General features: G+C 41.9%; 45 protein-coding genes (1 of these 45 running past the window's edge). 37 read left to right on the top strand and 8 right to left on the bottom strand.

Annotated features, from left to right (window positions below):
* Both DWY31_RS08650 and DWY31_RS08645 read left to right on the top strand, forming a co-directional pair.
* On the top strand, positions 1 to 1,599 hold the 3' portion of the coding sequence (locus DWY31_RS08650) for a putative manganese-dependent inorganic diphosphatase (protein WP_117537372.1). Its footprint begins 48 nt before the window's first position; 1,599 of the gene's 1,647 nt are visible here — the last part of the coding sequence; its start codon lies beyond the left edge, outside the window; its stop codon occupies positions 1,597 to 1,599.
* A 34-nt stretch (positions 1,600 to 1,633) separates the two neighbouring features.
* A complete protein-coding gene (locus DWY31_RS08645; protein WP_118520100.1) occupies positions 1,634 to 2,203 on the top strand; it encodes a flavin reductase family protein in 570 nt (189 codons plus the stop codon).
* Positions 2,204 to 2,270: 67 nt separating this feature from the next.
* Here DWY31_RS08645 and DWY31_RS08640 read toward each other — a convergent pair whose 3' ends face one another.
* Both DWY31_RS08640 and DWY31_RS08635 read right to left on the bottom strand, forming a co-directional pair.
* Positions 2,271 to 3,143: a phosphoribosylaminoimidazolesuccinocarboxamide synthase gene (locus DWY31_RS08640; RefSeq protein WP_118288464.1), complete on the bottom strand. Its 873-nt coding sequence runs from the start codon at positions 3,141 to 3,143 to the stop codon at positions 2,271 to 2,273.
* A 150-nt stretch (positions 3,144 to 3,293) separates the two neighbouring features.
* Positions 3,294 to 4,670, bottom strand: a complete 1,377-nt coding sequence (locus tag DWY31_RS08635) for an MATE family efflux transporter (protein WP_118520098.1) — start codon at positions 4,668 to 4,670, stop codon at positions 3,294 to 3,296.
* Positions 4,671 to 5,045: 375 nt separating this feature from the next.
* On the opposite strand from DWY31_RS08635, the gene DWY31_RS08625 reads away from it, so the two are divergent.
* Positions 5,046 to 5,858, top strand: a complete 813-nt coding sequence (locus DWY31_RS08625) for a polysaccharide deacetylase family protein (RefSeq protein ID WP_118520096.1) — start codon at positions 5,046 to 5,048, stop codon at positions 5,856 to 5,858.
* Positions 5,859 to 5,997: 139 nt separating this feature from the next.
* A complete protein-coding gene (locus tag DWY31_RS08620) occupies positions 5,998 to 7,314 on the top strand; it encodes a replication-associated recombination protein A (RefSeq protein WP_021861393.1) in 1,317 nt (438 codons plus the stop codon).
* 64 nt (positions 7,315 to 7,378) lie between these two features.
* On the opposite strand, the gene DWY31_RS08615 is transcribed toward DWY31_RS08620, so the two are convergent.
* Positions 7,379 to 8,167: an ATP-binding protein gene (locus tag DWY31_RS08615; RefSeq protein ID WP_118520094.1), complete on the bottom strand. Its 789-nt coding sequence runs from the start codon at positions 8,165 to 8,167 to the stop codon at positions 7,379 to 7,381.
* A 114-nt stretch (positions 8,168 to 8,281) separates the two neighbouring features.
* Between DWY31_RS08615 and DWY31_RS08610 the strand changes: the two genes are divergently transcribed.
* From DWY31_RS08610 to dnaJ, 8 genes are all read left to right on the top strand, one after another.
* The gene (locus DWY31_RS08610) at positions 8,282 to 8,932 is read left to right on the top strand and encodes a Crp/Fnr family transcriptional regulator (RefSeq protein ID WP_118520092.1); all 651 of its coding nucleotides are present in this window, start codon (positions 8,282 to 8,284) and stop codon (positions 8,930 to 8,932) included.
* Between the two features lie 68 nt (positions 8,933 to 9,000).
* Positions 9,001 to 11,448, top strand: a complete 2,448-nt coding sequence (locus DWY31_RS08605) for a hybrid sensor histidine kinase/response regulator (protein ID WP_118520090.1) — start codon at positions 9,001 to 9,003, stop codon at positions 11,446 to 11,448.
* On the top strand, positions 11,448 to 12,065 hold the full coding sequence (locus DWY31_RS08600; protein WP_021861389.1) for a response regulator transcription factor: 618 nt from the start codon (positions 11,448 to 11,450) through the stop codon (positions 12,063 to 12,065). Before DWY31_RS08605 ends, DWY31_RS08600 begins: the two co-directional genes overlap by 1 nt.
* 75 nt (positions 12,066 to 12,140) lie before the next feature.
* Positions 12,141 to 12,434 carry a hypothetical protein gene (locus tag DWY31_RS08595; RefSeq protein WP_021861388.1) on the top strand — a complete coding sequence of 98 codons (294 nt, stop codon included), beginning with the start codon at positions 12,141 to 12,143 and terminating at the stop codon, positions 12,432 to 12,434.
* A 147-nt stretch (positions 12,435 to 12,581) separates the two neighbouring features.
* Complete coding sequence (gene hrcA, locus DWY31_RS08590; RefSeq protein WP_021861387.1) at positions 12,582 to 13,625, top strand: heat-inducible transcriptional repressor HrcA; 1,044 nt, start codon at positions 12,582 to 12,584, stop codon at positions 13,623 to 13,625.
* Between the two features lie 17 nt (positions 13,626 to 13,642).
* On the top strand, positions 13,643 to 14,275 hold the full coding sequence (grpE, locus tag DWY31_RS08585; RefSeq protein ID WP_118520088.1) for a nucleotide exchange factor GrpE: 633 nt from the start codon (positions 13,643 to 13,645) through the stop codon (positions 14,273 to 14,275).
* Between the two features lie 35 nt (positions 14,276 to 14,310).
* The gene (dnaK, locus tag DWY31_RS08580; protein WP_021861385.1) at positions 14,311 to 16,194 is read left to right on the top strand and encodes a molecular chaperone DnaK; all 1,884 of its coding nucleotides are present in this window, start codon (positions 14,311 to 14,313) and stop codon (positions 16,192 to 16,194) included.
* A gap of 151 nt (positions 16,195 to 16,345) precedes the next feature.
* The gene (gene dnaJ / locus DWY31_RS08575; RefSeq protein ID WP_117537361.1) at positions 16,346 to 17,542 is read left to right on the top strand and encodes a molecular chaperone DnaJ; all 1,197 of its coding nucleotides are present in this window, start codon (positions 16,346 to 16,348) and stop codon (positions 17,540 to 17,542) included.
* Positions 17,543 to 17,647: 105 nt separating this feature from the next.
* Here dnaJ and DWY31_RS08570 read toward each other — a convergent pair whose 3' ends face one another.
* A complete protein-coding gene (locus DWY31_RS08570) occupies positions 17,648 to 18,910 on the bottom strand; it encodes an MFS transporter (RefSeq protein WP_243060501.1) in 1,263 nt (420 codons plus the stop codon).
* A 115-nt stretch (positions 18,911 to 19,025) separates the two neighbouring features.
* Between DWY31_RS08570 and DWY31_RS08565 the strand changes: the two genes are divergently transcribed.
* A complete protein-coding gene (locus DWY31_RS08565) occupies positions 19,026 to 19,922 on the top strand; it encodes an AraC family transcriptional regulator (RefSeq protein ID WP_243060498.1) in 897 nt (298 codons plus the stop codon).
* Between the two features lie 176 nt (positions 19,923 to 20,098).
* Here DWY31_RS08565 and DWY31_RS14170 read toward each other — a convergent pair whose 3' ends face one another.
* Complete coding sequence (locus tag DWY31_RS14170) at positions 20,099 to 20,167, bottom strand: hypothetical protein (RefSeq protein ID WP_237998137.1); 69 nt, start codon at positions 20,165 to 20,167, stop codon at positions 20,099 to 20,101.
* Positions 20,168 to 20,418: 251 nt separating this feature from the next.
* On the opposite strand from DWY31_RS14170, the gene DWY31_RS08560 reads away from it, so the two are divergent.
* From DWY31_RS08560 to DWY31_RS08510, 11 genes are all read left to right on the top strand, one after another.
* Positions 20,419 to 20,715 carry an STAS-like domain-containing protein gene (locus DWY31_RS08560; RefSeq protein WP_243060496.1) on the top strand — a complete coding sequence of 99 codons (297 nt, stop codon included), beginning with the start codon at positions 20,419 to 20,421 and terminating at the stop codon, positions 20,713 to 20,715.
* A gap of 38 nt (positions 20,716 to 20,753) precedes the next feature.
* Positions 20,754 to 21,938, top strand: a complete 1,185-nt coding sequence (locus DWY31_RS08555; protein ID WP_199671956.1) for an iron-containing alcohol dehydrogenase — start codon at positions 20,754 to 20,756, stop codon at positions 21,936 to 21,938.
* Positions 21,931 to 23,325: an MATE family efflux transporter gene (locus DWY31_RS08550; protein WP_117537356.1), complete on the top strand. Its 1,395-nt coding sequence runs from the start codon at positions 21,931 to 21,933 to the stop codon at positions 23,323 to 23,325. Before DWY31_RS08555 ends, DWY31_RS08550 begins: the two co-directional genes overlap by 8 nt.
* Positions 23,322 to 24,272, top strand: coding sequence for an ornithine cyclodeaminase family protein (locus DWY31_RS08545; RefSeq protein ID WP_118520082.1), 951 nt, complete (start codon positions 23,322 to 23,324; stop codon positions 24,270 to 24,272). Before DWY31_RS08550 ends, DWY31_RS08545 begins: the two co-directional genes overlap by 4 nt.
* A 2-nt stretch (positions 24,273 to 24,274) precedes the next feature.
* Positions 24,275 to 24,652: a RidA family protein gene (locus DWY31_RS08540; protein ID WP_021861380.1), complete on the top strand. Its 378-nt coding sequence runs from the start codon at positions 24,275 to 24,277 to the stop codon at positions 24,650 to 24,652.
* Positions 24,653 to 24,711: 59 nt separating this feature from the next.
* Entirely contained in the window at positions 24,712 to 25,542 is an 831-nt protein-coding gene (locus DWY31_RS08535; RefSeq protein WP_021861379.1) for an Mrp/NBP35 family ATP-binding protein, read from the top strand.
* A 21-nt stretch (positions 25,543 to 25,563) separates the two neighbouring features.
* Positions 25,564 to 26,715 carry a double-cubane-cluster-containing anaerobic reductase gene (locus tag DWY31_RS08530; protein WP_118520080.1) on the top strand — a complete coding sequence of 384 codons (1,152 nt, stop codon included), beginning with the start codon at positions 25,564 to 25,566 and terminating at the stop codon, positions 26,713 to 26,715.
* Between the two features lie 159 nt (positions 26,716 to 26,874).
* Positions 26,875 to 27,762: an AraC family transcriptional regulator gene (locus DWY31_RS08525; RefSeq protein WP_021861377.1), complete on the top strand. Its 888-nt coding sequence runs from the start codon at positions 26,875 to 26,877 to the stop codon at positions 27,760 to 27,762.
* Positions 27,763 to 27,864: 102 nt separating this feature from the next.
* Positions 27,865 to 29,223 carry an MFS transporter gene (locus DWY31_RS08520; protein WP_118520078.1) on the top strand — a complete coding sequence of 453 codons (1,359 nt, stop codon included), beginning with the start codon at positions 27,865 to 27,867 and terminating at the stop codon, positions 29,221 to 29,223.
* 48 nt (positions 29,224 to 29,271) lie between these two features.
* Entirely contained in the window at positions 29,272 to 31,632 is a 2,361-nt protein-coding gene (gene yicI / locus DWY31_RS08515) for an alpha-xylosidase (RefSeq protein ID WP_118520076.1), read from the top strand.
* 203 nt (positions 31,633 to 31,835) lie between these two features.
* A complete protein-coding gene (locus DWY31_RS08510; RefSeq protein WP_330422631.1) occupies positions 31,836 to 34,247 on the top strand; it encodes an ATP-dependent DNA helicase in 2,412 nt (803 codons plus the stop codon).
* Position 34,248: 1 nt separating this feature from the next.
* Here DWY31_RS08510 and DWY31_RS08505 read toward each other — a convergent pair whose 3' ends face one another.
* Positions 34,249 to 34,872, bottom strand: coding sequence for a GNAT family N-acetyltransferase (locus tag DWY31_RS08505; protein WP_226976963.1), 624 nt, complete (start codon positions 34,870 to 34,872; stop codon positions 34,249 to 34,251).
* Positions 34,873 to 34,894: 22 nt separating this feature from the next.
* On the bottom strand, positions 34,895 to 35,800 hold the full coding sequence (locus DWY31_RS08500) for a deoxyribonuclease IV (RefSeq protein WP_117537353.1): 906 nt from the start codon (positions 35,798 to 35,800) through the stop codon (positions 34,895 to 34,897).
* Between the two features lie 327 nt (positions 35,801 to 36,127).
* Between DWY31_RS08500 and argS the strand changes: the two genes are divergently transcribed.
* Both argS and DWY31_RS08490 read left to right on the top strand, forming a co-directional pair.
* Positions 36,128 to 37,894 carry an arginine--tRNA ligase gene (argS, locus tag DWY31_RS08495; protein ID WP_118520074.1) on the top strand — a complete coding sequence of 589 codons (1,767 nt, stop codon included), beginning with the start codon at positions 36,128 to 36,130 and terminating at the stop codon, positions 37,892 to 37,894.
* A gap of 123 nt (positions 37,895 to 38,017) precedes the next feature.
* Positions 38,018 to 39,181: an alanyl-tRNA editing protein gene (locus tag DWY31_RS08490; protein WP_117537351.1), complete on the top strand. Its 1,164-nt coding sequence runs from the start codon at positions 38,018 to 38,020 to the stop codon at positions 39,179 to 39,181.
* On the opposite strand, the gene DWY31_RS08485 is transcribed toward DWY31_RS08490, so the two are convergent.
* A complete protein-coding gene (locus DWY31_RS08485) occupies positions 39,156 to 40,049 on the bottom strand; it encodes a LysR family transcriptional regulator (protein WP_021861369.1) in 894 nt (297 codons plus the stop codon). The two genes, DWY31_RS08490 and DWY31_RS08485, sit on opposite strands and share 26 nt — an antisense overlap.
* Before the next feature lie 169 nt (positions 40,050 to 40,218).
* On the opposite strand from DWY31_RS08485, the gene DWY31_RS08480 reads away from it, so the two are divergent.
* The 11 genes from DWY31_RS08480 (at position 40,219) to DWY31_RS08430 (ending at position 57,621) form a co-directional block, all read left to right on the top strand.
* Positions 40,219 to 40,992, top strand: a complete 774-nt coding sequence (locus DWY31_RS08480; RefSeq protein WP_118520072.1) for a TIGR01906 family membrane protein — start codon at positions 40,219 to 40,221, stop codon at positions 40,990 to 40,992.
* A gap of 160 nt (positions 40,993 to 41,152) precedes the next feature.
* On the top strand, positions 41,153 to 44,920 hold the full coding sequence (locus DWY31_RS08475) for a phosphoribosylformylglycinamidine synthase (protein WP_118520070.1): 3,768 nt from the start codon (positions 41,153 to 41,155) through the stop codon (positions 44,918 to 44,920).
* A gap of 265 nt (positions 44,921 to 45,185) precedes the next feature.
* On the top strand, positions 45,186 to 46,520 hold the full coding sequence (gene gdhA, locus DWY31_RS08470) for an NADP-specific glutamate dehydrogenase (protein WP_021861366.1): 1,335 nt from the start codon (positions 45,186 to 45,188) through the stop codon (positions 46,518 to 46,520).
* A gap of 281 nt (positions 46,521 to 46,801) precedes the next feature.
* A complete protein-coding gene (locus DWY31_RS13930) occupies positions 46,802 to 47,416 on the top strand; it encodes a PBECR4 domain-containing protein (RefSeq protein ID WP_021861365.1) in 615 nt (204 codons plus the stop codon).
* Between the two features lie 46 nt (positions 47,417 to 47,462).
* Positions 47,463 to 48,041: an RNA polymerase sigma factor gene (locus DWY31_RS08460; protein ID WP_118520068.1), complete on the top strand. Its 579-nt coding sequence runs from the start codon at positions 47,463 to 47,465 to the stop codon at positions 48,039 to 48,041.
* Complete coding sequence (locus DWY31_RS08455) at positions 48,019 to 48,810, top strand: DUF4367 domain-containing protein (protein ID WP_158575502.1); 792 nt, start codon at positions 48,019 to 48,021, stop codon at positions 48,808 to 48,810. Before DWY31_RS08460 ends, DWY31_RS08455 begins: the two co-directional genes overlap by 23 nt.
* A 65-nt stretch (positions 48,811 to 48,875) precedes the next feature.
* Positions 48,876 to 49,289 carry a hypothetical protein gene (locus DWY31_RS08450; RefSeq protein ID WP_118520064.1) on the top strand — a complete coding sequence of 138 codons (414 nt, stop codon included), beginning with the start codon at positions 48,876 to 48,878 and terminating at the stop codon, positions 49,287 to 49,289.
* Positions 49,290 to 49,304: 15 nt separating this feature from the next.
* Positions 49,305 to 52,682: a DNRLRE domain-containing protein gene (locus DWY31_RS08445; RefSeq protein ID WP_118520062.1), complete on the top strand. Its 3,378-nt coding sequence runs from the start codon at positions 49,305 to 49,307 to the stop codon at positions 52,680 to 52,682.
* A complete protein-coding gene (locus DWY31_RS08440; RefSeq protein ID WP_118520060.1) occupies positions 52,642 to 56,172 on the top strand; it encodes an RHS repeat-associated core domain-containing protein in 3,531 nt (1,176 codons plus the stop codon). Before DWY31_RS08445 ends, DWY31_RS08440 begins: the two co-directional genes overlap by 41 nt.
* 92 nt (positions 56,173 to 56,264) lie before the next feature.
* Positions 56,265 to 56,453, top strand: coding sequence for a hypothetical protein (locus tag DWY31_RS08435; protein ID WP_118520058.1), 189 nt, complete (start codon positions 56,265 to 56,267; stop codon positions 56,451 to 56,453).
* Positions 56,454 to 56,727: 274 nt separating this feature from the next.
* Positions 56,728 to 57,621, top strand: a complete 894-nt coding sequence (locus DWY31_RS08430) for a hypothetical protein (protein ID WP_118520056.1) — start codon at positions 56,728 to 56,730, stop codon at positions 57,619 to 57,621.
* Positions 57,622 to 57,671: the final 50 nt, after the last annotated feature.

Here is a 57,671-nt window from a genome sequence, read left to right as displayed (position 1 = left end):
GATACCGATTCCATTTGTTCCGCAATTGCATATGCAGAGTTGAAAAAGAAACTGACAGGGGATGAGTATGTTGCAAAACGTGCAGGTCAGGTGAACGAAGAAACACAGTATATATTGTCTAAATTTAATGTGAAAGCGCCGGATCTTTTGAAAAATGTCAAATTACAGGCGAAAGATCTTGATATTCATAAGATTGAAGGGGTTGCACCGAATGTTTCAATTAAAGATACATGGGCAAAGATGAAAGAAAATAATATCAAGACGGTTCCGGTATTGAAGGAAGACGAACTGGTAGGAGTGATCTCTACCGGAGATATTGCGACATCTTATATGGATGTTTATGACAGTAACATTTTGGCAAGAGCAAGGACGCAGTATAGGAATATTATCCGTACATTGGATGGTACATTACTTACGGGAAATGAACATGGACATTTTACCAAAGGAAAAGTAACGATCGGAGCATCGGATCCGAATTTGATGAAGGAGTTTATCGAACGGGATGATCTGGTAATCCTTGGAAACCGTGATGAAGCACAGGAGTGTGCGATCAATATTGATGCGAGCTGTATTGTTGTATGTCAGAACGCGAAAGTTTCTTCGGAGATGCTCCGCAGAGCAGAAGAACAGAGTATTGTGATTATCAGTACACCGCATGATACATTTACAACAGCCCGTCTGATCAATCAGAGTATACCGGTGAAGTTTTTTATGAGTAAAGGACCTCTGGTTGCATTTCATATGAATGATTATGTAGATGAGATTAAGGAAGTTATGACGAAGACAAAATTCCGTGATTTTCCGATCCTTGACAGACATGGCAGATTCCGTGGATTCATTTCCAGACGTCGTTTTATGGATGCAAGCAAGAAGAAAGTGATCCTTGTAGATCACAATGAGAAATCACAGGCTGTAGATGGGCTGGAAGAAGCAGAGATTGTAGAGATCATTGACCATCACAGACTGGGCAATATTGAGACAACAGGACCGGTATTTTTCCGGAATCAGCCGGTAGGCTGTACGGCGACGATCGTTTATCAGATGTACAGAGAGGAAGAAATCTCCATTTCACCGAAGATTGCAGGTCTTCTCTGTTCAGCGATTATTTCCGATACATTGCTGTTCCGTTCACCGACCTGCACATCCATTGATGAGAAAGCGGCGGCGAAACTTGCAAAGATCGCCGGAGTCGATATGGAAGAGCTTGCGAAAGAAATGTTTAATGCAGGTAGCAGCATGAAAGGCAAGACGCCGGAAGAGATCTGCTTCCAGGATTTCAAACAGTTTACGGTAAATGACGTCGTATTTGGTGTCGGACAGATCAATTCCATGAGCGGAGAAGAACTTAAGGAGATCAAAGAAGTGCTGGAACCGCATCTGGAACAGGTGCTGGAGAAGCAGAATCTCCATATGATCTACTATATGCTGACAGATATTTTGAATGAGTCAACAGAATTACTCTGTTGTGGAGCAAATGCAAAAGCACATATTACAGCAGCATTTGATCTGCCGGAGGATACACAGGATATTATCCTTCCGGGAGTTGTTTCCAGAAAGAAACAGCTGATCCCGGCACTGGTGGAGACATTACAACAATAAGATATATAGAAATGATCTGATACAGGAGGAGAAGATGGCAAAACAGATATGGAAACCGGGCAATATGGTTTACCCGCTTCCGGCAGTTATGGTTAGTACAGCAGATAAGAACGGAGAAGACAATATTATTACCGTTGCATGGACGGGAACGATCTGTACGAATCCGGCTATGCTCTATATATCCGTGCGTCCGGAGCGCTATTCTTATCATATGATTAAAGAAAGCGGAGAATTTGTTGTAAATCTGACGACGGAGGCACTGGCAAGGGCAACCGACTGGTGTGGTGTTCGTTCCGGCAGGGATGTAGATAAATGGAAAGAGATGGGACTTACTCGTGGAAAAAGTGAGACATTACAATATTCACCGTGTATTAAAGAAAGCCCGGTGAATATTGAGTGCAAGGTGGATCAGATACTGGAACTCGGTTCACATCACATGTTCACGGCGAAAGTACAGGCTGTTCAGGTAGATGACAGATATATGCAGGAGAATGGAAAATTTGATCTTGCCTCCAGCAGACTGCTGACATATTCCCATGGAGAGTATTATTCGCTGGGAAAGAAGCTTGGAACATTTGGCTATAGTGTGAAGAAGAAAAAATAGAATAAAATAATATAATAAAAACAGATCCTTCTATCAGAGGGATCTGTTTTTATGAATGCTTCTAAAATTAAGCAAGGTCTTCACCTGTGAGCATCTTGTATGCCTGCAGATATTTCTCAATCGTTTTGTCAACGATCTCCTGAGGGAGTGTCCAGTCGTTGTCCGGATTTGCTTTCAACCAGTCACGGGCAAACTGTTTGTCGAAGGACGGCTGTCCATGTCCCGGCTCATAACCGTCTGCAGGCCAGAAGCGGGAGCTGTCCGGTGTGAGCATCTCATCACCGATAACAAGATTACCATTCTCGTCAAGACCAAATTCAAATTTGGTATCTGCAATGATGATTCCTTTACTTAATGCATATTCTGCACATTTTTTATATAACGCGATAGTGCTGTCACGAAGCAGTTCGGCATATTCACGACCTTTTCCTGGGAAATATTTTTCCAGGTGAGCAATACTCTGTTCAAAAGAAATATTCTCGTCGTGATCACCGATTTCAGCCTTGGTAGACGGAGTGTAGATTGGTTCCGGCAGTTTGTCGGATTCTTTTAATCCTTCCGGCAGCTTGATTCCGCAAACAGTTCCATTCTCCTGATAGCTTGCCCAGCCGCTTCCTGTGATATATCCGCGGACGATACATTCAATCGGAAGCATGTGAAGCTTCTTGCACATCATGGATTTACCGGCATATTTCTCATTCTGGAAAAATTCCGGCATATCATTTACGTCAACTGAGATCATGTGGTTTGGAAGAATATCTTCTGTCATATCAAACCAGAATTTGGACATCTGTGTGAGAACAGATCCTTTCTTTGTAACCTCATTGTGTAAAATCACATCGAAACAACTGATGCGGTCTGTAGCAACCATGATCAGACTGTCTCCATTGTCATAAATCTCACGTACTTTACCTTCTTTGATTGGCTTTAATTCCTGCATTGTTTACACCTCGTTATTGAATTTTTTGAAAAATATCACAGTAACCGTATCACTCTTTGTAGTATAATGTCAAGTTATTTGATAATGAACTGTAAGAAAAACAATTCATGCACAAAAGTATCCGTATAAGGAAAAAAGAAAGCACCTCTTTTAAAGAGGTGCGATTTTCAGACGGTAAATTCTTTTTAACAGAATCGTTGACGTGATGAGTGAGACAATCTCAGCGATAGGAATTGCCCACCAGACAGCATGCAGTCCAAACAGGATTGCGAAAATATAAGCAATCGGTAGAATCGCAAAAAGCTGTCTTGCCAGAGAAACGATCAGGCTGTAGACCCCATTTCCCAAAGCCTGGAATACAGAACCGACAATGATGTTATATCCGGCGAACAGGAAACTTAAGCTGATGATCCGAAGTGCCGGTACGCCGATAGCAAGCATCTGTTCTGATGCATCAAACAGTGTGAACAGGAAGAAACGAGGACAGGTCTGGAATAATACAAGACCGATCATCATAATCGTCACTGCAATCGCAACACTGAATTTAGCTGTCTGTATAATACGGTGTTTATTTCTGGAACCATAATTATAAGCAACGATCGGAATCATACCGTTGTTCAATCCGAATACCGGCATGAAGATAAAGCTCTGTAATTTAAAGTAGACACCAAATACAGCAGTTGCAGTTGAAGAGAACATTAGCAGGATTTTATTCATACCGAATGTCATGACGGAAGTGATTGCCTGCATGATGATCGATGGAACACCTACTTTGTAAATAGTGGCGATCGTGCGTCCGTGAGGGCGAAAACCTTTCATATTAATATCAATTTCATGATTTTTCGTATGATTAAAAAATGCTGCTAAAATAACACCGACAATCTGTCCGGTAATGGTGGCAAGTGCAGCTCCGGCAACTTCCAGTCGTGGAAATCCGAACAGACCGAAGATCATAATCGGATCAAGAATAATATTGATGATCGCTCCGGTTCCCTGTGTGATCATGTTGTAAATTGTTTTTCCGGTAGACTGCAGAAGACGTTCGAAGGTAATCTGCATGAAAATTCCGAAAGAACAGATTGTGATAATGCTTAAATATTCTGTACCGTAAGCAACGATCTCAGGATTTTTTGTCTGGACAGAAAAGAAAAAATGAGAACCGATGCCGCCGATAATTGCAAATATGATAAAACTTAAAACAGCAAGGAAAATACCATTTTTTGCAGCACGATTGGCACCTTTATAATCTTTTTCACCAAGATTACGGGACAAAAGTGCGTTGATACCAACGCCGGTTCCAGATGCGACAGCGATCATCAGCGTCTGGATTGGGAAAGCGAGTGATACGGCAGTCAGTGCGTCTTCACTTAGCTTGGCTACGAACATGCTGTCTACAATATTATACAATGCCTGGACGAGCATGGATAACATCATCGGTAGTGACATTGAGATAAGCAATTTTGGAACCGGCATGGTTCCCATTTTATTTTCATGGACAGGTGTTGTTTTTTGTTTTGTTTGTACCATAAAAATCCTCCTTTAGAATAAAAACATGTAAATGCACACGTAAATTTAATTATAGCATTTGCAGATGGAATTAACAATACATAATATGATAACATACTTTTTCTTTGTCTCTGATATGAGCATAAAAGTGGAGCGTAAGTTTTATGATATGTGAATACGGGACAGAATTGCGGGAGTATGAAGTACAGTACATTCGTATGGCATCTTTTGATTCGGACATCATAGTAGAAAACAGCACGATACAACATAACACGAAGTAATACATACAGGGTATTGCAGTGGGGACATAGGTTGTCAAGCATTAAATCTGCCGCATAGGATTTTGGGCAGATACATATATTTTTACAAAGTGCAAATCAAATGGTATGGGAGAACATGAAGAAAAGAGAGAAGAAAGAAATCAAAGTGATGTGTGCTTTGTTGTATATGATGGGACTTTGTCTGGCACTTGGAATTTCTCTGCGTCCGGTGGCGAAAGAAGCACATCCGGAAGACAGACTCATACAAAACAGTGATAAATCTGTTCCGGCAGACGGGAAGATGCAGGCCGGCAAAAAATCAGTTTCGGTAGATGGAAAGTTACAATTGGAAGATGGACAGCAGATGAGTGATTATGTAAGAAAAGATAACGAAGCAAAGAAAGTGGCACTTACATTTGACGATGGACCAAGTGGAAAATACACAAAAAAACTGCTGGATGGTCTGAAAAAGAGGAAAGTTAAGGCAACATTTTTCCTGATTGGGGAAAATGTGAAGCGCTATCCGGAAATTGTAAAGCGGATGAAAAAAGAAGGACATCTGATCGGGAATCATACCTATCATCATGTCGAGCTGACATCACTGCCGGAAGATAAGGCGAGGCAGGAAGTAGAGCAGACAGATCAGACGATCAGTAAGATCACAGGTGAACATGTGGCTTATATGCGACCACCGTTTGGGGCATGGAAGAAAGAGATGGAGACGGAACTGGAAGTGATGCCGGTGCTATGGACAGTAGATCCACTCGACTGGACGACGAAAAATGTGGATGAAATTGTGCGGAAAGTAGTGACGCAGACAAAGGAAAATGATATTATCTTATTGCATGACTGCTATGATTCCTCTGTGAAAGCTGCATTTCGGATTATTGATCAGCTCAGGGACAGAGGATTTGCTTTTGTAACGGCAGAAGAACTGATTATTGATTAATCAACGGAAAAGCTTTTAACTGTATAGAAAGCAGAAAGTACAAAAAGTTAATCCGTACAGGAAGTAGAAAGTATAAATAGAAAATGTTAATCTGCACAGGATGTATAGATAGAAACATAAGATAGAGAGGCGATAAAGAATGGACTTATTTGATTATGTCAGAGAGAAAAATATGGATAAGGAAGCACCGCTCGCATCCAGACTCAGACCAACGACGTTGGAAGAAGTTGTCGGGCAGGAGCATATTATAGGAAAAGACAAACTTCTATACCGGGCGATCAAGGCGGATAAATTAAGTTCCGTCATTTTTTATGGACCGCCGGGAACCGGTAAGACAACACTGGCAAAAGTCATTGCCAATACGACAAGTGCAGAATTTACGCAGATCAATGCAACCGTTGCCGGTAAGAAAGATATGGAAACAGTGGTGCAGAAGGCAAAAGAACTGCTGGGAATGTATCAGAAGAAGACGATCCTTTTCGTAGATGAGATCCACCGTTTTAATAAGGGGCAGCAGGATTATCTGCTCCCGTTTGTGGAAGACGGTACGATCATCCTGGTCGGTGCGACAACGGAGAATCCATACTTTGAAGTAAATGGTGCGCTGATCTCCCGCTCCAGTATTTTCGAACTGAAACCGCTGAAAAAAGAAGACATTAAGAAATTATTGCAGAGAGCAGTCTATGATGTGGAAAAAGGAATGGGCAGCTACCGCGCAGAGATTGATGAAGATGCGCTGGATTTCCTTGCTGATATAGCCGGAGGGGATGCAAGAAGTGCACTTAATGCGATAGAACTTGGTATTCTGACCACCGAACGAAGTGAAGAAGACGGGAAAATACACATTACACTGGATGTGGCATCCGAGTGTATCCAGAAACGAGTCGTGCAATATGATAAGACGGGAGATAATCATTATGATACAATCTCGGCGTTCATTAAGAGTATGAGAGGATCTGATCCAGATGCGGCAGTCTATTATCTGGCGAAGATGTTATATGCCGGAGAGGACATCAAATTTATCGCAAGACGAATTATGATCTGCGCATCAGAAGATGTCGGAAATGCAGATCCGATGGCTCTGACCGTAGCCGTATCTGCCGCACAGGCAGTAGAACGGATCGGTATGCCGGAAGCACAGATTATTTTATCACAGGCGGTTTTGTATGTAGCTACTGCTCCAAAGAGCAATTCCGCATGCAATGCGGTATTTGCAGCAATGGATAATGTGAAACAGAAGAAGACAACAGTTCCTTCTTATTTACAGGATGCGCATTACAAGGGTTCTGTAAATTTAGGACATGGCGTTGGTTACAAATATGCACACGATTATCCGAAACATTATGTGAAACAGCAGTATCTGCCGGATGAGATTAAAGATGAGAAATTTTATGTGCCAAGTGATAATGGACATGAAAAAGACATACAGGCGTGGATGAAATATATTCGCGAATAAATTTGGGACGGGGATTTTCTGGAAAATCCCCGTCCCAAATTAAAATCCCCCTGTCCCTTTTTAATTATTTCCGTAAAGAACCGTCAATATTTACAGTGACAACCTGCCAGGGAATGAATTTCCCGCTTGCTTTTAAAGCTTCTTTTGCGGCATACTCCAGACCGCCGCAACAAGGCACTTCCATGCGGACAATGGTAACGCTCTTGATGTCGTTTCCGGCAATGATCGAGGTCAGTTTTTCAGTGTAATCGACAGCATCCAGCTTCGGACATCCGATGAGAGTAATGCGGTTGCGGATGAAACGGTTGTGGAAATCAGCGTAAGCGTATGCAGTGCAGTCGGCTGCGATCAGCAGGTTTGCACCGTCAAAATAAGGAGCATTGATCGGAGCAAGCTTGATCTGTACAGGCCACTGGCTGAGCTGGCTTACCGGAGCCGTTCCATTATCAGCAGAGGTAGCTGATTCTTCATTACGGTGCATGATGGAGCGGATGCGCTGTCCCGGACAGCCTGTGAAAGTAGATGGTTTCTCTTTGTGGGAAGATTTTTCGGCAGGAGTGTCATGTTTATGAGCTTCTTTTGCATCCAGGTGTCTTTTAAGAGCGTCGCCGCCTTTTTTCTTCAAATGTTCTTTCACAGCATCATCGTCATATGCTGCAGCTTCTCTTTCTATAAAATGGATGGCATCGGTCGGACAGGCAGGAAGGCAATCGCCCAGTCCGTCACAATAATCGTCACGAATCAGCCGTGCTTTCCCATCGATCATCTGGATTGCACCTTCATGGCATGCGTTTGCACAGGCACCGCATCCGTTACATTTTTCTTCGTCTATTTGAATAATTTTTCTGATCATGTGAAATTCTCCTTTTCATATAATAAAAATTAAATGGTTTACTTGTTTTGTCTTGCTTAGTCTACTACAATAAAAATAAAAAAGATGTTGTATTTCCAACAAAAGGAGATTTTTATGAAAATAAATGAAATTTCATTATTTGGAGGAATCCGGGAGGAAAATCTGACAGAAATGTTAAAATGTCTGGATGGAAGAGAAAAAAGTTACAGAAAAGGAGAAATGATCCTTACGGAAGAAGAATCCTCTGCAGGTGCGGGATTAGTATTGGAAGGGATGGTGCAGGTTGCCGAAGAGGATGTGTTTGGCAACCGTAATATTCTGGAGCATGTAAAAACGGGACAGTTATACGGGGCTGCATTTTCCTGTGCGGGAATTAAGAAGAGTCCGGTCAGTGTAATGGCGGTGACAGATTGCAGAATACTTCTTATTAATATGAATAAAGTGATCGAGACATGTCCGATGTCGTGTACATTTCACCAGCGGCTCATCAGCAACCTTGTCCGGATCATGGCAATAAAAAATGTTGCATTGAATGAAAAAATCAGCCATCTTTCCAGACGGAGTACAAAAGAAAAACTGTTATCGTATCTTTCAGATTGTGCAAAGAAGGCACAGAGTATGCATTTTACGATTCCTTTCGACAGACAGGAACTTGCCGATTATCTCTGCGTGGAGAGAAGTGCCATGTCTGCGGAACTTGGTAAATTAAAAAAAACAGGCATACTGGACTGCCGGAAGAATGAATTCTGGTTAAAAGAAATGTGACCGGAAGACACTATGATTTCAGAGGGAGTATTTTATACTGAAAACAGAACAAATTGGAGGATTGTCGCATGAAGGAACGAAAAGACAAGAAAATGCAGCATATTTTGGAATCACTGTTTTTAGATACAGCGCTTCCATTTCGTGTAAGGCTGTTTAATATACTGGCGATCGTGGGAGTACTGATCAGTGTGATGAATGGTATTTTTTCTTATATGAACAGTGGAAATCCGGTGTTGTTATTTACCAATGGGGTGACAGCGGTCTTATCTTTTTCACTTTTATATTATGCATATAAAAGCCGAAATTATCAGTTCTGTTATTTTATAACAATTATAGCGATCTTCATGATCCTGTTTCCAATTCTGTTTTTTAAAGGCGGCGGTTACAAAAGTGGCATGCCATGTTTTTATGTCTTTGGAATTTTATTTACTGTATTTATGCTGGAGCGTTTGCAGATGATCTGCTGTGTATTGATTGAACTGCTAATCTATATTGCAACAATAGGAATTGCCTATGCATACCCGCAGACGGTTATCTGGTTTCTGTCGGAGAAAGAGATTGTTATTGATACCATCGTAGGCGTTGCAGTATCGAGTCTTGCTATCGGTACAGTTACTTACCTGCATTTCCGTCTGTATAACAGGCAGCAGATCTATCTGACAGAAGCGAGAGAAGAAGCTATGAAGGCAAATCAGGCGAAAAGTGTTTTCCTTGCAAATATGAGTCATGAAATACGGACACCGATCAATGTGATGCTTGGAATGAATGAAATGATACTCAGGGAATGTGATTCGGAGGATATCAGGCAATATGCACAGGGAATTGAAAAATCCGGAAATTATCTGTTATCATTGATCAATAATGTGCTGGATATTTCCAAAATTGAATCCGGAAAAGTAAAGATTACAAAAGAACCATTTTCTATTTCGGCACTTGTACAGGAAATCTGGCTGTTAGGATCCGGACAGGCGGAAAATAAAAATCTGGAGTTTCAGGTGAAAATAGATGAAACGCTGCCGGAATATATAAACGGGGATGCTTTACATATGAAACAGATTATGCTGAATCTGATCAGTAACGCTGTGAAATACACGGAGAACGGTTCTATTGTATTCCAGGTGGAAAGATGTGGCGAAAAGATCCGTTTTTCTGTGAAAGATACCGGATATGGCATAGAGAAAGAAGCAATGAATACGTTATTTGATGCATTTGCCAGAGTGGATGTGAAAAAATACAGAAATATTGAAGGAAGCGGTCTGGGGCTGGCAATTGTCAGAGAACTCTGCCGGGAGATGGATGGAAAGGTTGAAGTACAAAGTGAAGTCGGGACAGGGAGCAGATTTACGGTAACATTTCCTCTGGAAGAGGCAGGAAAACAAAAATCCGGAGAATGGCATCCAAGGAAAGAAAAAGAAGAAAAGCATGCGAGCACTTTTGTTGCACCGGATGCAAAGGTTCTTATTGTGGATGACAGGGAAGAGAACCTGCGAGTGATCTGTTCACTGTTAAAACATACCAAGATCCGCACAGATACAGCAGTGAGTGGCTCGGAATGTATCGAGAAAGTCAGAAAAGGAAATTATCATATGATATTTCTTGATTATATGATGCCGGAAATGGATGGGCTGGAAACATTTCGGCGTATGAAGGAGATGGAAATCCGTGTTCCGGTGATCGCACTGACGGCAGATGTTACAAGTGGAATCCAGCAGATGTTTGAAAAAGAAGGATTTGCCGCTTATTTATCAAAACCGATTCGCTGGGAGAGAATGGAAGAGCTGCTTCTGGCTTATCTGCCGGATATACTGGTTACAAAAAGCAGCCGAAAAGAATGGAAAATATCAGGAAAAGATTACAACCGGCTGAAAGCACAGCTGCAAGTCTGTGAGATCCAGATGGAAAAAGGACTGCATTTACTGGATGGAAATATATATCAATATGCAAAATTGATAGAATTTTTTACAGATTATTATGAACCGAATCGCAGGCAGATGGAGAAAATGGAAAAAGCACTGAAATATGCAGATACAGAAAAGAAAAGGACGGAGATCCTGATGGCACTGACCGGTGAAATGCATACACTGAAAAGCAATGCAAAAGCAATTGGCGCAGGAGAACTCTCAGAGCTGGCACAGGCGATGGAAGTGCATGGCAAAGAAATGGATGCGGATTATTTCAAATATGCAATGCCGCTTCTTTATCTGGAATGGGAGAGAACGGTAAAAGGAGCCAGACAGTTCCGGAAAGAAATAGTGCAGCTCATACCGCAGAGAGAAAACGAAGAAGCAGAGAGTACCATAGCAGATATAAACCGGAAAGAAACCTATGAAAAAGCATTACGTGAAGCATTGATGCGTTATCAGGGGAAGGAAGCTTCCACCTGGAATCAAAAGCTGCTGGACACAGAAAATGATCCGGAGAGAAGAAAGCTGTTGGAACAGATCGGACAGAAAATCCGCGAGCTGGATTTTGAAGAAGCAGAGAGTATTTTCAGAAAGTGGAAGGAGGAACACTGATGGAGAAAAAACATGTATTGGTCGTGGATGACGATCTGATTTTATTAAAGACAGCAGAAGAGATTCTGTCAGAATTTTACAGTGTCAGTGTAGCCAAAGCCGGGAGCCAGGCGATTGCACTTCTGGAAAAAGGCGTGATCCCGGATCTGATCCTTCTGGATATTGCTATGCCTGGAATGGATGGATATGAGACACTAAATGAGATGAAGAAGATTCCGGCGGCAGGCAGTGTGCCGATTATTTTCCTGACCGGATTTTCCGATGCAGATTATGAAGTGCGCGGATTAAAATCCGGCGCGGTAGATTATATTGTGAAACCATTTGTGAAAGAAGTACTGCTTGCAAGAGTGGAACGCCATTTACAATATGAAGAAGGACGGGCCAGAGAAGAACGAACGGAAGAAATAAAGGAGAATGAAACGTATAAAAAGATGCAGGAAGTGTTAAGCCCAATCGAGTGGAAGATTGCGCAGGCAATTGCAAAAGGGATGGACAACCGGGAGATTGCGGCGGAATATCATTATTCTTATGGTTATGTGAAAAATGTAATTACCCGTATATTTTCAAAACTTGAGGTGGAGAAAAGAAGAGATCTGCGGAAAATGTTTGAAGGATAGGGGATGTTCGGTTGTGTTTTACATAGAAAAAGGCTATAATAGAGGAAATATATAACCACGCAGGAGGAATGCAAAATGAAAATTTTTGACACAGTAAACAAAGCAGAAGTAGAAGTAAATGGAACAGACGGACTGGTTCAGCTTATGAAAGACGGCCGTCAGGTAGATCTTTATCTGAAAGAGAAGAAATCTGATGAAGACGGATACATGAGCTGGGATGTAGAACACTGGTCAAGTGTAGATGGTAAAAGATTTATCCGCTGCTATTCATTAGAGGGACGTGTATTAAGTGAGTCTACAGGACATAATATCTATGATCTGGCAAATGATTTCAAACCGGAAGAGGCTGCAAAAGTAGAACTGAGCTAGACTGTTTTAAAGCGTTTGAAAAGAATCTAAAAAAATAATAAATACTGTTGACAAACAGAAAAAGGAGTGCTACATTAATAGTCGAAAGATGTTAGCACTCCTTTTTAATGAGTGCTAACAAAGAAAAATCCGAAAGGAGGAGAGCTGATGTTAGAAGAACATGGACTGAGTGATCGTAAGCTTAAGATTTTACATGCGATTATACAGACTTATCTAGAGAGTGGCGAGCCGGTCGGATCGAGAACCATTTCCAAATATACGGATTTGAATTTAAGTTCAGCAACGATCCGTAATGAGATGGCGGATCTGGAAGAACTTGGTTATATCATACAGCCACATACATCGGCAGGTCGTATTCCTTCGGATAAAGGCTACAGATTATATGTAGATATGCTGATGCAGGAGAAGGAGCAGGAACTGAATGATATGCAGGATCAGATGCTTCAGAAAGCAGATAAGATGGATCAGCTTCTGAAACAGGCAGCCAAAGTTTTAGCGAACAATACGAATTACGCAACGATGGTTTCCACTCCGATGAACAATTCCAATAAGATCAAGTTCCTCCAGTTGTCTATGGTGGATGAAGAACAGGTGATCGCGGTAATTGTTCTCGGCGGCAATGTGATTAAGAACAAGCTCATTCATCTGGAAGAACCGCTCAGCAATGAGAACCTGCTGAAGCTGAATATGCTTTTGAATACAACACTCAATGGTATGTCCATTGAGGAGATCAATTTAGGACTGATCGCAAGACTCAAAGAGCAGGCAGGTATTCACAGCGTGGTGATTGGCAATGTACTGGATGCAGTCGCAGATACGATACAGGTCGATGAAGATATGCAGATCTATACAAGTGGTGCGACGAACATTTTTAAATATCCAGAGCTCAGCGATAAGCAGAGCGCTCAGGATATCATCAGTGCATTTGAAGAAAAACAACAGCTTACAGAGCTTGTAACCCAGACACTTTCTCATGAAGAGAATACAGGAATCCAGGTTTATATCGGTGATGAAGCACCGGTACAGAACATGAAGGACTGCAGTGTCGTGACCGCAACCTATGAATTAGGCGAGGGCATGAAGGGAACGATAGGCATTATCGGACCGAAGCGGATGGATTATGAGCATGTTTTAAAATCTATGAAGCGTCTCCAGACAGAACTGGATCAGATGTTTCATAAGAATGAATAAGAAAGGTGGAAGTACCCTTGGAAGATAACAAAGAAAAGAGCCAGGAAGAGATGGTAAAGGAAGCTGTGGAGGAAGCAAAGAAGACAGCTGAAGCCACTAAAGAAGAGGCAGCCGAAGACGAAGCGAAGGAAGCAGAGACAGAGGGCAGCAAAGAATCCGATACAGAAGAGAAGAAATCCGGCAAGAAGTTATTTGGAAAGAAGGATAAGAAAGATAAAAAAGACGAGAAGATTGAGGAACTGACTGACAGACTCACTCGTCAGATGGCAGAGTTTGATAACTTCCGCAAACGTACAGAGAAGGAGAAATCCCAAATGTACGAAGTTGGTGCGAAAGATATCATAGAGAAGATTCTTCCGGTTGTAGACAATTTCGAAAGAGGTCTGGATGCAGTGAAGGAAGAAGACAAAGAAGATCCATTTATCCAGGGAATGGAGAAGGTTTACAAACAACTGATGACAACACTGGAAGGAATCGAGGTGAAACCTATCGAAGCGGTAGGTCAGGAATTTGACCCGAATCTTCACAATGCGGTTATGCATGTGGAAGATGAGAATCTCGGTGAGAATATCATTGCCGAAGAATTCCAAAAAGGTTATATGTATCGTGACTCTGTAGTGAGACACAGTATGGTAAAAGTAGCAAATTAGAATTTATTTAGAAATAGAACAGGAGGACAATTATTATGGGTAAAATCATTGGTATTGACTTAGGTACAACAAACAGCTGTGTAGCCGTAATGGAAGGTGGACAGCCAACAGTTATCGCTAACACAGAAGGTGCAAGAACTACACCGTCAGTAGTAGCATTTACAAAAACAGGAGAGCGTCTTGTAGGTGAACCTGCAAAACGTCAGGCAGTTACAAACGCAGAGAGAACAATCTCTTCTATCAAGAGAGAGATGGGATCTGATTATAAAGTAACTGTAGATGAGAAGAAATATTCTCCGCAGGAGATTTCAGCAATGATCCTTCAGAAATTAAAAGCAGATGCAGAAGGATATCTTGGAGAAAAAGTAACAGAAGCTGTTATCACAGTACCTGCTTACTTCAACGATGCTCAGCGTCAGGCTACAAAAGATGCCGGTAAGATCGCAGGACTTGATGTAAAACGTATCATCAACGAGCCTACGGCAGCAGCACTTGCTTACGGACTTGACAATGAGAATGAACAGAAGATTATGGTATATGACCTTGGTGGTGGTACATTCGATGTATCCGTAATCGAGATTGGTGACGGTGTTATCGAGGTATTATCTACAGCAGGTAACAACAGACTTGGTGGAGATGACTTTGACCAGAAGATCACAGATTACATGATCGCAGAATTCAAGAAACAGGAAGGTGTAGACTTATCTACAGATAAGATGGCACTGCAGAGATTAAAAGAAGCAGCTGAGAAAGCGAAGAAAGAACTTTCTTCTGCAACAACCACAAATATCAACCTGCCATTCATCACAGCTACAGCAGAGGGACCGAAACATTTTGATATGAACCTCACAAGAGCTAAATTTGATGAACTGACACACGACCTTGTGATGAAGACATCTGAGCCGGTTCAGAGAGCATTATCTGATGCTGGTATCACAGCTTCTGAGCTTGGTCAGGTACTGCTGGTTGGTGGATCTACACGTATCCCGGCTGTACAGGAAGAAGTAAAACGTCTGACAGGAAAAGAGCCTAGCAAATCTCTGAACCCAGATGAGTGTGTAGCACTTGGTGCTTCTGTTCAGGGTGGTAAACTTGCAGGAGATACAGGCGCAGGCGACATCCTTCTTCTGGATGTAACTCCACTGTCACTGTCTATCGAGACAATGGGTGGTGTAGCTACAAGACTGATCGAGAGAAATACAACAATCCCGACAAAGAAGAGCCAGATCTTCTCTACAGCAGCAGATAACCAGACAGCCGTTGATATCAACGTTGTACAGGGTGAGAGACAGTTTGCTAAAGACAACAAGTCCCTCGGACAGTTCAGACTGGATGGAATCGCACCGGCTCCGCGTGGAGTACCGCAGATCGAAGTTACATTCGATATCGATGCAAATGGTATCGTAAATGTATCTGCAAAAGATCTTGGAACAGGAAAAGAGCAGCATATCACAATCACAGCAGGATCTAACATGTCTGATGAAGATATTGATAAAGCTGTAAAAGAAGCTGCTGCATTTGAAGCACAGGATAAGAAACGTAAAGAAGGAATCGATACAAAGAACGAAGCAGATGCATTCGTATTCCAGACAGAGAAAGCATTGTCTGAAGCTGGAGACAAACTGGATGCAGCTGACAAAGCAGCAGTAGAAGCTGACTGCAAAGCACTGAAAGATCTGCTTGAGAAGGCAAATACAGAAGAGATGACAGATGCTCAGATCGCTGAGATTAAAGCAGCAAAAGAAAAACTGACAGAGAGTGCTCAGAAACTCTTCACAAAGATGTATGAGCAGGCAGGAGCTGCAGCTGGCGCACAGGGAGCTGATCCGAACATGGGAACAGGTGCACAGGGAGCAGGTCCGGCACCGGAAGGATTCCAGGGAGACGACGTAGTAGACGGAGATTATAAAGAAGTATAAGACCTGGTAAGATAGGTTGTTCTGTGTGTCCGGTGTAAGCCGGGCACACAGAACTTCTTTCTGTTTCACAGTATCCGTAAGAAGCTGTCAGTGGCAGGTGCTTACAGGTACAGGAAAGGCAGATTAGATTTACAGTGGAAAGGGATAAGAGATGGCAGAATCAAAGAGAGATTATTATGAAGTGCTTGGCGTAAGCAGAGATGCAGATGAAGCCACAATTAAAAAAGCATACAGAAAAGTCGCTAAAAAATACCATCCTGATATGAATCCTGGTGATGCAGAGGCGGAAAAGAAATTCAAAGAAGCATCGGAAGCCTATGCGGTACTGAGCGATGCAGACAAACGTCGCCAGTACGACCAGTACGGTCATGCAGCCTTTGAAGGTGGCGCAGGCGGAGCCGGTGGATTCGGCGGATTTGATTTTAACGGCGCAGATTTCAGTGACATTTTCGGAGATATGTTTGGTGATCTGTTTGGAGGCGGCCGAAGAGGCGGTCGTGCCAGTCAGGGACCTATGAAAGGTGCAAACATCCGCAAGAGTGTCAGAATTACATTTGAAGAAGCAGTGTTTGGCTGTGAAAAAGAGTTGGATGTTGTATTAAAAGATTCATGTCCGAAATGTAATGGAACAGGTGCAAAACCGGGAACATCCCCGGAGACATGTTCAAAATGTGGAGGAAAAGGTCAGGTTGTTTATACACAGCAGTCCTTCTTCGGAACAGTACAGAATGTACAGACCTGTCCGGACTGTCACGGAACCGGTAAAATCATCCGTGAGAAGTGTTCAGGCTGCGGTGGAACCGGTTATGTTTCCAACAGAAAGAAAATATCTGTATCCATTCCGGCAGGTATTGACAATGGACAGAGTGTAAGAATCCGTGAAAAAGGAGAACCGGGCGTGAACGGCGGACCAAGAGGAGATCTTCTGGTAGAAGTGGTTGTATCCAGACATCCGATCTTCCAGCGGCAGGATATGCATATTTTTTCTACGGTACCGATTTCATTCGCACAGGCAGCACTTGGTGCAGATGTGAAGATCAAGACCGTAGACGGAGATGTGATCTACACTGTAAAACCGGGAACCAAGACCGGTACAAAAGTACGTCTCAAAGGCAAGGGAGTTCCTTCTATCCGAAGTGCAAGCATCCGTGGCGATCATTATGTAACACTGGTGATCCAGACACCGGAACATTTAAGTGCAGAAGCGAAAGAAGCACTCCGCAAGTTCGATGAGCTTTCCGGCAATACTTTGCATACACCGGAATCATCCGAACCAAAGGATTCTGCAAAAGGTGGAAAGAAGAAAAAAGGCTTTATGGATAAAGTGAAAGAAGCTTTTGAGGATTAGAAGAGATTTATTAGCCATAGATGAATAATGAACAGAAAGAGAATGTGAATCGGATATAGAGATATATCGATGCATATTCTCTTTCTGTTTTTTTAAAATTGCTTATTAGCGATAGAAAACAGATGATAAAATTGTGCAATTGTGCTTGTCTGTGTGGCAGGACCGGTAAAAGAAGCAAAAATATTTAGTAATTTTCTTTTGTCTTCTGCAAAGAATGACTCCTATAAGTAGCAACACTGGAAAAATAATTCCTGCCAAAATTCCCATCTTTAGGTTATCTCCAAAAGCTCCTGATACCATTCCAACCAATGTAGGACCTCCTGAACAACCTATATCTCCACCTAATGCCAGCAATGCAAACATGGCTGTTCCCCCTTTGGGCAAAGCTGCCGATGCCTTGCTGAAAGTTCCAGGCCACATGATTCCCACTGAAAGCCCACAGACAGCGCAGGCAATCAGATTTAATAGCGGAATCGAGAATAATGAAATCCCTAAATAGGATAAAATACATAAAAAACTACTATAAATCATAAAGTGTTCCAAATTGATACGGTCACCATACTTACCATAAAACAATCTTGATATTCCCATTAGAACCGCAAATGCCATCGGCCCTGCTAAGTCGCCGGCTGCCTTTGAAATTCCAAGACCTTTTTCTGCAAAAGCAGAGGCCCATTGACTTACTGCTTGCTCACTTGCTCCTGCACATATCATCATAATCAACAAAATCCAAAAAATTTTCATCCGAAACAATTCCTTTAATCCAAGTCCGGTATCTCCATCCTCAAGCAATGGTGCAATGGGAACCTTTGAAAAAACAAAAGCATTTCCAATTGGAATAACCGCCCAAATAATGGCTAATATTTTCCAGTTATCTATACCGACTACATAAAAGAACACGGTTGATATGAGTACAACTCCGGCGTGTCCCCAGCAATAAAAAGAATGCAACAGGCTCATTGCTTTTTCCTTATTGTCGGATGGGCAAGCCTCAACAACTGGACTGACTAGGACTTCCAAAAGTCCACCACCTACCGCATAGATCATTACAGCAATCAAAATTCCAATAAAGGAAACTGGTAAAATCTCTGGTAAAACTGTAAGAAAGAATAATCCTGCCGCTGCTAGAACATGAGCTATAATCATTGATATCCGATATCCTATTTTATCAACAAATCTGACAGAAAGAAAATCAACCAGTAGTTGTATCCCAAAATTAAAAGTCACTAACAATGTAATTTGGGAAATTGGAATATGATAGCATTTCTGAAAAAACAAAAAAAGCAGTGGTGTAAAATTATTAACGATAGCTTGTACAATATAACCTACAAAACAGGCTGTAATTGTCTTATTATATTGGTTTTTCATTTTGTCCTCCTCTAATAAATGTGATTATATCGTAAACTTTATATCTAGTCATTGTATAAAATCATATATTTATGGTACAATATAACAAATTTTATTATTTATGAGGAAATATAGCATGGAGACTTTTGAGATAACTACAGATGAAACACTACGAGAAACCATCCAGCATGGCAACAATCGTTATCCATTTGCATACTATCCTGATAATATTTGGAAATTTGACTTCCATCGCATTGACTGGCATTGGCATCATGAATTAGAATTTCTTTATACTGCTGAAGGTACTGCGCTCTGCCTTATAGGTACAAGTAAAATAGAACTACATAAAGGTTGCGGCATATTTATCAATAGCGGTGTCCTGCATCGTTTTGAAGCACAAAGCAGTACATTTGCACCTAATATTGTTTTTTCGCCAACCCTATTAGCACCCGAAAACAGCCTCATTTACGAAAAATATATTCTTCCTGTGATAAGCTCGTCTGCTCCATATCAAGTTTTCAGTCCATCCAACACATTTGGAAAACAGGTGCTACAACTTTTGTCGCAAATTTGTACTATTCAGGAAACTAAGCCGGATAATGAATTATGTACTATACAACTTTTATTTCAGCTTTGGAACATATTGCAAAAAAATATGGACTGGACTTCTGATTCTAACAGTATTCATCGATTAAATCACAAACAAGCAAGATTACAAGCTATGATGCAGTATATTCATGATCACTACATGGAAGAGATTACATTGGAGATGATTGCGGCATCGGCATCTATCAGCAAAAGTGGAGCATTACACATTTTTCAAACTGGCATCCACTGTTCTCCGGTAGCATATCTAATTCAATACAGACTAGCACAGGCTGCTGAACAACTTTATATCACTCAAAAATCGGTTTCTTCCATTGCAGAAGAAACCGGATTTACAAGTTCCGGCTATTTCTGCCGGAAGTTTAGACAATATTATCATATGAGTCCAAATGAATACAGAAAGAAGAAAACAGAGGAAATTTCTTAATTTCTACTTTCTGTAATCATACAATATTTGGAGATGATGTTGTTTTTCGTTATATTATCTGTATCAATTATGCTGACAATATACTATTTATGCATCATATTTACAATGTTCAAAAGATAAAAGTATTCTATATGCAAATGGATAGATTTATATATTTTATCTATCTGTTTGCAATTTTAATAATAACTCCTTGTATCTCGCCAGCCTTTTATATACCACCTGATTGCAACATATACCAGTTGCACAAATAATAAGAGAAATAGCAGATTACCACAATGAATGTCTATGCACACTCTACAAGAAAAGCTAAGCGGGAATCCGCAAAGTTACTTGATAAAGTGGCAGGCAATGACTAAATAAAACATTCCCTTATTTCCCTTACGATTATCTCATAAGGGCAAAAATAAGGGAAAATTGACAACAGATGCCACAGGACATTTCGGAGAGGGTATTTTTTTTACATCCAAATGCCTGGAATCTATGGCAATCTGGTCAGATGATATTGTATATAGATATCATTGCACTTATTCCAGTAAAGGAGATGTGTCCGTTTGGTAATCCGGTTGCCAGATCACAGGCAAGACGTATATTGAGACGTCTGGAAGAATTTCAAGAGATTATTTTTGATTTTCGAGATGTGGAAATTCTCGGACAGGGATTTGCAGATGAAGTATTCCGTGTGTTCCAAAACAGATATCCGGAGATTGTACTGACCGTGCAGAATGCAAATAAGTCCGTACAGGGAATGATTCGACATGTAAGCGGTGGACGGAACAAGACTTATCCGTTATAATAAAAGATACGGATTTGGAAACGGAAAGGAGAAAAATCATGCATAGTTTTGAACAATATATGCCAACGAAGATTGTGTTTGGCAAAGAGGCAGAGTTGAAAGCAGGAACACTTGTAAAGGAATGGCAGGCAAAGAAAGTTCTGCTTGTTTATGGTGGTGGAAGTGTCGTTCGAAGTGGGCTGCTCGGACGGGTTGAAGCGGTTTTAAAAGCAGAAGGAATCGAAGTGGAAGAACTTGGAGGCGTGAAGCCGAATCCAAGAATGTCCCTTGCAAAAGAAGGCGTGAAAAAGGCAATCAATTCTGGCGCTGATCTGGTTATGGCAGTTGGTGGAGGAAGCTGTATTGATACTGCTAAAGCAATTGCAATCGCAGCAGCAAAACCGGGAACAGATCTGGAAGAATTCTGGAGTGGTAAAGTTCCAATTGAGAAGGCACTTCCGGTTGGAGTTGTACTTACGATTGCGGCAGCAGGAAGTGAGATGAGTGATTCTGCTGTATTGACAAATGAGGAGACCGGAAAGAAAGCAGGTGCACACAGTGATCTTGTGCGTCCGAAGTTTGCAATGATGAATCCGGAACTGATGTATACGTTGCCGAAGTATCAGCTTACATGTGGAATTGTAGATATTATGATGCATACAATGGAGCGTTATTTCACACCGGTAGATGGTAATGAACTGACAGATGAGATTGCAGAAGGTGTTCTCCGCACAGTGATTCGCAATGGATTAAAAGCATATGAAGATCAGCAGAATTATGATGCATTAAGTGAAATCATGTGGTGCGGAAGCATTTCGCATAATAATATGACAGGACTTGGAAGACCAAAAGATTTTGCATGTCACAAGCTGGGGCATGAGATCGGTGGCATGTTTGATGAAGCACACGGAGCAACACTTTCCGCAGTATGGGGAAGCTGGGCACGGTATGTTTACCAGATTGACATCCCAAGATTTGCACATTTCGGAAGAAAAGTCTGGGGGATTGAAGAAGTGGATGATATAAAGGCTGCACTGGCAGCGATTGAAGAGACAGAGAAGTTCTTTGAACGAATCGAGATGCCAGTATGTATTGGACAGATGAAGACCGGCGTACTGGAAGATGATGTTCTTATGCAGATGGCAGATAATGCGACAAAAGGAGATACTGTAGAACTTGGAAGCTTTAAGAAACTGAAGAAGCAGGATATGTACGAAATCTACAAAGCAGCAAATCATGAATAAGACGAAGAACTTAAATATCGACTGGAAACTTTTTTATAAGAGCGTATTTGCACTGGTAATCCCGATGGCATTACAGAATCTGATTAATGTCGGTGTGACGGCAACGGATGTGATCATGCTTGGAAAAGTCGGAGAAAAGGTACTGTCAGGAGCATCACTTGCTGGACAGGTGCAGTTTATTATGACACTGATTTTCTATGGTACGACATCCGGAGCAACGGTGCTGACCGCACAGTATTGGGGAAAGAAAGACACAAGAACGATAGAAAAGATACTTGGTATCGGGCTTCGTACCGGACTGACAACGGCGGTTGTATTTGCAGTGGCAGCACTTGGCATACCGGGGCTGCTGATGCGGATCTATACTTCTGATCCGGTTGTCATAGCAGAAGGTGTGAAATATTTAAGAATCGTGGCACTTTCTTACATATTTATGGCAGTAACACAGGTATATCTGAATATTATCCGCAGTATGGAGAAGGTTGTCATAGCAACATTTATCTATGCAGTGTCGCTGGGTCTGAATATTATTATCAATGCTGTGTTGATCTTTGGGATGTTTGGATTTCCGAAACTAGGCATTGCGGGTGCGGCGATCGGAACATTGTGTGCAAGAGGTGCCGAGACGATTATGGTACTGTTCTATGCATTCTTGAAAAATAAAATCGTACGGATCCGGTTGCAGGATATGCTGCACATTGATCCTGTTTTATGGAAAGACTTTCTTGTTTATGCACTTCCGGTTGTATTAAACGAATTAATGTGGGGACTTGGAAGCTCTGCGAATACGGCAGTGATCGGTCATCTTGGAAGCGCGGCAGTTGCGGCTAATTCTGTGGCACAGGTGGCAAGACAGCTTGCAACGGTTGTAGCTTTTGGTATTTCAAATGCAGCGGCTATTTATCTAGGCAAGACAATTGGTGAGAAGAAGATGGAACATGCGAAAGCGTATGCAGTCCGCTTTATCTGGTTGAGCCTGTTGCTCGGAGGACTTGGAGGACTTCTGATCCTGCTGGCGGCACCGCTTGCAAGAGCGAATCTGGCACTTACGGCACAGGCGGGAAGTTATTTAAGCTTTATGTTTTTTGTCATGTCGTATTTTACTGTGGCGCAGGCATTTAATACGACAATGGTGATCGGAATTTTCCGGTCAGGAGGAGATACCAAATTCGGAATGATCATGGATGTATCAACGATGTGGGGCTGCTCAATCTTATTGGGAGCGGCAGCAGCATTTATCTTCCATGCCGGTGTTCCGGTTGTTTATATGATATTGATGAGCGATGAATTGATCAAGATACCGATTACGATTAAGCGGTATTTAAGCTATAAGTGGTTGAAAGATGTCACAAGAGAAAGAGAAGAATTGGAAGGAGAAGTAGTATGATAGTTTTAGACAGTGAACAGATTGATAAGCTGATCGACAGAAATGAGATGATGGATCAGATTGAAGAAGCCTATAAGATTTTTAAAGCAGGTGATTATTATATGCCGCCGCGCCCGTGTGTAGAAGATGCGAACAAGACAATGATGTACATGCCATGTTATACGAAGGAAGTTATTGGAACAAAGATTTTAAGTATCTTTCCGGATAATGCAGAACTTGGTTTGCCATCTATCGATGGAATCATGTATCTGAATGATTATAAGACAGGGAAACCGCTGGCAGTAATGGACGGTCAGAGAGTAACTGCATGGAGAACAGGAGCAGTCGGTGGTGTCAGCATCCGTCATTTATCCAGAAAAGACTGCCATACAGTCGGAATCGCAGGAGCCGGTGTACAGGGATTCTATCAGGCATTGTATGCATGTGCGGCAAGACCGATTGATACGGTTTATGTGTATAATCACAGTGACAGAGATCTGACAGATTATCTGGCAAGACTGGAAAAAGCTATTGATAACCCGGATGTAAAGGTAGTACAATGTAAGACAGCGGAGGAGATGGTTAAAAACAGTGAGATCATTTGTACAACAACACCTTCCACGCAGCCGGTATTACCGGATGATAAGGATTTGTTAGAAGGAAAATGTATCATTGCAATCGGTTCTTACACGCCTGAGATGCGTGAGATTCCGGATGCGATCTGGGATCTGACAGATGAAGTCTACATTGAGCTCCCATATGCATGCGAAGAGAGTGGAGACTTAAGTCAGCCGATAAAAGATGGACGTCTGAAAGAAGAGCAGACAATTTTAATGAGTGATTATCTGGCAGAAAATCCGCAGGAAATTACCGATCCAAAAAAGACCACCTATTTTAAATCCGTAGGTATGGGACTTTTTGATGTGTGTATTGCACAGAAAATATTAGAAAAAGCAAAGGAGAACTAATTATGAAAGTAGTAGCAACAGAAAAAGCACCAAAAGCATTAGGACCTTATTCACAGGGATATGTTCATGGAGGAATGTTTTACTCTGCAGGTCAGATTCCGATCAATCCGGCTGTAGATGCAGTAGAAGCGGAGACAATCGAGGAGCAGACAGAACAGGTATGCAAGAATCTGGCAGCAGTTCTGGAAGCAGCAGGAACATCTTTCGATAAAGTTGTGAAGACAACATGCTTCCTTGCAGATATGAATGATTTCGCAGCATTTAACGAAGTATATGCAAAATATTTTACATCTAAACCGGCAAGAAGCTGTGTTGCTGTAAAGACACTTCCGAAGAATGTCAAATGCGAAGTAGAACTGATCGCAGCAGTAGAAGAATAAGAAAGAGCTGTTTCACAGAGCAGTGAAATAAAAAGTATCAAGAAAAGAGGACAGTTAGAATGGCAGAAGAACAAAATGGATGTAAGCCGTCAGATTGTGCCGGATGCGCACATGCAGATTCCTGCGGAAGCAAACCGCAGAGCCTTTTGAAACCGGCAAATCCACATTCACATGTGAATAAAGTAATTGCAGTTGTAAGTGGAAAAGGCGGAGTTGGTAAATCTATGGTAACAGCATCCCTTGCGCGTATTATGAGAGAGCAGGGATTTAATGTAGGAATCATGGATGCTGATATTACAGGTCCGTCTATTCCGAAGATGTATGGAATCCACAAACAGGCAATGGGAACAGAAGAAGGAATCATTCCGGAAGAGGCAAAAGACGGAACAAAGATCATGTCTGTCAATTTACTTTTGCCGAATGAATCTGATCCGGTTATATGGAGAGGTCCGGTCATTGCAAATGTTGTAACACAGTTCTGGACAGATGTTATGTGGGGAGAACTGGATTATCTCTTTGTAGATATGCCACCGGGAACCGGTGACGTTCCGCTTACAGTATTCCAGTCATTGCCGGTCGATGGAATCGTGATTGTAACATCGCCACAGGATCTGGTACAGATGATCGTTAAGAAAGCATACAATATGGCATGTCAGATGGATATTCCGGTGCTTGGAATTGTAGAAAATTACAGTTATCTTGTCTGTCCGGACTGCGGAAAGAAGATTTCTGTATTTGGTGAGAGCCATGTAGATGAGACGGCAAAAGAACTGGATATTCCGGTAATTGGAAAGATGCCGATCGATGCAGGACTGGCAGAAGCAGTGGAAGAAGAGCGTTTCTACGAGATCAGCAATGATTATTTGACCGATGCTGTAAATAAATTGTAAATGTCAAAGAGGAGAACAACCATGGAAGTAATTAAAGAACTGCCGGAGGTTTTTGAAGAATTTGCAGAACAGAGAAAGAACTCTTTCCTTGCAGTAAAACAGTTAAAAGATCAGGGGATACCGGTAGTAGGATCTTATTGTACTTATTTTCCGCAGGAGATTGCAATGGCAATGGGAGCTGCAACAGTCAGTCTTTGTTCTACATCGGATGAGACAATTGCAGAAGCGGAAAAGGATCTTCCGAAGAACTTATGTCCGCTGATCAAATCCAGCTACGGATTTGCGAAGACAGACAAATGTCCGTTTTTTTATTTTTCCGATGTCGTAGTCGGAGAGACAACCTGTGATGGAAAGAAGAAGATGTACGAATTAATGTCCGAATTTAAGGATACATTCGTAATGGAGCTTCCTAATTCGCAGAGTGAAGATTCTTTAAAACTCTGGAAGAAAGAGATCATCCGTTTCAAAGAATATCTGGAGAAAAAGTTTGATGTAGAGATTACAGAAGAACAGATCAGAGAAGCAGTTAAAGTAAATAATGAAGCGAGAAGATCTTTGAAGAAGCTTTATGAGGTTATGCGTCATGATCCGGCGCCGATTTCCGGTTATGATTTGTTCAAAGTTTTATACGGAAGTACATTTAAATTTGATCGCAAACAGATTCCTGATGAGGTAAATGCACTTGTAGATAAGATCGAGAAAGAGTATGCCGAAGGTAAGATGCAGGAGAAGAAACCAAGAATCCTGATTACAGGATGTCCGATCGGAGGTGCAACGGAGAAGATTATCCGTGCGGTTGAGGATAACGGTGGAATCGTTGTAACTTACGAGAACTGCTCAGGTGCAAAATCTATCGATAAGCTGGTAGATGAGAACAATCCGGATGTGTATGATGCAATTGCAAGAAGATATCTGAACATCGGATGTTCGGTTATGACTCCGAATCCGAATCGTTTTGAACTGTTAGGCAGACTGATCGACGAATATCAGGTAGACGGTGTTGTAGAGATGACTTTGCAGGCATGTCATACATACAATGTCGAGACATTATCTGTACGCAGATTTGTAAACGAAGAGAAGCATATTCCGTATATCAATGTTGAGACAGATTATTCGCAAGCAGATATTGGACAGCTTAATACAAGAATTACTGCATTTATTGAAATGCTGTAAGATAGAAATATCGGAAGAGAGCCTCTGGGTTTTGAACATCAAAATCCGGGGGCAATTTTAGCTATTATAAGATGTTCGTCTGGCAGTTATGATAAAGTATATTATGAAAATATGAAGCATGACCGTATTGGGGTTCGATGTTCAAAAGGAGGGATGAGAATGGCAGACTATGAAGTACATCACGAAATTGTCGCGAGCAATCAGGATGTGGATGTCCGGTTTTATCTGTCAGTGGATCAAGGAAGTTATGTCGCACCGCACTGGCATAACAGTCTGGAGATTATCTATATGCTGGAAGGCAGCATGCATGTAAAGATGGAAGATAGAGAAAAAGAAGTACAGGCAGGTGATATCTGCCTGCTCAATTCCAGAGAGATTCATTCTTTCAGGAGTACGAAGAATAAATCGCTTGTTCTGCAGGTGCCGGAAATTTTTCTGGAAAAATATATACCGGATTATGCTCAGATGCGTTTTCATATAGATCCCAACCCAAAACGCCAGACAGAGATTACGAAACTGGAATGGCTGAAAAAGGTATGCTATGACATGTATGTGATCTATGAAGTTCGCCCGGAAGGATACCTTTTGAAGTTTAACAGCCTTCTTTATGATCTTATGTATATGTTTTTACATTCTTATTCAGAAAAACTGGTAGAAAAAGAGATCAGCAAAGCAAGAAAGAACAGAGAACAATTGAAGAAGATCATGCGGTATCTGGATGAAAATCACAGCAGACAGGTAACGGTGCAGGAGACAGCCGGACAGTTTGGATACAACCCGGATTATCTGTCCAGAATGTTGAAGAAACAGATTGGACTGACTGCAATGGAATATCTGTATGAAGTGCGAATGAACCATATTCATAGAGATCTGCTAAATACAGATGATTATGTAAATGAGATTTTTCAGCGTCATGGCTGTACGAATTATAAAGTTGCCATGCGTTGGTTTAAAGAGCGATACAAATGTACACCGACACAGGCAAGAAAGGAGAAAAATAATCAGATAGAAATTATCGTTAATACAGAAAAAGATAAAATAATATAAAAAATGTCGGAAATACACCTATAGTAAGTGGATTTTGCGCCTAATCTACCAGAAAAATATCTGATAGAATATGTTAAGAAAAAACAAAGGAGAAGAGATACTATGGAAACGACAAAGATTAGTGTAAAAGAACGTTTTGCCTATGGGTGTGGAGATCTTGGATGTAATATCATTTATTCAGCAATGTCATCCTTCTTATTATTCTACTACACCGACTATGTAAAAGTAAGCGCATTGACAATTGGAACGATCATGCTGATCTCCAGATTATTTGACGGAGTTACAGACCTGATCATGGGGGTAATTGTAGACCGTACAAAATCAAGATTTGGGAAATGCCGTCCATGGATTTTAAGAATGGCAATTCCATTTGCCATCGCAGCCGTGCTTCTTTTTTCGGTTCCGTCCGGACTTGGAAACAGTGCAAAAATGGTATATATATTTATTACTTATAACCTGGTTTCATCTGTTGTATATACAGCGATCAACGTACCGTATTCAACACTGAATGCTCTGATCACACAGGATCAGTACGAAAGATCCGTACTCAGCATCTTTCGTATGACACTGGCAACAACAGGAACTTTAATTATCACCAACCTGACACTTCCACTTGTGGAATTCTTTGGAGATAATGCATCCGCATGGACGAAAACTTTTGCAGTATTTGGTGTTTTATCAATTGTTATTTTCCTTATCACATTTACAGGAACAAAAGAGCGAGTAAAACCATCTGTACAGAGCAAGCAGGAAAAGGTTCCGTTTGTAAAAGGAATCCGTCTGTTGTTCTGTAATAAATACTGGCTGATGATCACACTGACACTGGTATGTATATTTATTCAATATTCTTTAAATGGTGGAGCAGCAGTTTACTATGCAAAGGTTATTTTGCATAATGCAAAACTTGTTGGACCGATGAATCTGGTGGCAAGTGTCGTTCAGATCGTTGCAATGTTCTTCACTGCATTTATCATTAAAAGAATCGGTAAAAGAAATATGCTTATTATCGGAGCAATCGTATACGGACTTGGATTCGGTATGTTCCAGTTTGTAGGCACAAGCTACATCGGAATTATGATCGCATCCGGATTAAAAGGAATCGGAAATGCAGGTATTTCTTCCTGTATGTTTGCAATTGTATCTGACACGATTGAATACGGAGAGTGGAAGACAGGTTATCGTACAGAGGGACTGATCAACAGTGCTTCAAGCTTCGGTTTTAAAGTAGGAAACGGGCTTGGATCTGCAATGCTCGGATGGATCCTTGCACTTGGTAATTATGCAGAAAATGCAGCTGTTCAGAGCGCTTCTTCTGTAATGGCGATCAAGGCATTGTTTATCTATATTCCAGTAGCAGTTGCAGTACTTCAGATCGTGATTATGATGTTCTACAAACTGGATAAAGAATATGATGGAATCGTAGAAGATCTGAAGCAGGGAAAGACAGCCGTCGCAAAATAGAAGAAATCAGAAATTAAAAGCGAGCACGAAATAGCAGGAGGAATAGAAATGAAATTTACAGAAGGATATTGGGAAAAAAGCGAACGTGCCAATGCTTCTCATGCAATGCAGGCATTTATCGTTAAAGAAATTCCAAATGGTATGCAGATTGTTGCACCGTTTCATATCATTACGGACCGTTCCGGAGCTTTGGATGTTGGAACGATTACAATCGAATTTACAGCAATCCGCAAGGATGTGATCAGTGTCAGAAGCTGGCATTTTGAAGGCTATCAGAGAAAAGAACCGAGATTTGAACTCAACAAAGATATGCAGGATGTGGACGTAGAGATCACAGACGAAAAAGCGATTATGACTGCCGGAAGAATGCAGGTATGCGTAGACCGTAAGGATTTTAAAATCGAATATAAAGCAGACGGAAAAGTACTGACAACCTGTGGATTCAGAAATATCGGATATATGCAGTATGACAGAAGCAATTCGACAAAATTCCCGGAAAGTAACTATATGTATTCAGATTATACACCGTATATGAATACAGAGCTTTCTCTGGCACCGGGAGAGTGCGTATATGGAATGGGAGAACGCTTCACTTCCTTTGTGAAAAACGGACAGGTTGTAGACTGCTGGAATGAAGACGGAGGTACTGCTTCCCAGATTTCTTACAAAAATATTCCGTTTTATATGACAAATAAGAATTATGGAATTTTGGTAGACCATACAGATAACGTATCCTTTGAAGTGGCAAGTGAGAAAGTAGAATATGTGGGATTTTCCGTAAAAGGCGAAGAGCTTCGATTTGATCTAATCTACGGAGACACAATGAAAGATGTGATCCGTACTTATACAGATCTGACCGGCAAACCGGCACTTGCACCGGGATGGTCATTCGGACTGTGGCTGACAACTTCCTTTACAACCAATTATGATGAAGAGACAACAAGTACTTTCATCAACGGAATGGAAGAAAGAAATCTTCCGCTGGAAGTATTTCATTTTGACTGTTACTGGATGAAGGAATTCCACTGGTGTGATTTTGAGTGGGATGACCGTGTATTCCCGGACGTAAAAGGAATGTTGAAACGTTACAAAGAAAAGGGACTGAAAATCTGTGTATGGATCAACCCTTATATTGCGCAGGGCACAGGATTTTTCCGTGAAGGACTGGAAAAAGGATATCTTCTAAAACGTGCAGATGGAAGAGGAATCAAGCAGGTAGACAACTGGCAGCCGGGAATGGGGCTTGTAGATTTCACAAACCCGGAGGCAACAAACTGGTATATTGCAAAATTAAAAACTCTGCTTGATATGGGCGTTGACTGCTTCAAGACAGATTTTGGCGAGCGTATACCTGTAGATGTAGAATATTTTGACGGCTCAGATCCGTGGTGCATGCATAATTACTATACACAGTTATACAACAAAGCAGTATTCGATCTTTTGACAAGAGAGCGTGGAGAAGGTGAAGCAGTCCTGTTTGCAAGAAGTGCAACTGTCGGTGGACAGCAGTTCCCGGTACACTGGGGCGGTGACTGTTCTGCATCTTATGCATCTATGGCAGAAAGTCTGCGCGGCGGATTATCCTTTACAATGTCCGGATTTTCATTCTGGAGTCACGATATCGGTGGATTTGAGCTGACCGCAAGCCCGGATGTTTATAAGAGATGGCTGCAGTTTGGTCTGTTATCTACACACAGCCGTTTACACGGTTCCAAGAGCTATCGTGTGCCGTGGCTGTTTGATGAAGAAGCGGTAGATGTATGCCGTAAATTTACAAAATTAAAAATAAGCCTAATGCCATATATTTACCAGATGGCAGTAAATTCCCATGAAACAGGTATTCCGGCTATGCGTTCCATGGTCATGGAATTTGAACAGGATCCGGCTGTCCGTTATCTGGATATGCAGTACATGTTAGGGGACAGTATTCTGGTAGCACCGGTATTCTCGGAGGATGGAGCAGTCGAGTATTACCTGCCGGAAGGAACATGGACACATCTGCTGAGTGGTGAAAGAAGAGTAGGTGGAAAATGGTATAAAGATACTTATGATTTCATGTCTCTTCCTGTATATGTAAGAGAAAATACATTGCTTGCAATCGGTGCAAATGAGAAAACAGCTGATTATGATTATGCAGATGGTGTGCAGATCCAGGTATATGAAGTACAGGATGGCAAAGAAGTACAGTGTCTTGTTCCGGATCAGAAAGGTCAGAATGCGCTGACAGTCACAGCATTACGTAAAAATGGAACACTTACACTGGAAAGTGCCGGAAAGGATCAGCATATGACATATCTCCTGAGAAATGTAGAAGAGGCGGGAGAGATTACAGGAGCAGCTTCTGTAGAAAAAACAGCAGACGGTCTTGTAATTACGCCAGAGAAAGCAAAGGTTATTGTAACATTTTAAACCGGAAAATTTGTCAGTAAACAGATAAATAATATAAGAAAACGAATGCAAAAAGAACGTTTGTCGGCGCTGCGGGTAAACGTTCTTTTTTTGCAAAAGATTGGATATAGAACATGGTTGAATTTGCGGAGTAAACGCGATAATCTATAAGATAGGCGATAAAAGATTTTTAGAATTGTCAAGTAAAGATTATGGAGTAAGAGATGGATAAGAACATGGAAGTGGCAGAGGAACAGGTGCATATCTCTGTCCGGAATCTGGTAGAATTTATTTTAAGAAGCGGAGATATTGATAACCGGGTGGCGGGAGCGGACAAAGATGCCATGCTTCTTGGTGGCAAGATGCACCGGAAGATCCAGAGAAGAATGGGGGCAGATTACCATGCAGAAGTTCCACTTAAGATTGAGATTCCGTGTAATGGATTCACGCTGGTAATAGATGGACGTGCGGATGGAATTATCGAGAATGCATCCGGTATAGTGATTGATGAGATCAAAGGAGTTATGCGGGATCTGGAGCAGATTGAGGAACCGGTTTCTGTTCATCTGGCGCAGGCAAAGTGTTATGCATACATTTATGCCACACAGAAGAATCTGGATGAGATCGGAGTGCAGATGACTTATTGCAATCTGGAGACAGAAGACATCCGGCGCTTTCAGAGTGTATATGCGTATGAAGATCTGAAAAGATGGTTTCTGGATGTAGCCGGACAATACGAAAAATGGGCAAGATACCAGGTGCGATGGAAGCAAAAGAGAAACGCTTCTATTAAGGAAATTGAATTTCCATTTGCTTACCGGGAAGGACAGAAGAACCTTGCGGCATCGGTTTACCGGACGATCGCAAGGAAGAAGAAACTCTTCATTCAGGCGCCGACAGGAGTCGGCAAGACAATGGCAACGGTGTTTCCGGCGGTGAAGGCAGTTGGAGAAGGACTGGGAGAGAAGATTTTCTATCTGACAGCAAAGACGATTACAAGAACAGTTGCATGGCAGGCATTTGATACGTTAAAGGAGCAGGCATTGCGGATGAAAGTGCTGGTGCTTACAGCGAAGGAGAAGACCTGTTTCTGCGAAGAGACTGTGTGCAATCCGGATGCATGTCCATATGCCAAAGGACATTTTGACCGGGTAAATGATGCAGTATATGAACTTCTGACAACTTCCGATGAGATGAGCAGAGAGATTCTGGAAGAGCAGGCGAAAAAATGGAATGTCTGTCCTTACGAGATGAGTCTGGATGTATCAAACTGGGTGGATGCGATTATCTGTGACTATAATTATGCATTTGATCCGAATGCACATCTGCGCCGCTTTTTTGGAGAAAGCAATTCGGGAGAGTATCTGTTTCTGATCGATGAAGCGCATAATCTGGTGGAGCGTGCAAGGACAATGTACAGCGCAGATCTATACAAAGAAGATGTTCTGGCAGTGAAGAGGAAAGTGAAGAATACCGCACCGAAGCTTGCAAAGAAGCTGGAAGAATGCAATAAGCAGTTCCTTGCATTAAAACGGGAATGTGAAGACTGCCAGATCCTGAACAGTGTGTCACACGTTTATCTGAAGTTACTGAACCTGGTAACAGAGATGGATCATTTTTTGGAAGACTGCAAAGATGAAACATTAAAGGAAGAAGTATTGGAGTTTTATTTTAAAGTGCGGATGTTTCTCTATATTCATGACCGGCTGGATGAGAATTACCTGATCTATTCGGAGATAACGGATGATGGGAGATTCCGAATCCATCTCTTCTGTGTGAATCCGGCAGCAAATCTTAAAGAATATCTGGATAAGGGGAATAGTACGATTTTTTTCTCAGCTACACTGCTTCCCATCCAGTACTATAAGAAACTTTTAAGTACAGGGAAAGAAGACTATGCAGTCTATGCAGAATCACCGTTTGATACGAAGAACCGGCTGCTTTTGATAGGAAATGATGTAAGTACCAAATACACAAAGCGTGGAGAAGACATGTACGAGCGCTACGCAAGATATATCCGGCAGACCGCTCTGGCGAAGCGTGGCAATTATATTGCATTTTTCCCTTCGTATCGTTTTATGGAAAATGTCTGTGATGCGTTTATGAAATTACCGGGAGAGCAGATACCGGCAGTTATGCAGGCGCCGTATATGTCAGAAGAAGAACGGGAGATTTTTCTGGAAAATTTTGAAGAAAATACAGAAGAAGGTCTGGTTGGTTTCTGCGTGATGGGTGGAATTTTCTCGGAAGGAATTGACCTGACAGCGGACCGCCTGATCGGTGTGCTGATTGCTGGACCGGGAATTCCACAGGTGTGCAGAGAGCGGGAACTTTTAAGAGCTTATTTTGACGGGCAGGGAATTTCAGGATATGACTATGCGTATCTCTATCCTGGGATGAATAAAGTCCTGCAGTCTGCGGGACGTGTGATCCGGACAGAGGAAGATGAAGGACTCATCCTGCTGTTAGATGATCGCTTTCTGGATTACAGATACAGAAAAGTCTTCCCACGTGAATGGAAAGACTTTCAAATCTGCAATCTGAACAGTGCTGCAGAAAATGTGAAAAATTTTTGGTCTGTGAGAGAAGCTTCGAAAACTTCCGGGATAAATCCTGAAATTATGAGAGAATCGTAAATTACGATAATTCTTTAAGTACCGGTAAATCTTTAAGTTCCGGGAATGGAATAACCGGTGGCTGTTCGGTGAGATGTTCGCCGATGTGCTTCTCCATCCAGACCATGTTGTACCAGCGGCCAAATTTATAACCGCATTTTTCAAATTCACCGACAAAACGGTAACCTAGATGTTCATGGAAATTGATGCTGTTGCGGGTTAAGTATTCGTCATCAATCTTCGGGCAGGCAATGCATGCATTCAGATTCAGAAAGCCCTGCTTTTTCAGAATGCTTTCCAGAACGGCATATAATTTCTTGCCCAGTCCCATCTTTCTGGCATCTTTCTTCACATAGATAGAAGTCTCAATTGCCCAGCCATAGGCAGCCCGCGGATGGAAAGCAGAAGCGTATGCATAACCTACGATACTGCCGTTATGAACAGCTTTGATATACGGATATTTTGTCAGCGTATTTCGGATGCGTTCACGAAATTCGTCTACAGAAGGAATCGTATATTCAAAAGTAATTGCGGTTTCCAGAATGTATGGTGCATAAATATCGAGAAGTTCTTTTGCATCATCTTCGGAAGCGGTTTCAATTTTGACGTCAGTTTCTTTGAGGTTTTCGTTCATAGTAGTTTCCATAGTGGCAGTTCTCCCGTTTCAGTTATTTTTCCGCATCGCGCAGAATCTGTTCCTGTACATCTGGGTTGAAATGATTTTCTTTCAACATCTCAATCTCATATTTGTACGGTGCGTAAGATTTCTTCTCCTTGACTTGTGAAGGGATATAAGGCGTCTCCAGTATCTTTGGGACATCAGCAAAATCCGGATGATGCACGATATAGGATAATGCATCAAAACCAATCTCGCCGAAGCCGATATTAGCATGGCGGTCTTTGGCAGCACCGCAGACATTTTTGCTGTCGTTAATATGAAAAACGGCAATACGTTCTTTCCCGATAATATGGTCAAATTTCTGTATTACACCGTCAAAATCATGTGCGATATCATAACCGCTGTCGTGCGTGTGACAGGTATCAAAACATACACTTAATTTTTCATTGTAAGTAACCCCATCGATAATACGTGCGAGCTCTTCAAAATTTCTGCCGATTTCAGATCCTTTTCCAGCCATTGTTTCCAGTGCGATCTGAAGATCCATGTCAGGTGTAAGTACTTCGTTTAATCCTTTGATAATCTGTGAAATACCGACATCTGTACCGGCACCGACATGAGCGCCCGGATGCAGGATCAGCACATGGCTTTTGCAGGCCCTCGTCCGTTCGATCTCTGTCCGTAGAAAATTGACAGCCAGTTCAAAAGTTTCCGGTTTTACGGAATTGCCAAGATTAATAATATATGGTGCATGAACAACGATCTGTTCAATTCCCTGTGCATGCATATATTCCCATGCAGCATCAATATTTAATTCGGAAATGTCTTTGCGGCGGGTATTCTGTGGTGCACCTGTATAGAACATAAATGTATTCGCTCCGTAGGAGACTGCTTCTTTCGCAGAACCTAAGAGCATTGCCTTGCCGGACATGCCGACATGTGAACCTAGTAACATAATCATACTCCTTTTTGTACTTATTTGTTGTGCTTATTTCTATTGAGGGTCATGCCATACGAATTGTTTCGTACCTCGTACTTCCACAATTCTGCCGAGGGCATTCTTGAATCATATATCTTGATTTTAGGCTTTTTGACCCTGGCATTAAATTCTTGATATCGTAACACAAATTGCATTTTTTTACAAGAAGAGAGAGGATTGAGGTTGTTGAGGGGATTGTCTTGTGTTAGAATACATATTATGTTCAGAAGTCTGTCTGGACATAGATATATTAAAATAGGAAGACTTCTGAAATGGTAAGGAAGAATGAGTAGGAGGAAAAACATGGATAAAATTATTAATCTTGTGGAACAGGAAATTGCCGCAGCCTTTGACAAGGCAGGATATGATCGTGCACTGGCAAAAGTAACGCTTTCCAACCGTCCGGATCTCTGTGAATATCAGTGTAACGGAGCAATGGCTGGAGCGAAGAAATATAAAAAAGCACCGTTTATGATCGCAGAGGATGTTCTTGCAAATTTAACAGATAAAACATATATTGGAGAGATCGAGGTTGTAAAACCAGGATTTATTAATATTAAGTTAAATGAAGATGCAGTTGCTGCATACTTAAATGACATGAAAAAAGATGAGAATCTTGGACTGGAACAGGCAAAAGAACCAAAGACGATTGTAATCGATTACGGCGGACCGAACGTAGCAAAACCGTTACATGTCGGACATCTTCGTTCCGCAGTTATCGGCGAGAGTGTGAAGCGTATCGCAAGAAAAGCAGGACATAAAGTATTAGGAGATATTCATCTCGGCGACTGGGGATACCAGATGGGACTGATTATCACAGAGCTTCGCAAGAGACAGCCGGATCTGCCATATTTTGATGATGCATTTGAAGGAGAGTATCCGGAAGAAGCACCATTTACCATCGGAGAACTGGAAGAGATTTATCCGACTGCAAGCGGTAAAGCCAAAGAAGATGATGCATACCGTGAAGAAGCTTTGCATGCAACATATTTATTACAGAATGGTCATCGCGGATATACAGCAATCTGGAATCATATCATGCATATTTCTGTAGCTGACCTTAAGAAAAATTATGCGAATCTAAATGTAGAATTTGATCTCTGGAAGGGCGAGTCTGATGCACAGGCATACATCCCGGATATGATTGACCGCCTGAAAAAAGAAGGATATGCCCACATTGATGACGGAGCACTTGTTATCGATGTACAGGAAGAGTCCGATACAAAAGAGATTCCACCATGTATGATCCAGAAATCAGACGGCGCTTCTTTATATGGAACAACGGATCTTGCAACATTAGTACAGAGAACACAGGATTACCATCCGGATCAGGTTGTTTATGTAGTAGATAAACGTCAGGAACTGCACTTTGTACAGGTATTCCGCGCTGCCAAGAAGACTGGAATCGTACCGGAAGAGACAAAACTGTCATTCTTAGGTTTTGGAACGATGAATGGCAAAGACGGTAAACCGTTTAAGACAAGAGAAGGTGGCGTTATGCGTCTGGAGAATCTGATCGCAGAGATCGATGAAGAGATGTATAAGAAAATTACAGATAATCGTACAGTGTCAGAAGAAGAAGCAAAAGAGACAGCGAAGATTGTCGGACTTTCCGCGATCAAATACGGAGACCTGTCCAACCAGGCAGCCAAAGACTATGTATTCGATGTAGACCGTTTCACTTCCTTTGAAGGAAATACAGGACCGTACATTCTGTACACGATCGTGCGAATCAAGTCTATCCTGAACAAGTACAAAGAGCAGGGCGGTAATGTAGAAGATATTACACTTCTTCCGGCAACATCAGACAGTGAGAAAGCACTGATGTTGGAAGTCGCAAAATACAACGAAGTGCTGGAGAATGCATTTGAAGAACTGGCACCGCACAAGATTTGTGCATATATTTACGATCTTTCCAATGCATTTAACCGTTTCTATCACGGAACGAAGATCCTTGCAGAAGAAGACGCGAAGAAGAAAGAAAGCTACATCTCACTTCTGATCCTTACAAAAGAAGTACTGGAAGCATGCATTGACGTATTAGGATTTGAAGCACCGGAGAGAATGTAATCATCTGATATAGCCTCCGGCAGGATTGCAGAGATGCACAGAAGAATATGTCATGCGTTGCATGACGTGCATCTCGCAGCAAGAATGCCGAGGGCATTCTTGAATACACAAGTGAGGAAAAATATGGAGACAGAGAAATTATTTTACGAAGACAGTCATCTGAAGGAGTTTACAGCAAAAGTCATCTCCTGCGAACCATATAAAGAACAGTATAAGGTTGTATTAGATCGCACCGCCTTCTTCCCGGAAGGCGGCGGTCAGTATGCAGACACCGGAATGCTGGATGATGTACGTGTGCTAGATGTACATGAGAAGGAAGGCATCATCTATCATACGACAGAGAAGGCACTGGAAGCCGGTAAAACTGTAACCGGTAAGATCAACTGGGAAGAACGTTTTGAGAAGATGCAGCAGCATACCGGAGAACATATCGTATCCGGGCTGGTGCATGAAAGATTCGGTTATAACAATGTCGGATTTCATCTTGGGAGTGATTACTGCACGATGGATTTTGATGGAACACTGACAAAAGAGCAATTAAGAGAGATTGAGCTGGCAGCGAACCAGGCAGTCTGGAAGAACATAGACATTGTAGTGACCTATCCGTCCAAAGAAGAGCTGGCAAATATGGATTATCGGAGCAAGATCGAGATTGAAGGACAGGTAAGGATCGTAACGGTTCCGGGGTATGATGTATGTGCCTGCTGTGCTCCGCACGTAAAGAAGACCGGCGAGATCGGGATGCTCAAGCTGGTAAATATGGTAAATTATAAAGGCGGCGAACGTATCACAATGTTATGTGGTGTGCGTGCGCTGAAAGATTACGAAGCAAAAGATGCAAATGGAAAAGAGATCTCCGCACTGCTCTGTGCGAAGGAACTGGAGATTGCAGATGCAGTCCACCATATGAAGGAAGAGCAGACAGCATTAAAAAGCAAAGTGGCAGATCTGTCAGGAAAGCTTCTTGCTTACCGTGCAAAAGAGATTCCGGTGGACGTACCGATTGTGACAGTATTTGACGCCGATCTTTCAGGTAATGGACCGCGGGAGCTGATGAATCAGCTTCTGGAAAGAGGAGCGAAGATTGTTGCGGTATTTGCGGGAAATGATGCAGACGGTTATCGTTACGTCATCGGAAGCAGGGAGACGGATGTCCGTCCGATGAGTAAGAACCTTAATGCTTCCTTCCAGGGAAGAGGCGGCGGAAAACCGGAGATGACGCAGGGTTCCCTGAAAGGAAAAGAAGTCGAAATAAGAACATTTATACAGGCTGAAGCAGATGCATAAATTCTACGGCGGCTTTGGAGACTGGTACATGGCTGTTATAAGCCAGTGCCAGTTTTCTTTTTGGAAGTTCCTCTTTCATTTCCAGAAGAAAGAGATCTTCCGGCATTTTGGTCAGGCAGTAATCCGGGATAAATGCAATCCCAAGACCGATGCGGGCAAGGTCGATGAGCAGGTCGTTGCTGCTTAATTCCACTTCCGGAACAAGATCCAGTTGATGCTGCTGGAACAATGCATGCAGATATTCGCTGGTCGTGCTGTTCTTATCCAGCATGAGGATTGGATACTTCAGCAGTTCCTGATAGGACATTTTCCGGCCGCGCAGTTCCTTGAAAGTTTCATCTGCAATAAATACATCCTGAAAGTCATGTATGGTTGTGGACGTGAACATAGAGTCCAGATGACTGTTCGGAAAATTCACTACAATCAGATCGACCTGCCCGCTCCGCAGAAGTTCTACACAGCGGATGGAAGTAGCATTGGTAACTTTGATGTGCGTCCCAGGAAAAGCCTTGTGAAACTGTTCCAGATAAGGAACGAGGAAATACCGGCAGATCGTATCGCTTGCGCCGATGCGGAGCTGACCGATTCCGGAGGAGGCTTCCAATAATTGCGATTCTCCGCGCACGATCAACTGTACGGCAGGCTCAATGTGGCGCAGGAGGATCTCCCCTTCCGGAGTGAGACGGACTTTTTTTGTACTGCGAATAAACAGCGTCTGATTCAGTTTCTTTTCCAGTGTCTTGATGGACTGACTGACTGCAGACTGGGAGATAAAAAGCTTACCGGCAGCTTCGGAGAAGCTTAAGGTAGTCGCTACATAATAAAAAACTTTGTACAACTCAAAATTAATATCTGTTTTGTTATTCATAGATTTTATAAGACCTCCTTATAAATATTGGAATTATTATAAGTGAAAAACAAGTGAATTACAAGAATGGATATGCTAGAATAAGAATAGAGTGTGAAAATACAGATTATTAGAAGAATCAGGTATCAGGCAGGAAGAATCGAAAAAATAAACGGAGAAAACAAGAAATATGAAACGAAATATGATATATACTGTATTAGCGGCAATGTCTATGTTTGCTCTGCTTATCATCATACTGGTGACAAGTATTCAAATTGCCATATACGGTGATTCGGAGTATCATTTTTATCAAAAAGAATATGAGAAATATACGGTCGCGAAAGCACTGGATATGAAAATATCTGATCTGATGGAAGTTACGGAACATATGATGGCATATCTGGATGGAAAGGAAGAAAAACTCTCTGTGGAAGTTCCGGTGGAGGGTAAAATGCAGGATTTCTTCAACAGACAGGACCGGGAACATATGGCAGATGTACAGGTACTCTTTCATAAAGGAAGAATCGTACGGAGATTTGCCACAGCAGTAGCAGCGTTTTTGCTTGCAGTATTATATGTATGTAAGAAATATCTGAAAATAAAAGATCGGCAGACAGCAGGGGGACAGGCAAAACAGTGGCGGTTGCGTACAATCCTTTTTCGAGGATATACGACAGCACTTGGAATCTTTGTGGCAATCGTAGCAGTAATCGCCGCCGCATGTGTCAGAGATTTCTCGGCGACATTTACCTTATTTCACGAATTGATTTTTACAAATAAACTGTGGCTGTTTGATGCGGGGACGGATTATATGATCCGGATGCTGCCGGAAGGGTTCTTCTCGGACATGGCATTTCGGATCCTGCTTACATTTGGCGTGGCTGTGATCATATTGTGGGCTATGCTATTTATATGGAACTGTATGTGCAACCGGAAAAGGTCGTATATGGCTAAGAACAGATAAGTTGTAAAATAAGATATAGCCACACATATTACATAGATTATAAGATAGATTAATAAGATATACTAATAAAAATATTTATGTATATTAATTTTATTAATAAAATAAAATGTGTTACAATGTAACTAATGACTAGTAAAAGAGTACAAATGGAGGAAATTGTATGAGTAGTGTAAGACGAGTTTACGTGGAGAAAAAGCCTGAATTTGCAGTACAGGCAAAGGATCTTAAGCATGAGATCAAGAATTATCTTGGAATCCGTGATATCAAAGAAGTCCGGATTCTGATTCGTTATGACGTGGAGAATATTTCTGATGATACATTTGAAAAAGCATGCAATGGTATCTTTTCCGAACCACCGGTAGATATCTTATATCATAATGCATTCCCGGAGACAGAGAATGCAAAAGTATTTTCCGTAGAGTTCCTGCCGGGACAGTTCGACCAGAGAGCAGACTCTGCAGTACAGTGTATCCAGTTTATCAAAGAGGATGAGCAGCCGGTGATCAAGACAGCGACAACTTACGTAATTGTTGGCGCCGAGGGCGCGATCTCCGAGGAAGAGTTCGAGGCAGTAAAAGCACACTGCATCAACCCGGTAGATTCCAGAGAAGCACAGGAGCAGATTCCGGAGACACTCGTTACAAAATTCGAAGAGCCGGCAGATGTGAAGATCTTTGACGGATTCAAAGATATGGCAGAAGCCGAACTGAAAGAATTATATGCGTCCCTTGGACTTGCCATGACATTCAAGGATTTCCAGCATATTCAGAATTATTTCAAAAAGGAAGAGGACAGAGATCCATCCATGACAGAGATCCGTGTTCTGGACACCTATTGGTCCGATCACTGCCGTCATACAACATTCTCTACCGAGCTTACAGATGTGAAGTTCGAGGACGGAGACTATAAGGCACCACTGGAAGAGACATACAGACAGTATCTTGCAGACCACAGTGAGATTTTCAAAGGCAGAGAAGATAAATTCGTATGCCTGATGGATCTTGCGCTGATGGCAATGCGTAAACTGAAAAAAGAAGGCAAGCTTGAAGATCAGGAAGAATCTGACGAGATCAACGCATGCAGTATCGTAGTACCGATCAAAGTGGACGGTGTAGAAGAAGAGTGGCTCGTAAACTTTAAAAACGAGACACACAACCACCCGACAGAGATCGAGCCATTCGGTGGAGCTGCGACCTGCCTTGGAGGAGCTATCCGTGATCCACTGTCAGGACGTACTTATGTATATCAGGCAATGCGTGTAACCGGAGCAGCAGATCCGACCGTATCTGTCAAAGATACGATGAAAGGAAAGCTGCCGCAGAAGAAACTGGTTCGTGAAGCAGCACATGGATACAGCTCTTACGGAAACCAGATCGGACTTGCAACCGGAGCAGTCAAAGAGATCTATCATCCGAACTACGTTGCAAAACGTATGGAGATCGGAGCCGTTCTCGGAGCAGCACCGAGACGTGCCGTTATCCGTGAAACATCTGATCCGGGAGATATCATCATTCTCCTCGGCGGACGTACCGGACGTGACGGATGCGGTGGAGCAACCGGATCATCCAAAGTACATACCGAAGAGTCCATCGAGACATGCGGTGCAGAAGTACAGAAAGGTAACGCACCGACAGAGCGTAAGATCCAGCGTATGTTCCGCAGAGAAGAAGTAAGTAAATTAATCAAGAAATGTAACGACTTCGGTGCAGGTGGTGTATCCGTTGCCATCGGAGAACTTGCAGACGGACTGCAGATCGATCTGGATAAAGTGCCGAAGAAATATGCCGGACTTGACGGAACAGAGATCGCTATTTCCGAGTCCCAGGAGCGTATGGCTGTTGTCGTAGATCCAAAAGATGTCGATACATTTATGAACTATGCAGCAGAAGAAAACTTAGAGGCAACAAAGGTAGCTGTAGTAACAGAAGAGCCGAGACTGGTACTTTCCTGGAGAGGAAAAGAGATCGTCAACTTATCCCGTGCCTTCCTTGATACAAACGGAGCGCATCAGGAGACAACGGTTACTGTAGAGATCCCAAGCCGCAAAGATACGATTCTTACAAGAGAAGAAGTAAAAGATGTCAAAGCAAAATGGTTAGAGACATTAAAAGACCTGAACGTATGCTCACAGAAAGGTCTTGTAGAGATGTTCGACGGTTCTATCGGAGCAGCTTCCGTATTCATGCCGCACGGTGGAAAATACCAGCTGACAGAGACACAGGCAATGGTTGCAAAACTTCCGGTACTGACAGGAGACTGCGATACCGTTACGATGATGAGTTACGGATTTGATCCATATCTGTCTACATGGAGCCCATACCACGGAGCTATTTACGCAGTGACAGAGTCTGTTGCGAAGATTGTGGCAGCAGGTGGAGATTACAGCAAGATCCGTTTCACATTCCAGGAGTATTTCCGCAGAATGACAGAAGATCCGACCAGATGGAGTCAGCCGTTCGCAGCACTGCTCGGTGCTTACAATGCACAGCTCGGATTCGGACTTCCATCTATCGGAGGAAAAGACAGTATGTCCGGAACATTTGAAGATATCGATGTACCGCCGACACTGGTTTCCTTCGCAGTAGATGTGGCAACAGAAAAAGACATCATCACACCGGAATTAAAAGCAGCAGGAAATAAACTCGTATGGATGCAGATTCCGACAGATGAATACGACGTACCGGAATATGCAAAAGTAATGGATGCTTACGGTAAATTCACAGACGACATCAGAAGCGGCAAGATCGTATCTGCTTACGCATTAGACAGACACGGAATCGTATCCGCAGTCAGCAAGATGGCATTCGGTAACCGTATGGGTGTTACCATCTGCGACAGCGTAGATGCAAAAGACCTGTTTGCACCGGCATTTGGTGATATTATCGCAGAAGTACCGGCAGATAAAGTAGACGCACTGACAATCCCTTACACAGTGATCGGTGAAGTAAATGCAGATGCCGTATTCGCATACAAAGATGTAAAACTGATAGAAGCAGATGCAGAAGCAGCATGGAAAGAGCCACTGGAGAAAGTATTCCCAACCAACTCCGGAGCAGAAGGACAGGAAGAAGCAGTGAAGAGTGATGTATACAAAGCATCCGATATCCACATCTGCACACACAAGATTGCACAGCCGACTGTATTTATCCCGGTATTCCCTGGAACAAACTGCGAGTTTGACAGCGCGAAAGCATTTGAGCGTGCAGGAGCGAAGACGATTGTCAAAGTCTTCCGCAACCAGAATGCAGCCGACATCGTAGATTCTGTAGATGTATTTGAAAAAGCAATCGCACAGTCCCAGATCATCATGTTCCCGGGTGGATTCAGTGCAGGAGATGAGCCGGACGGTTCCGCTAAATTCTTCGCAACTGCTTTCCAGAATGCGAAGATGAAAGAAGCAGTAGAGAAGCTGTTAAATGAAAGAGACGGACTGGTACTCGGTGTGTGCAATGGATTCCAGGCACTTGTCAAACTGGGACTGGTTCCGAACGGAGCAGTTACCGGACAGAATACAGATGCACCGACACTGACTTACAATACGATCGGACGTCATATCTCCAAGATGGTGTATACAAAAGTTGTATCCAACAAATCCCCATGGCTTGCACAGGCAGAGCTTGGCGGTGTATACACGAACCCGGCATCCCACGGAGAGGGACGATTCGTAGCAAATGAAGAGTGGCTTAAGAAACTCTTTGCAAACGGACAGGTAGCAACACAGTACTGTGATCCGGAAGGAAATGTTACGATGAATGAAGAATGGAATGTCAACGGTTCTTACTGCGCGATCGAAGGTATCACAAGTCCGGACGGACGTGTATTCGGTAAGATGGCACATTCCGAGAGACGTGACAGAAGTGTAGCTATGAATATTTACGGAGAACAGGATCTGAAGATCTTCGAATCCGGTGTTGCATACTTTAAATAAAAGTGAAACTTAGAGTGCAATCTGTTTCACTAAAAGCGAAAAAGAATCAACTAAAATGAAATAAAATCAATATTTTTGCAAGTAGTACAAATAAATGTTGCAAAAAACCACAAAATTTGTAAAAAAAATACTTGCCATATGCACTCTTTTCCTTTACAATGATAAAGGACAAAGACGTCAGAGAAAAACGGGTGGATTTGTCCATCCGTTTTCTTTTTAAAAGGATGTTTTTTTGAGACAGAAAGATTTAGGAGGTAACAAGGTTATGTCATATGTTGATGAAGTACTGGAAAGAGTAGTAGCTAAGAACCCTGCTGAACCAGAATTCCACCAGGCAGTAAAAGAAGTATTAGAATCATTGAGAGTGGTAGTTGAGGCGAATGAAGAGAAGTTCAGAAAAGACGCCTTACTGGAGAGACTTGTAGAACCAGAGAGACAGTTTAAGTTCCGCGTACCGTGGGTAGACGACAAAGGACAGGTACAGGTGAATACAGGATACCGTGTACAGTTCAACAGTGCAATCGGACCATACAAAGGAGGCTTACGTCTTCACCCATCTGTAAATCTTGGAATCATCAAGTTCCTCGGATTTGAGCAGATCTTCAAGAACTCCCTGACAGGACTCCCGATCGGCGGAGGTAAAGGTGGTTCTGATTTCGATCCGAAGGGCAAATCAGACAGAGAAGTTATGGCATTCTGCCAGAGCTTTATGACAGAACTTTGCAAATATATTGGAGCAGACACAGATGTTCCTGCCGGAGATATCGGAACAGGAGCAAGAGAGATCGGTTACATGTTTGGACAGTACAAGAGAATTCGCGGACTGTATGAAGGTGTTCTTACAGGTAAGGGATTAAGCTATGGCGGATCTTTAGCAAGAACAGAAGCTACAGGATATGGTCTTCTTTATTTAACAGAAGAACTTCTGAAGATTAACGGAAAAGACTTAAAGGGAATGACAGCAGCAGTATCCGGATCCGGTAACGTAGCAATCTACGCAACAGAGAAAGCACAGCAGCTCGGAGCAAAAGTTGTAACAGTCAGCGATTCTACAGGATGGGTATACGATCCGGAAGGAATCGATGTAGCTGCATTAAAAGAGATCAAAGAAGTAAACCGTGCAAGACTGACAGAGTATAAGAAATATCGTCCGAACTCAGAATATCATGAAGGACGCGGCGTATGGTCAGTAAAAGTTGACCTGGCTCTTCCTTGCGCAACACAGAACGAATTACATCTGGAAGATGCAAAACAGTTAGTAGCTAACGGATGCGTAGCTGTATGCGAAGGTGCGAACATGCCTACTACATACGAAGCAACACAGTATCTGCAGGAGAACGGAGTGATCTTCGCACCTGGTAAAGCTGCCAACGCCGGTGGAGTTGCAACATCTGCACTGGAGATGTCACAGAACAGCGAGAGATTAAGCTGGACATTCGAAGAAGTAGATGCCAAATTAAAAGACATCATGGTAAATATCTGCCATAACATGGACGAAGCTGCAAAACGTTACGGAATGGAAGGTAACTATGTAGCAGGCGCTAACATCGCAGGATTTGAGAAGGTTGTAGACGCTATGACCGCTCAGGGAATCGTGTAAGAGAAAAAAGTTTAAAATTAGTCATATACTTGACATTAAAATTATTGATTCGTATAATAATATTGTAAAGACAGATGCGTCTGTCTGGGTGAGCTGACACCTTAAAAATCTGACATTTTAGCCAGTTCGTTGGCTGGCAGGTTGGAGAGCAACAGAAAAACTCTACAGTTAAACCGCACATAGTGGGGCGGAATGTTGGCAGACAACAGTAAAATCAGCAATATCAGAATTAGAAAAGGTTGTCCGAGAGGGCAACCTTTTTTGTATAGTGGGGAATACAAATGAAAAAATATGATAAAAAATCAGCAATAAAAATTATTGTACATGCAGCAAAAGAATATGAAGAAAAATTGAATAATAAGCACTTTTTGATTGTTTATCAGAAAAAATCACTTACTAAAACAGTAGAAATCGGTTTTCGTGATATGAACTTTTTACATTTAACAGGAGTAAAGACTAAGTTATCTGCACAACAATTTTATGCGGCATGTTTGGAGTCTAAATTAGCAGAAAGAGATTTTGAAATTGATAATAAAGGGAAGGTGCAACAGAAATTAATGGTATTACCATGTCTTTCTAAGCTTATGTCTCATCATTGTCTAGTTGGAGAATTTATTAATAGTGGGGTATATATTCGGGCAGATTATTTTGTTGGTGATACAAAAGCGATATTAAGTGTTGGTTTTCGTAATGGAAATCGTGTGGATTATCCAGTAACATTATACAATGAAGATGTAAAACGATTGTCTAACCCAACAAATAAAGTTCTTGCAATTTTTTCAAAAAGCTATAAAGAGAAATGTTATAATAAATGTACATACCTTTCAAAAGGGCAAGAGATTGGTAAGTTGAAGTTAGAAGAAGATATAAGAAAAAGAATTGAAATTGTAAGATAGCGACATTGCATGCAAGTGGTATGATCACGAGGGGGAAGAGAAGCGCATGCTACAAGTATACTTAAACCTGCTTGATACGCAGGAAGACAAAGAAAAATTTGAACAATTATATGCTCTGTACAAGGACAAGATGTACAAAGTTGCATATCAGATCCTGCACAACAGACACGACGCAGAAGACGCAGTACACGACAGTGTTATTGCTATCATAGATAATTTAGAAAAAATTAAGAAAATAAACTGTCACGAAACATGGAGTTACATTGTTACTATAGTTAAGAGCAGAGCATTTAACATCTATCAAAGAAAAGGAAAACGTTCTGAACGGGAAGCCCGGGAGCAGGACTACAGGAATTATCCATGTGAACAGCAGGAAAGTCCGGAAGACGCATATCTTTATAAAGATGTAACGACCATATTGCAGGAGCTGATTCTGGAACTGCCTTATCCGAAGCGGCAGATCCTTTATCTACACTATTATATGGATATGACGTTCGTAGAGATAGCAAAGATCGTGGAGTTATCCGAAGAAAATGTGCGCCAGATCGCTGCCCGTTCCAGACAAAAACTGGAAAAACAATTGCGCGAAAGGGGAATCACAGATGGAAATGAACAGAATCAGTGACGAACTGTTACGAGAAGCAGTAAAGCAGGCATGCGAGCGGGAAAGCACTTATTACGAAGAATTTACAAAAGATGCGAAGCATCATTTCTCGATCCGTCATCAGATACGCATGCGGCGATTATACAGGAAGATGAAGAGAAAAAAGGCAGAAGAACTTGTGGACAGATATAGGGTATATACATATCCGAGACAGGAAGCAGATGCTGGAAAAAAGCAATTTACTTCATACCGTGTGACACGGCTGCATCCAAAATTTTTACTGATAGTTATACTTCTGATGATCAGTATGAGTATGACAGTATTTGCAATAGAGCCGATTCGTGAGGGCATCTACCAGTTGATTGAAAAATGTTTTTCGGATCATACAGACATCAGCTTCGAGAAAGTGCAAAGCGAGATCAAGGGACAGGAAGAAGAAATCAAAGAATTTAAGCCACAGAAGCTGGAGTATGTGCCGGAAGGGTATGTGTTGGAGAATGAGGAGACGGATGAAGAAATTTACTATTATTCTATGTGCTTTGTAGATAAAAAAGATACGCCATTATATTATATACAAATGGGAATTGAATATTTTGATTTTACAGTTTCATCTAATGGAGAAAGAATAGAGAAAGTAGATGTAAAGAATAAACAAGGATATTGGGTGAAAGACACGGATGGCTGGAATAAGCTCTTATATGTAAAAGATGGGTATGTATATATGCTGTCCGGGCATGAAAATATTGAGAATCTCATAAGTATTTTAGAAAAAAATAAAAAAATTAAATAAAAAGTGTCACGAAGTACCTCTTTTGGTTGTTACTTATAGTAAAAGCAGAAAGGAGGTACTTTTTTATGTACCAAAGAATGAAAATGTTACTCGGAGGACTAATTTTGAGCACGGGATTGGTGGTGGCTACGCCAGTGTCCTATGCAGCAGAAACGCAAGTGAATGGAGAGGAGGATATAGAACTCGCGTATGAAAATATTGATAATTATTATAGTACATTATCAATTTCTGGTACGGAGGCAACGTGTAAATGCTATGTAAAGAGTAAAGAAACAAAAAGTATTAAAGTGACTATGAAATTGCAAAAGCATTTATCTGGTGAATGGAAAACCTTAAAAGAATGGACCGGCTCAACAACTGGAAAAATGTATAATTTAAATAAAAAGTATACAATTGCAACAGGTACATATCGAGTGAGAACAACATTTAAAGTTGGGAATGAAACCCTTACTAAAAACAGCAGTTCTGCAAAAAGATAAGGAGATAAATAGCTTATGAAAAAAAGAAAAAAGCATAAAGAAAAATATTATTTGAATTGGAAACGAATCACTGCAACGACATTAATAGCGGCACTATCCGTCACATCTGTATCATTAGATTCACTGGCGGCTGAACCGACACAGACAGCGGAGAATCCGGCGAAGACCGAAGCGGCTTTCGATGCAGATGACAGCGTAGAGCGTCCAAAAGAGCTAAAAGGTGTGACAGAAGAGGAGGCCGTGAAGAAAGAGAATACCGAGACTTCCACCACATTTCAGATCGGGAATGGTAAGAAAGTATCCGTATTCTATCAGGAACCGGTGCGGTATAAAGATGAGTCCGGGAAGCTCATTGATTATGATCCGTCACTGGTAAAAGTGGACAGTGCGAAAAGTGAGAACAAGGAAAGTCTGAAAGGCTATGCATACGAGAACGAAGAAGGGGATGCCAAACAGTACTTTCCAGAGAAACTTTCAGATGATACGCCACTTTTGATGGAAAAGGACGGCTACAGTGTTGCGCTTAGTCCGGATATGAAAAGCAAAGCTGTTGAAGTAGAGAAGGAGGACTTCACGAACGGATATGAAGAGACAGAAGAAGTCCCGCTGACAGCAGCTTATGATACTTCGGAATCGGTCACTTATGCATATACTTCCGGGGAGTCCGGGATCAAGGAAGAGATCCGGCTTGCAGAGTGTCCGAAAGAAAATACGTTTTCTTATACATTGAAATTAAAAGGCTTGAAGCTTAGAAAAAATCCGGTGGATGAAGGGCTGACTCTCTACGATAAAGAAAGCGACGAGATTGTTGGTTCGGTCGGTGCTCCGAATATGAACGATGCCAGTGGGGAGGCATACAGCGAAGAACTGACAACCAAAGTAGAGGAAGCAGGGGAAGACACCTACCGTGTAACAGTGACCGCAGACTGGTCTTATCTGAAAGACAAAGACCGTCAGTATCCGGTCGTGATCGATCCGACGATCAAGTGGACAGGCAACACCGATCTTGGGGATGTGTATATCTTAAGCGGTTCTACCTATAAAGATTACAACTTTTACACCAGCGGTGTAACGGTGATGAATGCGGGAAAAGCATCCAAGGGGATCTACCGGACCTACCTTGCTTTCAAAGATATGAAATCCAAGATCAAAGGCAACTATGTAGACAGTGCCATCCTGACTATGTATGAAACCGGAAACAGTACGAAAGGGCAGACGGTACAGGCATACCGGGTAAAAGAAGCGTGGGAGCGCTCCAAAGTAACCTGGAACAACCGTCCGGGATACAATACTTTATACAGCACGGTGAAGACAACCGGAAAAGCAAAGACTGCCAGAACATTAGATCTGACTTCTTTTGCCAGAGGGCTTGCCAATGATTCCATTGTCAACTATGGCGTAATGTTAAAAGGTGCGGATGAGACCGGAAAGTATGCGGAGTTTGTAGGTTCCAGAAACAGCACGACCAGTCTCCGCCCGAAATTGGTCGTTACTTATTATGATAAACCGACCAAGGCCACTTCCGTATCCGTAACACCGTCTTATGTAAAGCCGGGAACAGCGATCAAAGCAAACTGGACAGGGATCACATCCAAAGGATTATCCTATGTCCAGTACAAGATTGTAACATTGAATCCAACAACTCTGGAAGATGTCAGTGAGTTAGTTCCGTATTCTTCCAGTACCAAACTGGGAACCAGCGGAAGTGGCTCTGCAACGATCGCAGCGAGTACCGGCTGGAAAGAAGGCAGTTATAAGATCGGTATCCGTGGTGTGGACAAAGGAAACCTTGCAGGACCGGGAGCAGGTGCAAGATTTGTGATCGATGGAACGGCACCGACAATGGCAAAACCAGTACTGACACCGGCAACAACAAAAGAAGAGCCGACCGATGTGCAGAACCCGACAATCCAGTGGTCGGGTGTATCCGATGCGAACCTCAAACAGATGGAATACAAGATTGACGATGGCGCATGGAAGAAACTGGGAACCGGAACCAGTGGAAGTGTGGAACTTCCGGCAGGCACGATCACCGGAAATGGACAGCATAAGATCGCAGTCCGAGCAGTGGACAAAGCAGGCAACGTCAAAGAAGAAGTGTTGGATTATTATTACAAAGATAATACAGTCGGATTTGACGGTTATTTTCCAAAAGACGGAACACTCACCCTGCGGAAAGACTATGGCAAGAACTTGATCTCCTGGGAGACGGATAAAGTGTTAAATGACACGGTGTATTACCGAATCTACAGGGGAACGGAGAAAGACTTCACACCGAGTGAAGAAAACATGGTCTGTAAGAAAGTGTTCAAAGGTTACTGGATCGATCTGGAAAGTGCAAAGGACGAGAAATGGTATTATAAAGTAGAAGCTGTCCGTGCAGATTCTTCCGGTGAGATCGAAGAGCAGGAACTGATCGATACGGTATTAAGTGGAAACGGAACCGCACCGGAAGAGTTTGAGAAACATACCGGAAACCAGGACTATCTGGGCTACCAGAGTTTCCAGACGCCGACCGGAAACGGAACCGTAGAAGACCAGAGTGGAAATCTTACTTACAGTCAGGAAGACGCCAATCTTCCGGCAAGCCAGTTGACATTTGAGATGGCGAGAACTTATAACAGCCAGTCTCTGTTTAACGGCATGTTAGGAAATGGATGGAGTGATACCCTGCATAAAGAACTGGTCAAAGGCGAAGATGGCACGATGTATTATCTGGACAGTGACGGAAGCATCTATCATTTTAAGAAGAGTGGGAATACTTACGTTTGTAAAGAGACGAAAGATCTGACACTGAATGATGGAAGTGTAAAAACACCTTCCGGTGATACCGCAGCCAGCGTAAAGAGTACCCAGATCGGGGAGATGAGTTACTCTTATAAAGAAACAATCGCAGAGGAAAATATCGTAAAGAACCGCAAACATGCCTATACGATCAAAGATAAGAAAGGTATCCTCTATCGTTTCAATAAAGAAGGACAACTGGTAGCGGCGCTTGATCCGAACGGCACATTTCTTCTCTATGAGTATTATGCAGATGGAAGACTGAAACGGGTATCTTCCGATGCATTAAAGACAATGGAACTGAGTTATCAGAAAGATTCCGGACTTCTGGAAGAGATCACACTTCCAGACGGAACAAAACTCTGCTATACTTACAGTAATGGAAGATTAACGGAAATGAGCCATTGCAGTAAGGACGGCAAAGCATTGGTTTCTTATGCGTATGGCTATGACAGCGGTCACCTGAACAGTGTAACGGATGGCAAGGCACAAAAATATACGATCGCTTATAATGGTGAAAAAGTATCCGCAGTGACTTACCCGAACGGAGAGAAAGAAAACTGGGGATATGCAGGCGGAAAAAACAACCATAACAAAGAAAGCTTCTGACGGGACAGAAGTCCGCACGAACAGCCGGGAGTATGACACAAAGAGCGGAAAAGTCACAAAAGAGACCGAAGCGGATGGAAGCGTAACAACTTATACTTATGGCTATGCAAAGAATCCATATCTTGTGACAAAGACAACAAAGCAGACCGGATACGAAGAGCTGAATGACGGAAAAGTCGAATGGAAGACCAAAGAGTCTGTTACTGAGACCAGCTATGATGAGCAGGAAAATACCATCAGCGAAACAGAAGAAGACGGAACGAAAACAGAGTACACCTATGACACGACCAGTGAGTGGACGGAAGACCAGCCGAAGACAGAAGTTGTGACTAAAGGCGAAACTGTCATCAGCAAGGAAAACTATACCTATAGTAAGACCGGAAATCTGAAGAAAGAAGAGGAAAGTTCCGATCCTTCCAATAAGAGTGTGACAGAGAATACTTACGATGGAGATGGAAATGTCTTAGAATCCACAACAACAGTAGCCGGGATTGAGACCTCCAAAACGACCTCCAAGTACGACCTTTCCGGAAATGCAACGGAATCTGCAACCACCAGTGGAGACGTAGAAAGTCAGGAAAAGAATACTTACGACGTCATGGGACGCGTGACAAAGAAGACAGATCCGGATACCGGAGAAGTAACGGAATATACCTATGATGAGTTAGGAAGACAGATCAAATCTGTCAGCACTCTGAATGGAAAGAGTCAGACAACGACATCCGCTTATGATGCCAATGGAACGGTTGTTTCCGAGACAGGAACAGACGGAGTAAAGACGGATTATGTATACGATTCCCTGAACCGTGTGGTAAAGAGAACGGTTACAAAGGGTACATCCCTTACTTACACTACTGCCTATTCTTATGGGGATGTTACGGTACAGGATGGCAGAGGAACCAGAACGGTTAAGAATGCATCGATCCAGAAGGAGAGCTATCCAAGTGGAACAACAGCATCCGAGACGTATACCGATGCTTCCGGCAATGTCGTCAGAGAGAAAGCGAATGGTCTGTATACCGATTACACTTATGATATTTCCGGTAATCAGGTCGTTGCATACGAGAATGGAACCGGTGCGGACGCAGCAGAAGGTAAAGTGACACTGGCGCTTTATGATGAAGAAGGCAGAAACTTTGCAACGATTGTGAATCCAGGCGTATCCGGGGAAACCTATCAGGTCAGTGAGGACAGTCTGGTTACCAAACAGTCTTACGATACGAAAGGAAATGTCGCAAAAGAAACCGATGCCATGGGAACTGCAACCGCGTATTCCTATGATGCTTCTGACCGTGTGACAGAAGTGACACAGAACGCAGGAAAAGACGGAGCAGTTGTAACCAAAGCCTCCTATGAAACGGACACAGAGAACCAGAAGAACAAGACAACCATTACCGATGCAGGTGGCAGAAAGAGTATTGAAGTCACGGATGCGGCAGGTCTCATAAAGAGCAGTCAGGATCAGGGCGAGAAGGAAGACGAAAGCATCGCAACCGCTTACAGCTATGACAGCCGTGGAAACCAGACAAAGGTTACTTATGAAAATGGAGACTACCGGGAAGATACTTACGATGCAAGGAATCTGAAGACCGTATCGAAATACTATCAGGCAGACGGAACCCAGACATTGCAGACGAACTATCAGTATGATGACCAGTATCGTCTTACGAAGATGACGGATGCGAAGAAGTCCGGCAGTGCGATGAAAGCATACCGCTATACTTATACCGGTTATGACGGATTCGGAAGAACGGCATGGACAGCGGAAGTCTCACAGGAAACAGAGCCAAGTGATGCCCAGATTGCAAAACACAAGATCTCTTACAGCTATGATACGGAAGATAAGATCACGGAAGTTACTTATGCGTTGGCAGAAGACGGAAGAGTGGAAAGCCTGCACTATGCGTATGACAAGAACCAGTATCTGATCGCCATCAAAGCAAAGATCAAAGGCAGTGACGAGGAAAAACTGATCCGCAAATACCGCTATAACGAACGTGGAAAACTGTTTACGATCGTTGATTTCACAGACTACCGGGATAAGAACGAGAGCTATGTGGCAAGGTTCTATGAGTATGATACATTGGACCGTGTATCTTCTATGACGTACAAAAGTGGTACAACCGTTCTGGAAGCTTATACTTATTCTTATGATAAGAACAGCAACATCGTGAAGAAGACTGAGAAGAACAGTACCGCAAAAGAGGAAAAAGACCATACCGATCGGACAACGGAATACACGTACAATGTACTGGGAAGACTGACGAAGAGTGTCGTGACCGACCATAAGAAGAATGAGGAAAAGACCACCACGACTTACAGTTACGATTCCGCAGGAAACCGTACAAAGAAAGTCAAGGGTGAAGAAGAGACGGCGTATACCTACAATGGTCTGAACCAGCTCTTAAAAGCAAAGACAACCAAAGGAAATACCGTAAAGAATGATATATCTTATGAGTATGATGTCAACGGAAACCAGATCAAAGAGACCGATAAAGAGACAGGAGACAGTGTAGAGAATACTTACGATGTAGAAAACCGCTTGAGTACGGCAACTGTAACGAAGAAGAAGAGCGGTACATCCGGCAATGAGACGGTCAGCCTGACACAGGAAAACCTGTACAATGGAGAGGGACAGCGCATCCAGAAGAAGGAAGCAGGAGAAGTGACGAACTACTTCTACGAAGACGGCATGGTATCCTACACAACCGGAGCAGACACAGGAGAGAAACTGATCCAGAACCTGTCCGGACTGGAAGACAATGTGATCTATGCAGAACAGAAAGTAACCGGAAAAGACGGAACAACAGCCTCTTATCAGGATTTCCTGTATACGAAAGACATCCAGGGCAGCACCTCTAGCATCCTGAATAAGGATACAAAGGGAGAACTTTCCTACGAATATGACGACTTCGGCGAGACCAGTATCCACGGAAGCAGTGCCTTAAAGAATGAGATTTGCTACACAGGCGGCATCTACGATGAAAGCACCGGACTCTATTACCTGAACGCAAGATACTACGATCCGGAGAATGGAAGATTCCTGACGGAAGATACCTACCGGGGAGAGGTGAATGATCCAGATACTTTACATCTGTATGCATACTGTGCAAATGATCCGATCAATTATGTAGATCCGAGTGGACATAAATATCATACAACAAAAGCAAAAAAATCTAAAAAAAGAAAAGCACCATTCAAATATATAGTTGGAAAAACAACAAAAGTTTCTTTGGTAACGACAATAATAGTCAGGGAAGTAGCTTCAAAGCTTGCCGAAAAAATTCCAACAGTAAGTCCTTATTTACTTGTGCTAAAAGTGGGTGTAAGTGTTTTGGGTATAGCGGCTGAACTTAGTACAAATGCTATAGTAAAATATAAATTATATTCTAGAAAAGTTGGAAAATATACGAATTATAAATGTGTTTGGTCGGTTAAGTTTTCATGGGGATACAAGACACCAAGAATTACAACTTATTCAAATGTTTGATAATAAAAAGTTTACTATAAGGTAAGGAGTATGGACTTTAAAGATATGTTACAAGGAAGCTTACGTATATAGTTATAGTGATAGGAGAAAAAATGATAAATAAAAAAAGATTAATACGTTTAATATTAGAAGTGTTATTTTATGGCTTTATTATTGGTATAGGAGTGAATTATCCATATTATCAGAGAGCGATAGTGGCACTAATGGTAGTAATAAGCGTAGGAGAAATTATTTATAGTTGTGTTTTATGGAAAAAAACTAAGGAGAAAAATAAGAAATAGTCTGCAATGATGAAGCAAAAAAGGGATTTCTGTATATATCAGAAATCCCTCTTTCCGACTAAAATTAAGAAATTCCTTCGGGTTTTTTAAGCTTTTCCGTAACAAAACAAGAGCAACAAACGTTATTATATATATAAGACAATTTTATGGAAAGTGGGAAAAGATAAAAAGAATACTACTTAAAATGGCAAGGAATAAATTTACAAGTGTAAGTAAGATTCTTTGCCCTTATGTAGATAGAAGAAGCTGCTAACTGAAAGGTAGGTAATTTGATATGACATGTGTACGTAAAGATAAAGCTTGGGAAATTGTTGTTTATAAAAACCAATATTACGTTGAATTGTATGGATGTGCTATTCGGGTATATGATAAATCATTTGAATTAGTGTATCAAAGAGATAATCCGAAAGATTTTTATTCACAAATTATAATTGTAGAAGATACATTATTTGCGCAGGGACAATGTAATCCATTTATTGATGTGTTTGAATTGCCACAGTTAAAACTGAAAAAAAGAATAAAATGGAACGGAGAAAGGGATTATGAAAGAAATGAGCATGTAAAGATGTTATATAGAAAATCCGAAGGAAATGTATATGCAAGTTTATATTCGCAGAAAAAAGATGTATCAATTATTACAGCAATTAACATTAAAGAGAATTATTTAGAAAGAGTAATTTGGAAAGCAGAAAATGTATTTTTAGAACAAATGTTGTATAGTGAGAAAAGAAATGACTATGCATTGCTGTATAGAAAAATATATGAAAATAAAGATGAAGAAATATTTACGAATAAAATAGTTTGGGCAAAGAAGAAAGAAAAAATTTTAGAGATTGAAGTAGAAAAATCGGGGGATATAGAAAGTTTTGGAATTGATTTAAGCGGTGAAATATGGTGTTGGATTGAGCCGGTGTATAAAAGTGGCTATATTTTGCAAATAGAGAATAATAAAAAAATAGCAAAGGTAAAAGAATTGGTTACATTTTCAAGAGAAGGTTTCGCATTTTCTAAAAAAGGTAAAATATATCTTTATTCATATGGGGAAAGTGTATGTAAAAAAGTTATTGAAATGGATAAAGAGTGTGAAGGCTTATATCGAATACAGTTTATAGGTAAAGAATACATTGCTGTTCGCGGATGTAGATACATGTATTGGTATAAAATATAAGAATAAAGAATGAAATTAAGAAATTCTTTCGGATTTTTTAAGCTTTTCTG

Source organism: Dorea sp. AF24-7LB, assembly GCF_003478575.1.
In the GTDB taxonomy this organism is placed as follows: Bacteria; Bacillota; Clostridia; order Lachnospirales; family Lachnospiraceae; genus Dorea_D; species Dorea_D hominis.
This window is presented reverse-complemented; position numbering and strand designations above follow the sequence as displayed.

Coding starts and splice junctions, on each gene's coding strand:
- DWY31_RS08645 (WP_118520100.1), top strand. CDS start 1,634: ATGGCAAAACAGATATGGAAACCGGGCAATATGGTTTACCCGCTTCCG.
- DWY31_RS08640 (WP_118288464.1), bottom strand. CDS start 3,143: ATGCAGGAATTAAAGCCAATCAAAGAAGGTAAAGTACGTGAGATTTAT.
- DWY31_RS08635 (WP_118520098.1), bottom strand. CDS start 4,670: ATGGTACAAACAAAACAAAAAACAACACCTGTCCATGAAAATAAAATG.
- DWY31_RS08625 (WP_118520096.1), top strand. CDS start 5,046: ATGAAGAAAAGAGAGAAGAAAGAAATCAAAGTGATGTGTGCTTTGTTG.
- DWY31_RS08620 (WP_021861393.1), top strand. CDS start 5,998: ATGGACTTATTTGATTATGTCAGAGAGAAAAATATGGATAAGGAAGCA.
- DWY31_RS08615 (WP_118520094.1), bottom strand. CDS start 8,167: ATGATCAGAAAAATTATTCAAATAGACGAAGAAAAATGTAACGGATGC.
- DWY31_RS08610 (WP_118520092.1), top strand. CDS start 8,282: ATGAAAATAAATGAAATTTCATTATTTGGAGGAATCCGGGAGGAAAAT.
- DWY31_RS08605 (WP_118520090.1), top strand. CDS start 9,001: ATGAAGGAACGAAAAGACAAGAAAATGCAGCATATTTTGGAATCACTG.
- DWY31_RS08600 (WP_021861389.1), top strand. CDS start 11,448: ATGGAGAAAAAACATGTATTGGTCGTGGATGACGATCTGATTTTATTA.
- DWY31_RS08595 (WP_021861388.1), top strand. CDS start 12,141: ATGAAAATTTTTGACACAGTAAACAAAGCAGAAGTAGAAGTAAATGGA.
- hrcA (WP_021861387.1), top strand. CDS start 12,582: ATGTTAGAAGAACATGGACTGAGTGATCGTAAGCTTAAGATTTTACAT.
- dnaK (WP_021861385.1), top strand. CDS start 14,311: ATGGGTAAAATCATTGGTATTGACTTAGGTACAACAAACAGCTGTGTA.
- dnaJ (WP_117537361.1), top strand. CDS start 16,346: ATGGCAGAATCAAAGAGAGATTATTATGAAGTGCTTGGCGTAAGCAGA.
- DWY31_RS08570 (WP_243060501.1), bottom strand. CDS start 18,910: ATGAAAAACCAATATAATAAGACAATTACAGCCTGTTTTGTAGGTTAT.
- DWY31_RS08565 (WP_243060498.1), top strand. CDS start 19,026: ATGGAGACTTTTGAGATAACTACAGATGAAACACTACGAGAAACCATC.
- DWY31_RS08560 (WP_243060496.1), top strand. CDS start 20,419: ATGATATTGTATATAGATATCATTGCACTTATTCCAGTAAAGGAGATG.
- DWY31_RS08555 (WP_199671956.1), top strand. CDS start 20,754: ATGCATAGTTTTGAACAATATATGCCAACGAAGATTGTGTTTGGCAAA.
- DWY31_RS08550 (WP_117537356.1), top strand. CDS start 21,931: ATGAATAAGACGAAGAACTTAAATATCGACTGGAAACTTTTTTATAAG.
- DWY31_RS08545 (WP_118520082.1), top strand. CDS start 23,322: ATGATAGTTTTAGACAGTGAACAGATTGATAAGCTGATCGACAGAAAT.
- DWY31_RS08540 (WP_021861380.1), top strand. CDS start 24,275: ATGAAAGTAGTAGCAACAGAAAAAGCACCAAAAGCATTAGGACCTTAT.
- DWY31_RS08535 (WP_021861379.1), top strand. CDS start 24,712: ATGGCAGAAGAACAAAATGGATGTAAGCCGTCAGATTGTGCCGGATGC.
- DWY31_RS08530 (WP_118520080.1), top strand. CDS start 25,564: ATGGAAGTAATTAAAGAACTGCCGGAGGTTTTTGAAGAATTTGCAGAA.
- DWY31_RS08525 (WP_021861377.1), top strand. CDS start 26,875: ATGGCAGACTATGAAGTACATCACGAAATTGTCGCGAGCAATCAGGAT.
- DWY31_RS08520 (WP_118520078.1), top strand. CDS start 27,865: ATGGAAACGACAAAGATTAGTGTAAAAGAACGTTTTGCCTATGGGTGT.
- yicI (WP_118520076.1), top strand. CDS start 29,272: ATGAAATTTACAGAAGGATATTGGGAAAAAAGCGAACGTGCCAATGCT.
- DWY31_RS08510 (WP_330422631.1), top strand. CDS start 31,836: ATGGATAAGAACATGGAAGTGGCAGAGGAACAGGTGCATATCTCTGTC.
- DWY31_RS08505 (WP_226976963.1), bottom strand. CDS start 34,872: ATGGAAACTACTATGAACGAAAACCTCAAAGAAACTGACGTCAAAATT.
- DWY31_RS08500 (WP_117537353.1), bottom strand. CDS start 35,800: ATGTTACTAGGTTCACATGTCGGCATGTCCGGCAAGGCAATGCTCTTA.
- argS (WP_118520074.1), top strand. CDS start 36,128: ATGGATAAAATTATTAATCTTGTGGAACAGGAAATTGCCGCAGCCTTT.
- DWY31_RS08490 (WP_117537351.1), top strand. CDS start 38,018: ATGGAGACAGAGAAATTATTTTACGAAGACAGTCATCTGAAGGAGTTT.
- DWY31_RS08485 (WP_021861369.1), bottom strand. CDS start 40,049: ATGAATAACAAAACAGATATTAATTTTGAGTTGTACAAAGTTTTTTAT.
- DWY31_RS08480 (WP_118520072.1), top strand. CDS start 40,219: ATGAAACGAAATATGATATATACTGTATTAGCGGCAATGTCTATGTTT.
- DWY31_RS08475 (WP_118520070.1), top strand. CDS start 41,153: ATGAGTAGTGTAAGACGAGTTTACGTGGAGAAAAAGCCTGAATTTGCA.
- gdhA (WP_021861366.1), top strand. CDS start 45,186: ATGTCATATGTTGATGAAGTACTGGAAAGAGTAGTAGCTAAGAACCCT.
- DWY31_RS13930 (WP_021861365.1), top strand. CDS start 46,802: ATGAAAAAATATGATAAAAAATCAGCAATAAAAATTATTGTACATGCA.
- DWY31_RS08460 (WP_118520068.1), top strand. CDS start 47,463: ATGCTACAAGTATACTTAAACCTGCTTGATACGCAGGAAGACAAAGAA.
- DWY31_RS08455 (WP_158575502.1), top strand. CDS start 48,019: ATGGAAATGAACAGAATCAGTGACGAACTGTTACGAGAAGCAGTAAAG.
- DWY31_RS08450 (WP_118520064.1), top strand. CDS start 48,876: ATGTACCAAAGAATGAAAATGTTACTCGGAGGACTAATTTTGAGCACG.
- DWY31_RS08445 (WP_118520062.1), top strand. CDS start 49,305: ATGAAAAAAAGAAAAAAGCATAAAGAAAAATATTATTTGAATTGGAAA.
- DWY31_RS08440 (WP_118520060.1), top strand. CDS start 52,642: ATGCAGGCGGAAAAAACAACCATAACAAAGAAAGCTTCTGACGGGACA.
- DWY31_RS08435 (WP_118520058.1), top strand. CDS start 56,265: ATGATAAATAAAAAAAGATTAATACGTTTAATATTAGAAGTGTTATTT.
- DWY31_RS08430 (WP_118520056.1), top strand. CDS start 56,728: ATGACATGTGTACGTAAAGATAAAGCTTGGGAAATTGTTGTTTATAAA.